Origin of the sequence: Haloarcula sp. DT43, from assembly GCF_037078405.1 — an archaeon.
GTDB classification, from domain to species: domain Archaea; phylum Halobacteriota; class Halobacteria; order Halobacteriales; family Haloarculaceae; genus Haloarcula; species Haloarcula brevis.
The window spans coordinates 445,065-502,735 of sequence record NZ_JAYMGZ010000004.1 but is presented as its reverse complement, the minus strand read 5'-3'; the positions used below and the strand labels follow the sequence as shown (position 1 = coordinate 502,735).

At 61.6% G+C, this 57,671-nt stretch carries 50 protein-coding genes, 2 tRNA genes and 2 pseudogenes; 20 read left to right on the top strand and 34 right to left on the bottom strand.

The genetic code is table 11. The features are described from left to right. Positions 1-40 precede the first annotated feature (40 nt). Positions 41-430 carry a thioredoxin family protein gene (locus VI123_RS17215; protein WP_336339291.1) on the top strand — a complete coding sequence of 130 codons (390 nt, stop codon included), beginning with the start codon at positions 41-43 and terminating at the stop codon, positions 428-430. Positions 431-433: 3 nt separating this feature from the next. On the opposite strand, the gene VI123_RS17210 is transcribed toward VI123_RS17215, so the two are convergent. Together VI123_RS17210 and VI123_RS17205 are read right to left on the bottom strand one after the other, a co-directional pair. Further along, the gene (locus tag VI123_RS17210) at positions 434-2,632 is read right to left on the bottom strand and encodes a thioredoxin domain-containing protein (protein ID WP_336339290.1); all 2,199 of its coding nucleotides are present in this window, start codon (positions 2,630-2,632) and stop codon (positions 434-436) included. 51 nt (positions 2,633-2,683) lie between these two features. Next, the gene (locus VI123_RS17205; protein ID WP_336339289.1) at positions 2,684-2,947 is read right to left on the bottom strand and encodes a hypothetical protein; all 264 of its coding nucleotides are present in this window, start codon (positions 2,945-2,947) and stop codon (positions 2,684-2,686) included. Between the two features lie 145 nt (positions 2,948-3,092). Between VI123_RS17205 and purD the strand changes: the two genes are divergently transcribed. Genes purD through VI123_RS17190 form a run of 3 tightly spaced genes read left to right on the top strand, consistent with a single transcriptional unit; the run spans position 3,093 to position 6,559 of the window. After that, positions 3,093-4,445, top strand: a complete 1,353-nt coding sequence (gene purD / locus VI123_RS17200; protein ID WP_336339288.1) for a phosphoribosylamine--glycine ligase — start codon at positions 3,093-3,095, stop codon at positions 4,443-4,445. Between the two features lie 52 nt (positions 4,446-4,497). After that, positions 4,498-5,994 (top strand): TrkH family potassium uptake protein, encoded by a 1,497-nt coding sequence (locus VI123_RS17195; protein WP_336339287.1) that lies wholly within the window; start codon positions 4,498-4,500, stop codon positions 5,992-5,994. A 16-nt stretch (positions 5,995-6,010) separates the two neighbouring features. Next, positions 6,011-6,559, top strand: coding sequence for an acyltransferase (locus tag VI123_RS17190; protein ID WP_336339286.1), 549 nt, complete (start codon positions 6,011-6,013; stop codon positions 6,557-6,559). A gap of 1 nt (position 6,560) precedes the next feature. On the opposite strand, the gene VI123_RS17185 is transcribed toward VI123_RS17190, so the two are convergent. The 4 genes from VI123_RS17185 to VI123_RS17170 all read right to left on the bottom strand — a co-directional run bounded on the left by VI123_RS17185 (position 6,561) and on the right by VI123_RS17170 (position 10,591). Beyond that, the gene (locus VI123_RS17185; protein ID WP_336339285.1) at positions 6,561-7,355 is read right to left on the bottom strand and encodes a mechanosensitive ion channel domain-containing protein; all 795 of its coding nucleotides are present in this window, start codon (positions 7,353-7,355) and stop codon (positions 6,561-6,563) included. Between the two features lie 2 nt (positions 7,356-7,357). Continuing rightward, positions 7,358-8,167 carry a diadenylate cyclase DacZ gene (gene dacZ / locus VI123_RS17180; protein WP_336339284.1) on the bottom strand — a complete coding sequence of 270 codons (810 nt, stop codon included), beginning with the start codon at positions 8,165-8,167 and terminating at the stop codon, positions 7,358-7,360. A 76-nt stretch (positions 8,168-8,243) separates the two neighbouring features. Further along, complete coding sequence (locus tag VI123_RS17175; protein WP_336339283.1) at positions 8,244-9,554, bottom strand: cobyrinic acid a,c-diamide synthase; 1,311 nt, start codon at positions 9,552-9,554, stop codon at positions 8,244-8,246. Then, entirely contained in the window at positions 9,551-10,591 is a 1,041-nt protein-coding gene (locus VI123_RS17170) for a nicotinate-nucleotide--dimethylbenzimidazole phosphoribosyltransferase (RefSeq protein WP_336339282.1), read from the bottom strand. The genes VI123_RS17175 and VI123_RS17170 overlap by 4 nt, the downstream gene beginning before the upstream one ends. An 85-nt stretch (positions 10,592-10,676) precedes the next feature. Here VI123_RS17170 and VI123_RS17165 point away from each other — a divergent pair, with 85 nt between their 5' ends. Continuing rightward, a complete protein-coding gene (locus VI123_RS17165) occupies positions 10,677-10,901 on the top strand; it encodes a DUF7385 family protein (RefSeq protein WP_336339281.1) in 225 nt (74 codons plus the stop codon). 583 nt (positions 10,902-11,484) lie between these two features. Here VI123_RS17165 and VI123_RS17160 read toward each other — a convergent pair. Then, positions 11,485-11,586 (bottom strand) — tRNA-OTHER (locus VI123_RS17160). Positions 11,587-11,799: 213 nt separating this feature from the next. Between VI123_RS17160 and VI123_RS17155 the strand changes: the two genes are divergently transcribed. Continuing rightward, the gene (locus VI123_RS17155; protein ID WP_336339280.1) at positions 11,800-12,033 is read left to right on the top strand and encodes a cupin domain-containing protein; all 234 of its coding nucleotides are present in this window, start codon (positions 11,800-11,802) and stop codon (positions 12,031-12,033) included. Positions 12,034-12,066: 33 nt separating this feature from the next. On the opposite strand, the gene VI123_RS17150 is transcribed toward VI123_RS17155, so the two are convergent. Further along, a complete protein-coding gene (locus VI123_RS17150; RefSeq protein WP_336339279.1) occupies positions 12,067-13,893 on the bottom strand; it encodes an FAD-binding protein in 1,827 nt (608 codons plus the stop codon). A 238-nt stretch (positions 13,894-14,131) separates the two neighbouring features. Here VI123_RS17150 and VI123_RS17145 point away from each other — a divergent pair, with 238 nt between their 5' ends. From VI123_RS17145 to VI123_RS17130, 4 genes are all read left to right on the top strand, one after another. After that, complete coding sequence (locus VI123_RS17145) at positions 14,132-15,481, top strand: PAS domain S-box protein (protein ID WP_336339278.1); 1,350 nt, start codon at positions 14,132-14,134, stop codon at positions 15,479-15,481. Positions 15,482-15,553: 72 nt separating this feature from the next. Beyond that, on the top strand, positions 15,554-16,474 hold the full coding sequence (locus VI123_RS17140; protein WP_336339277.1) for a 2-dehydropantoate 2-reductase: 921 nt from the start codon (positions 15,554-15,556) through the stop codon (positions 16,472-16,474). Positions 16,475-16,568: 94 nt separating this feature from the next. Further along, positions 16,569-17,114 carry a DoxX family protein gene (locus VI123_RS17135; protein ID WP_336339276.1) on the top strand — a complete coding sequence of 182 codons (546 nt, stop codon included), beginning with the start codon at positions 16,569-16,571 and terminating at the stop codon, positions 17,112-17,114. A gap of 15 nt (positions 17,115-17,129) precedes the next feature. Next, complete coding sequence (locus VI123_RS17130; RefSeq protein ID WP_336339275.1) at positions 17,130-17,417, top strand: hypothetical protein; 288 nt, start codon at positions 17,130-17,132, stop codon at positions 17,415-17,417. A 124-nt stretch (positions 17,418-17,541) separates the two neighbouring features. On the opposite strand, the gene VI123_RS17125 is transcribed toward VI123_RS17130, so the two are convergent. The 4 genes from VI123_RS17125 to VI123_RS17110 all read right to left on the bottom strand — a co-directional run bounded on the left by VI123_RS17125 (position 17,542) and on the right by VI123_RS17110 (position 20,335). After that, entirely contained in the window at positions 17,542-18,426 is an 885-nt protein-coding gene (locus tag VI123_RS17125) for a succinate dehydrogenase/fumarate reductase iron-sulfur subunit (RefSeq protein ID WP_336339274.1), read from the bottom strand. A 3-nt stretch (positions 18,427-18,429) separates the two neighbouring features. Next, positions 18,430-18,795, bottom strand: coding sequence for a succinate dehydrogenase hydrophobic membrane anchor subunit (locus tag VI123_RS17120; protein ID WP_336339273.1), 366 nt, complete (start codon positions 18,793-18,795; stop codon positions 18,430-18,432). Next, positions 18,795-19,214, bottom strand: coding sequence for a succinate dehydrogenase, cytochrome b556 subunit (gene sdhC / locus VI123_RS17115; protein WP_336339272.1), 420 nt, complete (start codon positions 19,212-19,214; stop codon positions 18,795-18,797). The genes VI123_RS17120 and sdhC overlap by 1 nt, the downstream gene beginning before the upstream one ends. Positions 19,215-19,312: 98 nt before the next feature. Next, positions 19,313-20,335: a succinylglutamate desuccinylase/aspartoacylase family protein gene (locus VI123_RS17110; RefSeq protein WP_336339271.1), complete on the bottom strand. Its 1,023-nt coding sequence runs from the start codon at positions 20,333-20,335 to the stop codon at positions 19,313-19,315. Between the two features lie 88 nt (positions 20,336-20,423). Here VI123_RS17110 and VI123_RS17105 point away from each other — a divergent pair, with 88 nt between their 5' ends. Further along, entirely contained in the window at positions 20,424-21,776 is a 1,353-nt protein-coding gene (locus VI123_RS17105; protein ID WP_336339270.1) for a RimK family alpha-L-glutamate ligase, read from the top strand. On the opposite strand, the gene VI123_RS17100 is transcribed toward VI123_RS17105, so the two are convergent. The 3 genes from VI123_RS17100 to VI123_RS17090 all read right to left on the bottom strand — a co-directional run bounded on the left by VI123_RS17100 (position 21,777) and on the right by VI123_RS17090 (position 24,401). Next, positions 21,777-22,388, bottom strand: a complete 612-nt coding sequence (locus tag VI123_RS17100; protein ID WP_336339269.1) for a DNA-3-methyladenine glycosylase family protein — start codon at positions 22,386-22,388, stop codon at positions 21,777-21,779. A gap of 39 nt (positions 22,389-22,427) precedes the next feature. Beyond that, positions 22,428-22,985 carry a serine O-acetyltransferase gene (cysE, locus tag VI123_RS17095; RefSeq protein ID WP_336339268.1) on the bottom strand — a complete coding sequence of 186 codons (558 nt, stop codon included), beginning with the start codon at positions 22,983-22,985 and terminating at the stop codon, positions 22,428-22,430. A gap of 258 nt (positions 22,986-23,243) precedes the next feature. Continuing rightward, positions 23,244-24,401 carry an acyl-CoA dehydrogenase family protein gene (locus VI123_RS17090; protein WP_336339267.1) on the bottom strand — a complete coding sequence of 386 codons (1,158 nt, stop codon included), beginning with the start codon at positions 24,399-24,401 and terminating at the stop codon, positions 23,244-23,246. A 113-nt stretch (positions 24,402-24,514) separates the two neighbouring features. On the opposite strand from VI123_RS17090, the gene VI123_RS17085 reads away from it, so the two are divergent. After that, positions 24,515-26,479, top strand: coding sequence for a 3-hydroxyacyl-CoA dehydrogenase/enoyl-CoA hydratase family protein (locus VI123_RS17085; RefSeq protein WP_336339266.1), 1,965 nt, complete (start codon positions 24,515-24,517; stop codon positions 26,477-26,479). Between the two features lie 17 nt (positions 26,480-26,496). On the opposite strand, the gene VI123_RS17080 is transcribed toward VI123_RS17085, so the two are convergent. Continuing rightward, entirely contained in the window at positions 26,497-27,159 is a 663-nt protein-coding gene (locus VI123_RS17080; protein ID WP_336339265.1) for a DUF502 domain-containing protein, read from the bottom strand. Between the two features lie 138 nt (positions 27,160-27,297). Between VI123_RS17080 and VI123_RS17075 the strand changes: the two genes are divergently transcribed. From VI123_RS17075 to VI123_RS17065, 3 genes are all read left to right on the top strand, one after another. Continuing rightward, positions 27,298-27,372 (top strand) — tRNA-Glu (locus tag VI123_RS17075). 103 nt (positions 27,373-27,475) lie between these two features. Then, complete coding sequence (glmU, locus tag VI123_RS17070) at positions 27,476-28,657, top strand: bifunctional sugar-1-phosphate nucleotidylyltransferase/acetyltransferase (RefSeq protein WP_336339264.1); 1,182 nt, start codon at positions 27,476-27,478, stop codon at positions 28,655-28,657. A gap of 90 nt (positions 28,658-28,747) precedes the next feature. Continuing rightward, complete coding sequence (locus VI123_RS17065; RefSeq protein WP_336339263.1) at positions 28,748-28,927, top strand: DUF7576 family protein; 180 nt, start codon at positions 28,748-28,750, stop codon at positions 28,925-28,927. A 76-nt stretch (positions 28,928-29,003) separates the two neighbouring features. Here VI123_RS17065 and VI123_RS17060 read toward each other — a convergent pair whose 3' ends face one another. Further along, a complete protein-coding gene (locus tag VI123_RS17060; RefSeq protein ID WP_336339262.1) occupies positions 29,004-29,213 on the bottom strand; it encodes a hypothetical protein in 210 nt (69 codons plus the stop codon). Positions 29,214-29,367: 154 nt separating this feature from the next. Between VI123_RS17060 and VI123_RS17055 the strand changes: the two genes are divergently transcribed. Next, positions 29,368-31,347, top strand: a complete 1,980-nt coding sequence (locus VI123_RS17055) for an AMP-dependent synthetase/ligase (RefSeq protein ID WP_336339261.1) — start codon at positions 29,368-29,370, stop codon at positions 31,345-31,347. Between the two features lie 6 nt (positions 31,348-31,353). On the opposite strand, the gene VI123_RS17050 is transcribed toward VI123_RS17055, so the two are convergent. The 5 genes from VI123_RS17050 to VI123_RS17030 form a co-directional block, all read right to left on the bottom strand. Continuing rightward, positions 31,354-31,746, bottom strand: a complete 393-nt coding sequence (locus VI123_RS17050; RefSeq protein ID WP_336339260.1) for a secondary thiamine-phosphate synthase enzyme YjbQ — start codon at positions 31,744-31,746, stop codon at positions 31,354-31,356. 78 nt (positions 31,747-31,824) lie between these two features. Then, on the bottom strand, positions 31,825-33,864 hold the full coding sequence (locus tag VI123_RS17045; RefSeq protein WP_336339259.1) for a SpoVR family protein: 2,040 nt from the start codon (positions 33,862-33,864) through the stop codon (positions 31,825-31,827). Continuing rightward, on the bottom strand, positions 33,861-35,177 hold the full coding sequence (locus tag VI123_RS17040; protein ID WP_336339258.1) for a YeaH/YhbH family protein: 1,317 nt from the start codon (positions 35,175-35,177) through the stop codon (positions 33,861-33,863). The genes VI123_RS17045 and VI123_RS17040 overlap by 4 nt, the downstream gene beginning before the upstream one ends. After that, a complete protein-coding gene (locus VI123_RS17035; RefSeq protein WP_336339257.1) occupies positions 35,168-37,450 on the bottom strand; it encodes a PrkA family serine protein kinase in 2,283 nt (760 codons plus the stop codon). The genes VI123_RS17040 and VI123_RS17035 overlap by 10 nt, the downstream gene beginning before the upstream one ends. Then, complete coding sequence (locus tag VI123_RS17030; protein ID WP_336339256.1) at positions 37,450-39,522, bottom strand: PrkA family serine protein kinase; 2,073 nt, start codon at positions 39,520-39,522, stop codon at positions 37,450-37,452. Before VI123_RS17030 ends, VI123_RS17035 begins: the two co-directional genes overlap by 1 nt. Positions 39,523-40,092: 570 nt before the next feature. Here VI123_RS17030 and VI123_RS17025 point away from each other — a divergent pair. Together VI123_RS17025 and VI123_RS17020 are read left to right on the top strand one after the other, a co-directional pair. After that, positions 40,093-40,470, top strand: coding sequence for a DUF5820 family protein (locus VI123_RS17025; protein WP_336339255.1), 378 nt, complete (start codon positions 40,093-40,095; stop codon positions 40,468-40,470). A 32-nt stretch (positions 40,471-40,502) separates the two neighbouring features. Continuing rightward, positions 40,503-40,955, top strand: coding sequence for a UPF0179 family protein (locus VI123_RS17020; protein WP_336339254.1), 453 nt, complete (start codon positions 40,503-40,505; stop codon positions 40,953-40,955). A gap of 325 nt (positions 40,956-41,280) precedes the next feature. Here VI123_RS17020 and VI123_RS17015 read toward each other — a convergent pair. Then, positions 41,281-41,913, bottom strand: a pseudogene (locus VI123_RS17015) (IS5 family transposase); the annotation flags it as partial. On the opposite strand from VI123_RS17015, the pseudogene VI123_RS17010 reads away from it, so the two are divergent. After that, positions 41,912-42,324: pseudogene (locus tag VI123_RS17010) on the top strand (transposase); the annotation flags it as partial. The pseudogenes VI123_RS17015 and VI123_RS17010 sit on opposite strands and share 2 nt — an antisense overlap. Positions 42,325-43,188: 864 nt before the next feature. On the opposite strand, the gene VI123_RS17005 reads toward VI123_RS17010, so the two are convergent. Both VI123_RS17005 and VI123_RS17000 read right to left on the bottom strand, forming a co-directional pair. Continuing rightward, positions 43,189-44,622: an oligosaccharide flippase family protein gene (locus VI123_RS17005; protein WP_336339253.1), complete on the bottom strand. Its 1,434-nt coding sequence runs from the start codon at positions 44,620-44,622 to the stop codon at positions 43,189-43,191. A gap of 15 nt (positions 44,623-44,637) precedes the next feature. After that, complete coding sequence (locus tag VI123_RS17000; RefSeq protein WP_336339252.1) at positions 44,638-45,858, bottom strand: glycosyltransferase; 1,221 nt, start codon at positions 45,856-45,858, stop codon at positions 44,638-44,640. A gap of 896 nt (positions 45,859-46,754) precedes the next feature. On the opposite strand from VI123_RS17000, the gene VI123_RS16995 reads away from it, so the two are divergent. Beyond that, positions 46,755-47,669, top strand: coding sequence for a hypothetical protein (locus VI123_RS16995; RefSeq protein ID WP_336339251.1), 915 nt, complete (start codon positions 46,755-46,757; stop codon positions 47,667-47,669). A gap of 2 nt (positions 47,670-47,671) precedes the next feature. Here the strand turns inward: VI123_RS16995 and VI123_RS16990 are convergent, their stop codons facing one another. The 9 genes from VI123_RS16990 to VI123_RS16950 form a co-directional block, all read right to left on the bottom strand. Then, a complete protein-coding gene (locus VI123_RS16990; protein ID WP_336339250.1) occupies positions 47,672-49,522 on the bottom strand; it encodes a hypothetical protein in 1,851 nt (616 codons plus the stop codon). Then, positions 49,519-50,751, bottom strand: a complete 1,233-nt coding sequence (locus VI123_RS16985; protein WP_336339249.1) for a sulfatase-like hydrolase/transferase — start codon at positions 50,749-50,751, stop codon at positions 49,519-49,521. The genes VI123_RS16990 and VI123_RS16985 overlap by 4 nt, the downstream gene beginning before the upstream one ends. Next, complete coding sequence (locus tag VI123_RS16980) at positions 50,744-51,916, bottom strand: glycosyltransferase family 4 protein (protein WP_336339248.1); 1,173 nt, start codon at positions 51,914-51,916, stop codon at positions 50,744-50,746. The genes VI123_RS16985 and VI123_RS16980 overlap by 8 nt, the downstream gene beginning before the upstream one ends. Next, positions 51,913-53,175, bottom strand: coding sequence for a sulfatase (locus VI123_RS16975; protein WP_336339247.1), 1,263 nt, complete (start codon positions 53,173-53,175; stop codon positions 51,913-51,915). The genes VI123_RS16980 and VI123_RS16975 overlap by 4 nt, the downstream gene beginning before the upstream one ends. A 187-nt stretch (positions 53,176-53,362) precedes the next feature. Next, positions 53,363-54,475 (bottom strand): glycosyltransferase family 4 protein, encoded by a 1,113-nt coding sequence (locus tag VI123_RS16970; protein WP_336339246.1) that lies wholly within the window; start codon positions 54,473-54,475, stop codon positions 53,363-53,365. Positions 54,476-54,809: 334 nt separating this feature from the next. Further along, positions 54,810-55,697 carry a hypothetical protein gene (locus VI123_RS16965; RefSeq protein ID WP_336339245.1) on the bottom strand — a complete coding sequence of 296 codons (888 nt, stop codon included), beginning with the start codon at positions 55,695-55,697 and terminating at the stop codon, positions 54,810-54,812. Continuing rightward, entirely contained in the window at positions 55,694-55,870 is a 177-nt protein-coding gene (locus VI123_RS16960) for a hypothetical protein (RefSeq protein WP_336339244.1), read from the bottom strand. Before VI123_RS16960 ends, VI123_RS16965 begins: the two co-directional genes overlap by 4 nt. A 51-nt stretch (positions 55,871-55,921) precedes the next feature. Next, positions 55,922-56,098: a hypothetical protein gene (locus VI123_RS16955; protein WP_336339243.1), complete on the bottom strand. Its 177-nt coding sequence runs from the start codon at positions 56,096-56,098 to the stop codon at positions 55,922-55,924. A gap of 74 nt (positions 56,099-56,172) precedes the next feature. After that, positions 56,173-57,408: a 3'-5' exonuclease gene (locus VI123_RS16950; protein WP_336339242.1), complete on the bottom strand. Its 1,236-nt coding sequence runs from the start codon at positions 57,406-57,408 to the stop codon at positions 56,173-56,175. Positions 57,409-57,671: the final 263 nt, after the last annotated feature.

The following is a 57,671-nucleotide window of genomic DNA, read 5'->3' as shown; positions in this document are numbered from 1 at the left end:
GGCCGGGGATTTCAAGCCCCCTGAATACATATAGCCGGACATGAGTCAGACGCTCGAAACCATGGAGCCGAATCCGGTGTGGGTCGAAGACGCCTACTCCGACACCGTCGACGTTCTCACGCGCTACGCCGACGAGTTCGAGTACAAGATTTGGGGCGGCGACTGGTGCAAGGACTGCCGGGCACAGCTCCCCGACTTCGGGGCGGCCCTGAAAGCCGCCGGCGTCCCCGAGGACCAGATTCACCACTATCCGGTCGAGAAGGAGGAGGACGGCTCGAAGACCGGACCGGAAGTCGAGGCGTACGACATCGAACTCATCCCGACGGTCGTCGTCGAACACGACGGCGAGGAGATAGCCCGCTTCGTCGAGGAGGAGCCGGTCCCCATCGCGGTGTACCTCGCCGACAAAATCGAAGACGCGATGGCCTGACCCTCACGCCGCGTCGTCAGTTCCCGCGCCCCAGTCGAGCGCCGCCCCGAGGTCGTGTTTCGGCGGCGAACAGGCGAAGTTCCGGCAGGCGTACACCGTCGGCTCGCCGTCGACCGGCTCACGGCCGGCCCAGATGGGCGGGGCCTCGTCCAACTCCAGCGCGTCGAGCCACTGCTGGAAGCGCTCCGCGTCGGCCGGCCGGTGGGCTACCAGCCGGCGCGGGACGTACCGCTCGGCGAGCGTCGCCGCCCACTCGTCGGGGTACTCCGACCGCTCGCCGACCAGCGTGAGTTCCAGCGCGCCCTGCTCGTAGCTGTCCGTCGCCAGCGTGAGCGAGGCGTGCTGGAGCGGGTTCGAGGCGACGCGGTCGGCGTGGGTCCGGATGACCCGCTCGGCAACGTCTTCGAAGCGGACGCCGCCGAAGTGGGACAGCGACAGCAGGAGGTCGACGGCGACGCCGGTGCTGGACGGCGTCGACTGGTCGGTCAGTTCCTGCGGGCGGGCGACCAGCGACTCGCCGCCGGTCGGGGTAAAGAACAGGGTCCCCTGCTCGTCGTCCCAGAACGCCTCCGTGATGGCCCGTCCGAGGTCCATCGCGAACGCGAGGTGCTCGACGTCACCGGTCGCCTCGAACAGCGTGAGCGCGCCCCGCCCGAGGAACGCGTAGTCCTCTAGGTAGCCGTCGATGGCCACGTCGCCGTCCTTGTATCGGCGGCTGAGTCGCCCCGCGTCGGCGTCCCACAGGTGCTCGCGGACGAACGAGAGCGCGTCGGCGGCCACGTCGGCATACTGGTCGTCCAGCACGATAGCGCCCTCCGCGAGCGCCCGTATCATCAGGCCGTTCCAGCCGGCCAGGATTTTCTCGTCGCGGGCCGGCCGTGGCCGCTTTTCGCGGGCCTCGAAGGTCTGGTTCAGAGCGCGCTCGAGGCTCGCCGTGATTTCGTCCTCGCTTCGCTCGTACTCCTCGGCCAGCACACCTACTGGCTTCCGGACAGCCAGCACCGTCGCGCCCTCGAAGTTACCTCGCTCCGTGACGCCGAAGTAGTCACAGAAGATGTCGGCGTCCGTCTCGTCGTCGACGGCGTCGCGGACCTGCTCGGGCGTCCAGACGTAGAACAGCCCTTCCTCCGTCTCGCCGCCGGGGTCGTCGGGCGGGCTGCCCCCGCTCGACTGTTCCGAACCGTCTCGCGACTCGCTATGCGGCGTGCTCTCGGCGTCCAGCGTGCTGAAAAAGCCGCCGTCGGGATGCTGGAGTTCGCGCTGGACGAACTCGAAGGTCTCCCGGACGACCGACGCGTAGCGCTCCGAGCCGATGGCCTGGTAGCCGGCGAGGAAGGCCCGCGGAATCTCGGCGTTGTCGTACAGCATCTTCTCGAAGTGAGGGACGGCCCACTGCTGGTCCGTGGCGTAGCGGTGGAAGCCGCCGCCGACGTGGTCGTACAGCCCCCGGTCAGCCATCACGTCCAGCGTCTCCTCGACGACGGTCAGGTAGTCCGCCTGTCCACCATCGGCGTGCGCTCGCAGCAACGCGTGGAGCCGCCCGTTCTGTGGGAACTTCGGCCCGCCGGAACCCCAGCCGCCGTCCTGGCGGTCGGCCCCGCGGTGGGCAATCGTGCCGGCGGTCTGGACGATGTCCTCTGCGGGGTCCGCCGGGTCGGCCGGCGTCGCTTCGAGGTCGCTCTCGATGGCCTCGGTCCACTGCTGGGCGCGGTTCTCCATCTCCTGGCGCTGTTCGGGGTCCGACCAGGAATCGGCGAGCCGTTCGAGCAGGTCGCCAAAGCCCGGCTGGCCGCGCTTCTCCTCCGGCGGGAAGTAGGTCCCGACGTAGAACGGTTTCCCCTCCGGCGTGAGCCAGGCCGACAGCGGCCACCCGCCGCCGCCGGTGACCTGCTGGCAGATGCTCATGTACACGGAGTCGAGGTCCGGGCGCTCCTCGCGGTCGACCTTTATCGGGACGAAGTGCTCGTTGAGTTGCTCGGCGATGGCCTCGTCCTCGAAGCTCTCTTCCTCCATGACGTGACACCAGTGACACGCCGCGTAGCCGATAGAGAGGAAGATGGGTACGTCCCGTTCCTTTGCGGCCGCAAGCGCCGTCTCGTCCCAGGGCTGCCAGTTGACGGGATTGTCCGCGTGCTGGCGGAGATACGGGCTTTCGGCCTCGTCGAGTCGGTTTCGGGCCGTCGGGTCCGTGGCGTCGCTCATACCCGTGGCTGGGAGCGCCGCGCTGAAAAGCAACGCGACGCCGGCGACGCCTCACTCGCCGGCCAGCCGGATGCCACGGGCGACGACGTACATGAGGACGACACCGGCTCCGACGGCGAGGACGAAATCACCGAGCAGGGCCAGTACTGCACCCAGTACGGTCCCCTCCGAACCGAAGAACACGATGGCGTAGGGGAGGAGGCTTCCGGCGACGAACACGCCGACGAGCTTCGCGAGCGGAACGGCCTCCGAGAGTATCTGGGCCGTGTCTAGTTCTCCTGTTGCGGGGTCGATGAATGGGCGGGGAGGGGTCACGCACGTGTGTGTCTGCCGGTCGGGTAAAGTAGCTCCCGGTCTCCGCCCGGCGACTCGGCCACGAGCGCGCTCGAAACGACCGCCACAGTCAGCGAAAACCGGCGAAAAGACAATACTTACGTGAGAGCCAGACCGGCCTTCGGGTATGTCAGAGACAGTGCTGCTCGTGGGTGGCGGCGGCCGGGAACACGCGATTGCGCGCTCGCTTGCGGACTCGCCGGGGGAGCTGTACGCCTGTGCCGGCAACCGGAACCCGGGCATCGTCGCCCTCGCCGACGGCTTCGAGGCACTCGACACGACCAACCCGAAGGCCGTGACGACCTACGCCCGGGAGGTCGACGCCACGCTGGCCGTCGTCGGCCCCGAGGCGGCACTCGCCGCCGGGGTCGCCGACGCGCTGGACGACGCCGGCGTCTACACCTTCGGGCCGCGGGAGCAGGAGGCCCGCATCGAGACGGACAAGGCCTTCCAGCGGCGCTTCATGCGGGAACACGACATCCCGGGCTGCCCGGACTTCGAGACCTTCGAGGACATGGACGCCGCCTGCGAGTACATCGACGAGTACGACGGCGACCTCGCGGTCAAGCCCGCCGGCCTCACCGGCGGCAAGGGCGTCCGCGTCATCGGCGACCAGTGTACCGCCGCGGAGGCCAAGGACTACCTCCGTGACTCCGACTACGACCGGGTCGTCCTCGAAGAGCGCCTCGTCGGCGAGGAGTTCACCGTCCAGGCGTTCGTCGCCAACGGCCAGCTTCGGGTCACGCCCGCCGTCCAGGACCACAAGCGCGCTTACGAGGGCGACGAGGGGCCGAACACCGGCGGCATGGGCAGTTACTCCGATGCCAGCCTCCACCTGCCGTTCATGGACGAGGACGACTACATGGACGCCGTCGACGTGCTCCGCGCGACGGTCGACGCCCTCGACGGCTACAAAGGCGTGCTGTACGGCCAGTTCATGCTCACCGAGACGGGACCGCGCGTCGTGGAGTTCAACGCCCGCTTCGGCGACCCCGAGGCCATGAACACGCTCCCGGTCCTCAACACGGACTTCCTCGACGTGCTGACGGCCGCCCGCGACGACGACCCGCTCCCGCAACTGTCCTTCCGCCCGCTGGCGACCGTCTGCAAGTACGCCGTCCCGGACGGCTATCCCGCGGACCCCGACGCCGGCGCGAAGGTCACAATCGACGACGAGGTCGTCGCGGAGGTCGTCGCGGACCGCCGCGAGCAGGCCGGCGACGACGCGGAGACGGCCCCCGAGGCGCTGCTGTTCTACGCCAGCGTCGACGACCGCGAGGACGGCATCTACACCACGACCTCGCGGTCCTACGCCGTGGTCGGCCTCGCCGAGTCCATCGCTGAGGCGGAGTCCATCGCCGAGGCGGCCTTGGAGCGTGCCGGGACGGAGGGCCTGCGGGTCCGCCACGACATCGGCACGGCGGCCCTCGTCCAGCAGCGCATCGACCACATGGACGACATCCGCGGTGGCGCGGACTGAGCGCGTGGTGGCATCGCCAGCAGATGCCCGACGTCACGGGCGGTGAGCGACTGTGGCACTGACGACCGTCGACGTTCGGTCCGCGCTGAACGTTCTCGGGGCGATTATGCAGTGGTTGGCCGTCCCGCTGGCGATTCCGACGCTAGTGGCCCTGCTCTACGCCGAGTCGCCGTGGCCGTACCTCGTCGCGATAGCGATTACGCTCGGCATCGGCACGGCGCTGACCCGACTGCGACGCGACCGCATCAGCGACCGCGAGGCGTTCCTGACGGTGTCGCTGGCGTGGCTGACTATCGCCGTCGTCGGCGCGATACCGCTGTACATCGAGGGGACGGGCGTGTTCGACAGCCCGGTCAACGCCCTGTTCGAGGGGATGAGCGGCATCACGACCACCGGCGCGACGGTCATCAGGGACTTCGACGCCCACTCGCAGGCGCTGCTCATGTGGCGGCAGGTCCTCCAGTGGCTCGGCGGGCTCGGGGTCCTGTTGCTTGCGACGGCCGTGCTCTCGCGGCTCTCCGTCGCCGGGGCCCAGCTCATGGAGACCGAGGCACGGACGGAAAACGTCACGAAGCTCACCCCCGGCATCGAGCAGACGGCGCGTATTCTCGGACTGCTGTACCTGGGGCTGACCGTGGCGGCGGCGCTGATTCTCGTCGGTCTGGGGGCCAGCGGCCTCGCCCCGGAGATGACGCTTTTCGACGCGGTGGCACACGCGTTCACCGCCATCGCCACCGCCGGGTTCTCCCCGCGGGCCGAGAGCATCGGCGCGTTCTCGCCGGCCGTCCAGTGGGCGGTCACGCTGTTCATGATAGTCGGCGCGACGAACTTCGTGTTGCTGTACGCGCTCGTCCGGGGCGACACCGGGCGGCTGCGAAACAGCGAGGAGTTCCGCTTCTATCTGTCGATTCTCGGCGTCGGCTCACTGCTGGTCACCGGTCTGCTCGTGGTCGACCCGGGGTACACCGGTGGCGCGGGCGAGACGGTGCGCCACGCCGTCTTCCAGGTCGCCGCCATCGTCACGACGACCGGCTACGCCTCGACGGACTTCAACACCTGGTCGGCCGGGGCGAAGAACGTCCTGTTCGTCATGATGTTCATCGGCGGGATGGCCGGGAGCACCACCTGCTCCATCAAGACGCTCCGCTGGCTCGTCGTCACCAAGTCCTTCTGGCGGGACCTGAACGTCTCCGCGCACCCCAACAGCGTCCGCCCGGTCCGGCTCAGCAACGAGGCCATCAGCGAGAGCACCGTCCGGGACGTGTACGCCTACACGCTCATCGCGCTGGTGTTTTTCATCGTCGGGACCGTCCTGCTCGTCGCCGACGGCGAGCGGGCGGGCGTCCCGATTACCGAGTTCGAGGGGTTAAGCGCCGCCGCGTCGATGTTCTTCAACATCGGGCCGGCGTTCGGTCAGGCCGGCCCCTACGGGACCTACGAGGGCTTTGCCCGGTCGAGCAAGGTGCTGATGATACTGCTGATGTGGGTCGGCCGCATCGAAATCGTGCCCGTGCTGGTGTTGCTGACGCCGACGTTCTGGCGGCGGTGACCGCGAGCCGACGGGTTTGATTACCGCGGCCCCGTACACGACGGACGTGAGTGGTTCACGACACGACCGACTGACCCGGACGCCGACGCCCGGTCCGCACAACTCCCTGTTCCCGTGGCCGGACGCCAAACACCCGCTCCGGGTGATGGTCAACTACGCCGTCATCCTCGTCTGTCGGGTCTCGCCGAGTCTCCGGCTGAAGAACTGGCTGCTCTCCCGGCTCGGTGTCACCGTCGGCGACGGCGTCGCCTGGGGCCTGGAGTCGACGCCGGACGTGTTCTGGCCGGAACTCATCACCGTCGAGGACCACGCCATCATCGGCTACGACGCGACGCTGCTGTGCCACGAGTTCCTCCAGGAAGAGTACCGGACCGGGGCGGTCGTCGTCGGCGAGCGGGCGATGGTCGGCGCGGGCGCGGTCGTACTCCCCGGCGTCGAAATCGGCGCGGGCGCACAGGTCGCGGCGAACTCGCTGGTGGCAGCCGACGTGCCGCCGGAGACGACCGTCGCCGGCGTCCCGGCCGAACCGCTTGACGGGGACGGGACGGCGACCGACCGGGCGTGACTCAGCCGCGGATGCGGACGATACCCGCGTTGAACACGCGCTTGTTCGGGATGATGTACTCCTCGCCGTCGCTCTCGATGCGCGTCACGAGGATGTCCACCTCCTGGACGATGCCGCGCTGGTCGCCGATGACGACCTCGTCGCCGATGCTGTACGGCTCCGTCAGGAGGAGGTAGAGGCCGGCCGCGCCGGCCTGCAAGATGTCCCGCAGCGCCAGCCCGCAGACGAACACCAGCCCGAAGGCGTAGGCGCCGAGGAGAATGAGCAGGGCGAGGGTCTCGACGCCCAGCTGGCCGAGCGCGATGAGCACGGCGAGATAGAAGATGCTGTACTTGACGAGTTCGGGCAGCACCGTCGCCTCGGGCATCTTGACGCTGCGCAGCCGCTCGGAGACGACGAGCTTGGCCTTGTCACCCGCGATGAGGCCGATGATGACGGCGAACAGCGCGATGAACAGGTCGGGCAGGAACGAGGTAAAGCGGGCCCAGTACAGCTCCGGGTCGGTCAGCTGTGCGATGTTGAGGACGGCGGTAATCGTCGTGATGTAGATGAACAGCGCGGCCAGGTTCGAGACGATGCCGACCGTCGACGTGCCCAGGCCCCGCGCCGTTCGCTCGAAGGGCGTGCCCTCGACCGTTTCCGGGACGCCGAGTTCGCGCATGAACCGTCGGGACGAGCGCCAGACGAGGTAGCCGAGCACGATGCCCACGGCCAGGACCACCAGCGAGAAGATGAACGTCCCCTGTGGCGAGAACACTCGCCGGATGAACGTCGCCCAGTCGAAGCCGAACTGCATCCTCAGTACTCCTCGGGGTCGATTTCGAGGACCAGCTCCCCGCCCTTGAACGCCCGTACCAGCCCGTCGCTCTCCGAGAGGACGATGGCTGTCGCGGTGGTGTCACGGGTGATAGCGCCGGCCGCCATGTGCCGTGCCCCCAGCCCCTTCGGGATGTCGACCCCTTCGGCGGAAGGTTCGAGGTACCGGTACGCGGAGACGATTTTGCCGGCGTCGGAGATGACGAACGCGCCGTCGAGGCGCGAGAACTCCTTGAGCATCACGTTGACGATGGGGTCGCCGACGTGGACGTGGGACTTCTCGAAGGGGTTGTACGACAGCGGCCGGGACTTGTTCATCACCTTGCCGGCGTCGCCGACGACGAACAGCGCGCCGACGGGCTTGCCCTTCTGGCCCTTCTTGCCCAGTTCGATGGCGACCTCGAACACGTCGCGGACGACGCTCGCGTCCGCCCTGGAGTTGACGAACATGTCGTACACGCCGGAGGGCGAGAAGTTGTTGGTCTGGACCCGAACGAGCGTGTTCTCGGCCCCGTCGAGCACCTCGGTCACGCAGAGCACTTCGTCGCCCTCGTCGACGATGCCCTGTTCCAGCGCGCCCTCGACGCCGAAGCGGAGGCGGCCCTCAAGGTCGGTGAAATCTATCGGCAGTTCGACGAACGGCTCCGCGTCGAGGGCGTTCTCCGGGCCGACGACGACGATGTCCTCGTCGACCTCGGCGAACTCCTCGAAGAACGACGCGTTCGGCGAAAACAGGAACACGGAGTCGACGTCTGCGACCAGGTCTCCGAGCAGGTCGCGCAACTCGTTCATTATCAGAACGATGCTGCCAGGCGGAAAAAAGGTTGCGGGCCAGTCAGCCACGCGTCAGACGGCCGCTCCGTGGGCTTCACTTCGACGGCACTTCCAGCAGGCGGTCGAAGGCACCGCTCTCCCCGTGGCAGTGACAGTACGTCCCCACGGTGTTGTACTCCGTGAGACCGTCGTGGTCGCCGTCGATGCCGTCGCCCCGGACCACGTCGAAGGCGAAGGACGCGTCGGCGGCGACGTCGGCGGCCGAGTAGTGGAACTCGTGCCCGCGGAGGTGGGTCCCGGACGCGGCCGTGACGGTGTCCGTCCGCGCGCTGAGTTCCACGTGGTCCAGCGCCTGATACCGGTCCTGCATCTCGACGGCCGCCGGGAGGACGCCGGCCATCTCGTAGGTGTCGCCGTCGGTCGTCGTCAGCGACTCCGACAGCGCCATCAGGCCGCCGCACTCGCCGTAGACGGGGACGCCGTCGGCGGCGCGGTCGGCTATCTCGTCGAGCGTCCCGCCCGCCGACAGCGACTCGCCGTGGAGTTCTGGATAGCCGCCGGGCAGATATATCGCGTCGGCGTCGGGGACCGGGTCGCCGGCGACCGGCGAGAACGGCTCGACGGCCGCCCCGGACCGGAGGCGGTCGAGCACCGAGGGGTAGGTGAAACAGAACGCGCTGTCCCGTGCGACCGCGACCCGGCGGTCGGCCGCCGTGTCGCTTACCGTCTCGTCGGCCGCGACTGCCGGCGGCTCTCGCGCCGCCTCGACCAGCCGCTCGACGTCGATTGTCTCCGCCGCCGTTTCGAGCGCGCCGCGGTCGAGACCGGCCTCCGACCCCATCTGTAGCCCGAGGTGCCGGTCGGGGATTTCCAGGTCCGGCGTCGGCGGAACCCGGCCGAAGTAGGCGAGTTCGTCGGGGAGTGCGTCCCTGATGCCCTCGGCGTGTCGGCCGCCGTGGGCGCGCTGGGCGAGGATGCCGGCCACGTCGATGTCGACGCCGACGCGGTCGGCGTATCGCGCGAACCCCAGCGCCGTCGCGGCGACGCTCTCCATGCCGGCTTTCGCGTCGACGACAAGGACGACCGGGAGGTCCAGCCCCTCGGCGACCGCCGCCGTCGAGGCCTTGCTCCCGTCGTACAGGCCCATCACGCCCTCGACGACACAGATGTCGCCCTCGCCGCGCCAGTAGGTGCGCCGCATGCCGTCCGCGCCCGAGAGCCAGGGGTCGAGCGTCCGAGAGGGCGCGTCGACGAGCGCCTCGTGGTGGCTCGGGTCGATGAAGTCCGGGCCCGCCTTGGCCGGCTGGGGCTGGTACCCGGCGTCTTCGAGCGTGGTCAGGGTCGCCAGCGTCGCCACGGTCTTGCCGACCCCGGAACTCGTGCCGGCGAGGACGACCCCCCTCACGGCCCCTCCTCAGGCGTCGCCGTCGGCGCGTCGCCGATGAGCCCGTCGTACACCGCCGCGAACCGCTCCCGGACCTCGGCCATCGGGACGCCGGCGCGGTCGGCCAGCGCCAGCGCGCCGCCCATCCCGACCCCCTCTTTGGCCTCGCCGGCGACGAACCGCTCCATGGCGACGTGGTCGCTCCGGTCGAAGCCGGGGTCGGTCACGGTCAGGTCAAGGTCGAGCCGGTCGGCCGACGCGCGCACGTCGGCGCTCTCGTCGTCGGCCACGTAGCTCGTCGTGGCGAGTCCGAGCGGCCCCTCGTAGCCGCCGTGGCGGACCAGCGCGGCGACGGCGACACACTGGCTGCCCCCGGCCAGCGTCACCGCAGTGTCGCCCTCGACTGCTCCCGCGGTCAGGCCGGCGAGCGTCGCCAGGACGGGGTCGCCCATCCGGCGGACCGCCCGCTTCGGCTCGCCCGCGGCGTCGCCCGGGTCCAGCGAACTGGCCTGTAGTCCCTCGGCGACCAGAGCTTCCTTCTGTTCCGTGGGGTTTTCGGGCAGCGACGAGGAGACCATCCCCGCCTCGCCCAGCGCCCGCAGGACGCCCAGTGCCGTCGTCGTCCCGCCGGGAATCGTCTCGGCGAGGTACAGTTCGTCGTCGGGCAGCGCGCGGCCGAACTGCCGGGCGGCCGTGAACGCCCCGTGGGCCGTCGGCACCGGGTCCTGCTCCGCGATGTCTTTCCCCGGGCGTGCGCCGACAGCGACCGTCGGCGCGCCGGTCTTCTCGGCCAGGCCGCCGTCGACGACCGTCACGTCGAGGTCCAGCAGTTCCCCGACGGCGCGGGTCACCAGCGCCGGCGTCGGACAGCCGCTCGGGCTGACCGGCGTCACGCCCGTCCGGACCGGACTGCCGTAGGTCACCAGTTCCGCGTCGGCCGCGGGGGTCACCGCCATCAGGTCGGGGTCGGCTCCGGCGGCGCTGATGCCCGGTCGACTGGCCGTCTCCGTGGTTCCTGCGACGAGTGCGAATCGCGTTCCGCCACCGGGTGAAGTCATTGTGCTTGTATTACCACAAGTCGACTTTAATACCCCGGTGCGGGGCGGCGCATGATTTATGCCGCCCGCCCCCGGTTGCCAGGACATGGACGATTTCGACGAGCTCCTCTCGTCGCTGACGCCACGCGAGGACAACGAGGCAATCGCTTCCTACCAGAACACGACGGCCGTGGCCTGTCCCGCCTGTGAGGAGCCGTTCGACGACATGGTCGTCTGCAAGCAGGAGTTCACCTCCCTCAATCTCGATTTCGAGATGGACCTCTGTACGACCACCGACGACGGGAGCGTCGTACTCTTCACCCACAAGTGACTTCTCCCACGACTAAAGTCGTGGGCTTCCCTCACTGAGGGTTAGGCCCACATTGTCTGGGGAGTTCGCAGGTTCCATCTCACCGTTGGTTCCCTCGAGTACGACCTGCGTTTCGGGCTGAGCCACAACAGCCCCCACCGTCGATAGCGGGCTCTGAATGTCCTTACCGACGGCTCGTTTGCCGATGTTCGACGCGCCGTTCTTGTCGCCGTTGTCGTCCAGTCCACAGTCGTAACGAAACCGATAGCGGCCGCCGCTGTTTCTCCGCCCGTCTCCGACGCTTACCCGTAATATCCAGGGCCCCCTCCAAATATCGACTTTGATAATCTCAGCGGAGGTTTTTTGTACGCCACCCCGCTTGTATCGGGTAGGCACCGTACTGGTGCCGCACCACCCCCACCCCCCACATTCCTTACCTTTCCACTTCCTGAGAGGCGTCGGTTCCCACCCCGACGCTTCGACGACGCCGGTCAACAGTCGCGCCTATCGTGAAGTAGCCTTGGCTCCCCGGTCGCGGCAGGGACGACTGAACGGTGTGCCAGCGTAGAAACGGACAGCAGCCGCTGTCAGCGACACGCGGGAGTGGAAGGGGCGGGAGTCGAACCACGCGGAGCCCTTTGCGGGGTAACCACCGACCGATTCTGGCATGTTGGCCGGTAGCGCTCTACCACTGAGCCACCCTTCCGAGCTACCTTCGATACGTTCCTGACAACCAAGTAAGTGATGATTCCGGGTGGTTCCGCACGTACTGCTCCCGATATCGCGAGCCGGTCCCGTCGGCCGGTAGCCCCACGGGTCTCAACAGCTACGGCGGGACGGTGGCTCATCTCGGGACCGTCTCTTTTCGGAATCACAATAACTTATTTTCCGCCGGGCGACGACACTGGGGTGTGAGCAGATGGGCGTCACCGTCCTCGACTGCGAGGCCGGCTGGACGGGCAAACCGCACGACCACGCCGACGACGGTCACGAAGAAGTGTACGTCCTCGTCGAGGGGGCCGCGACCGTCGAAGTGGACGGCGAGGACGTGGCCATGACTGCGGGTGACGCAATCAGAATCCCGCCCGAAGCAGAACGGACGATCAAAAACGGCGACACCGAGAGCACGTTCGTGCTCGCTGGCGCACCCTGAAGCCGTCAGCGGACCCGTCCGAACGGTCCGGCGTCAGTACGACCGGACCTTCGGCTCGTAGGTCTGCTCGTCGCCCTCGAGGATGACCGGCTTGTAGTAGAGTTCGGGGGTGCCCTCGTTCCAGGCCAGCATCGTGTGCTTTATCCACTCGTCGTCCTTGCGCTCCTGGTGCTCGGCGCGCCAGTGTGCGCCCCGGAACTCCTCGCGGGCGAGCGCGCCCAGCGTGATGGCCTCGGCCACGTCGAGGATGTTGCGCGTCTCGATGGTGTGGATGAGGTCCGTGTTGTAGGTCCGCGAGGGGTCCTCGACGGCGACGTTCTCGTACTCCTTGCGGGCCGCCCGGAGGTCCCGCAGGGCCTTCTCCAGACCGTCCTCTTTCCGGAACACGTTGACGTTCTCGGTCATCGTCTCCTGGACGTCGGCCCGGACCTCGGCGTGGTTGATGCCGTCGGACTCGATGAGTTCCTCCACGCGCTGGCGCTCCCGCTCGACGGTGGTTTCGAGCACCGCCTTCGGCTCGACGGCCGCCCCGTCGGCGGCGACGTCGTCGCTGGTGGCGTCGATTGCGCCGGGCTCGACCGGCGGCTCGACGTCGCCGGGCTCGCTCTTTGCGGAGGGGCCGGTCTGTATCTCGGCGGTCTTCATGTCCTTCCCGGCGGCGTGGTGGCCGGCGCGAGCGCCGAACACGAGCAGCTCCGGCAGGGCGTTGCCCCCGAGCCGGTTCGCGCCGTGTAGCGACACGCAGGCGGTCTCGCCGGCCGCGTAGAGGCCGTCGATACACGTCTCGCCGTTCTCGTCGGTCTCGACGCCGCCCATGGCGTAGTGCTGGCCTGGCTTGACCGGCATCGGCTCGTCGAGGCCGTCGACGCCCTCGAAGTCCTCCGCGAGGTGGAGGATGTTCTCCAGGCGGTCGAGGATACGCTCCTCGCCGAGGTGGCGCATGTCGAGGTCGACGTACTCGTCCTCGACGCCGCGGCCCTCGTTGACCTCGGTCAGTTCGGCCCGAGCGACCACGTCACGGGAGGCCAGTTCCCCCTCGTTGTTGGCGTAGCCGTGTTCGAACATGAACCGCTCCTCGTCGTCGTTGTAGAGGATACCGCCCTCGCCGCGGACCCCTTCGGAGATGAGCACGCCCGTCGACGGGAGCGTGGTCGGGTGGAACTGAATCATCTCCATGTCCTCCATCGGGACGCCGGCGCGGTAGGCCATCGCACAGCCGTCGCCGGTGTTGGCGACGGCGTTCGTGGTGTGGTCGAAGGCCTGCCCCAGGCCGCCGGTCGCCAGGATGACGCCGTTGTTCGCCCGGAAGCCCTGGATCTCGCCGGACTTGATGTCGTAGGCGACACAGCCGTGACAGACGCGGTCCTCGGGGTCGTCGTGGTCGGTGACCGCCAGCTGGGTCACGTACCACTCGTCGTACACCTCGATGCCGCGCTTGACCGCCTGCTCGTACATCGTGTGCAGCAAGTGGTGGCCGGTTTCGGCACCGGCGTAGGTCGTTCGCGGATAGGAGAGGCCGCCGAACGGACGCTGAGAGACGCGGCCGTCGTCCTCACGCGAGAAGGGCATCCCCCAGTGTTCGAGCTGGATGACCTCCTCCGGGGCGTCCTTGGCGAAGGTGTCGATGGCGGGGGCGTCGCCGAGGTAGTCGGACCCCTTCATCGTGTCGTACGCGTGGAGGTCCCAGGAGTCCCCCTCCTGCAGCGCGGCGTTGATTCCCCCCTCCGCGGCACCTGTGTGGCTCCGGACCGGATGGAGCTTGGTCACGAGGGCCACGTCTGCACCCTCTTCGTCCGCTGCAATCGCCGCTCTGAGGCCAGCGCCACCCGCGCCGACCACGATGACATCGTGTTCGTACATTGTGAGAGAGTCTCTTGGCGTGGTTTCGGCTTAGGATTAGCCAAACTTAAGCCTCCCTGTTGCGTTACTGCGAGCTACCTGGTCTCCCGCTTTCACTCCCCGCATCGTACTGTCATTCAACGTAGAGGTTTGACCTATCCGATGGAGTTATATCGCGTGGTATGACTAGTTAGGAACTAACTACTGATACCAAACACTACAGTTGGTATTCCTACGGGAGCCGATCCCTTCACCTCCGATGCCAGACCAGTATCTCACGTCGACAGACGACTTCGAGGCGGTGTTAGCCGATTCGCCCTCCGTGCTGACGGTCACCGACAACGACCTGACAGTTCGGTTCGTCAGCCCGGCCGTCGAACGCATCCTGGGCTACGACATGGACTCGCTCGTCGGCACGAACTGGCTGGACCTCGTCCACTCCGAGGACGCGGACCGCGTCCGCGCCACGCTCGCCGGCGACCGAGAGGAAAGCGGGACCGAGTACCGGTTTCGCCACGCCGACGGCGACTGGGTCCGGCTCGAAACCATCGTCTCCACGGACGCCGAGACCGACCGCGACTACCGGGTGTTCACCTCCCACGACGTCGGCGACCGGGCGCGCTTCGAGGCCCGCTTTCACCAGTTCGTCACCCATGCCTCCGACGTCCTCACGGTCTTTGACGAGCAGGGCAACGTCGACTACGTCAGCCCCTCTATCGAACGCGTACTCGGCTACGACCAGGAGGCGATGCAGGACGCCGACCTCTTCGAGTACGTCCACCCGGACGACCTCTCGAACGCGCTCTCGGAGTTCGGCCGGATGGTGGCGGAACCGGACTACGTCGCCGTCATCGAACACCGGTACCGTCACGCCGACGGCGACTGGATATGGGCCGAATCCCGCGGCCAGCAGGTCGCGAGCGGCCCGCTGGAGGACCACGTCGTCGTGACGACCCGCGACATCTCGGAGCGGAAACGCCGCGAGGAGGAGCTCAGGCGACAGAACCAGCGCCTCGAACGGTTCTCGGACGCCATCAGCCACGACCTCCGGAACCCCCTCGACGTGCTGGACGGCTCGCTCGAACTCGCACGCGAGACCGGGGCGGAGGAGCACTTCGAACGCGCCGAGCGGAGCATCGACCGGATGTACACGCTCATCGACGACCTGCTCGTGCTCGCCAAACAGGGCGTCGACCCGGCGGCGGTCGAGGCGGTCGACCTCGATAGCCTGTCACGGCGGGCCTGGTCGATGGTCGACACGCGGGACGCGACGCTGGAAACCGACGTCGAGGACACCGTCAGGGCCGACGAGGGCGCGATGCTCGAACTGCTGGAGAACCTCTTCCGGAATGCCATCGGGCACGGCGGCGAGGACGTGACCGTCACGGTCGGGACCGAGCCGTGGGGGTTCTACGTCGAGGACGACGGGGCCGGCTTCGTCGACGGCACCGCGGACCTGTTCGAACCCGGCTACTCGACGGCGGCGGAGGGGACGGGGTTCGGCCTCTGTATCGTCGAGCAAATCGTCGATTCACACGACTGGGATGTCATCGCGACCGACCGGGACGGCGGCGGCGCGCGGTTCGAGTTCGTCTGTCGCGATAGCTGACCCCCAGGTCCCCGTTCGTGGCCGTCGCCGCCTCCGGAATCCATTTCACCCGGTTCGCTGTAGCTACCGCCCATGAAACTCTGTATCTTCGGTGCCGGCGGTATCGGCGGCTATCTCGGCGCGCGGCTCGCCGACGCGGGCCACGACGTCCACCTCGTCGCCCGGGGAGCGCACCTGGACGCGCTACGGGCCGACGGGCTCCAGGTCGAGAGCATCCACGGGAACACGGCGGTCGACCTCCCTGCGACCGACGACCCGGCCGAGGTCGGGGCCTGCGACGCCGTGTTGCTCTGTGTGAAATCCAACGACACGCGAGCGGCCGCCGCGGAGATGGCCCCGCTGCTCGCCGACGGGACGGCCGTCGTCTCCTTCCAGAACGGCGTCGACAACGAGGCGTGGCTGGCCGAGACCATCGGCGAGTCCCACGTCGTGGGGGGCGTGGCCTACATCTTCTCGACCATCAAGGAGCCCGGGGTCGTCGAACACACCGGCGGGCCGGCCCGGTTCGTCTACGGCGAACTCGACGGCCGACGGACGGAGCGCATCGAGGCGCTCGACGACGCGCTCTCGGCGAGCGGGGGCGTCGACGCGGTGCTCGCCGACGACGTCCGCGTCGAACTGTGGCGGAAGTTCGCCTTCATCTGCGCCCAGGCCGGGATGACGGCGACGACCCGGCGGCCGGTCGGCGACATCCGGGAACACGAAGCGTCCTGGGAGATGTACCGCCGGCTCATCGAGGAGGTGTGCGCCGTCGCCCGCGCGGAGGGGGTCGCCCTGCCCGACGAGACGGTTTCGGAGTGGCTCGACTTCGCCGCCGACCTCGACCCGGGGATGTACTCCTCGCTGCACTACGACCTGACCCACGACAAGCCGATGGAACTCGACGCGCTCAACGGCTCGGTCGTCCGCCACGCCGACGCGGCCGGCGTCGACGTCCCGATGAACGAGGCCGTGACCGCGATTCTGTCGCCCTGGGCCGCCGGGGGCGACTGACCGGGCGACTCGCCGAGTCTGCCCCATTCTAAACCTCAGCTAACAGGCAAAAATTGAATACACCCTGCCGTGATATCACGTGTGGTGCTACCACATGGCAACAAGTGACATTACCAACGTTCGGGCCCGGATGCTCGGACAGGACGTCGCGTTCAGCGTGTCACAACCGTGGCTGGCCTACTGGCTGGTCGTCATGCGACTCGTCGGCGGCTGGTGGCTGTTACACGCCGGACTCGACAAAATCGTCAACTGGCCGTTCGACGCGGCCTGGTTCGTCGGCGGTGCCGCCCAGGGAACGAGTCTCGGCCCCGTCCTCGCGCTGTTCAGTAGCGGTGCCGGCCTGGCGTTTACCAACGTCGCGGTCCCCATCGGGCAGGTACTGATAGGCCTGGGACTGGTGTTCGGGGCGCTCACCCGCACGGCGGCGTTCTTCGGCGCGCTCATGATGGTGTTCTTCTACTTCGTCAACGGCGAGACCGGCGGCTGGGCTCACGGCGTCGTCACGGGCGAACTGCTGGGCATCCTCATCTTCGGGATGATTGCTACCCTCGGAGCCGGCCGCGTCCTCGGCGTCGACTCGTACCTGCAGAACACCGAGTTCGTGGAGAACCACCCGCGGCTTCGGTACCTCATCGGCTAACGGAGGCGTCAGAATATGAGTAACCACACCACAGCGGACAGGATAGCGATGTACGTCGGCGGCGGCCTCGTCGTCCTCGGCACGGTCGGTATCGGCTTCTTAGAGATGCTCTTGGGGAGCCCACACCCCGTCTCCGGCGAGGGCCAAATCGTCCACGACGCTCTCGTCCCGCTCGAACTCCGGTCGTATATCATCCTCGCGGGGTTCCTCGTCTGGGGCGTCTACGCCATCTACATGGTGGCTACCGGCGGCCACATTCCCGGTACCACCCAGCGGGATATCCGTGCCGGGCAGGTCGAGTAACGCCGGCGGTTCACCCTTTTTGTGCGCTGTAACCCGGTGCTCGCTCCCGTCCCGGAGTGGTAACTACGCCCGTCGACGAGCCGAATACGGCAGAAACGCGGCTATCGGGTACGCTCCGGTGTCGTCACCAGAACTTGAGGTTGTTCTTGACCGCTTCCCGCTTGAGCTCCTGGATGTGCTCGGTCAGCGGGATGTCTTTCGGACACACCTCGGTACAGGAGAACTGGGTCTGACAGCGCCAGACGCCGTGTTCCTGTTCGATGATACGGAGCCGCTCCTGCTTGCGGTTCTCGCCCTCGCGCTCGTCCATCGCGAAGCGGTAGGCCTTGTTGATGGCGGCGGGGCCGAGGTACTCGTTGTCGCCGGCGGCGATGTTACACGATGACATACACGCGCCACACCAGATACACCGCGTGGACATCTTGACCTTCTCACGGTTCTCCCGGGTCTGGCGCTGCTCTTCGAGTTCGTCCTCGGGGAGCTCGTCGGCGTCGAAGTACGGCTCGACGGCCTCCATCTGGTCGTAGAAGTGCTCCATGTCGACGACGAGGTCCTTCACCACTTCCTGGTGTGGCAGCGGCTCGATGCGGACGGGGTCTTCCAGGTCGGAAATCTGGGTCTTGCAGCCAAGTCGCTGCTTGCCGTTGACGAACAGGGCGTCCGAGCCACAGACGGCCTGCCGGCAGGAGTGCCGGAAGGTAAGCGAGGAGTCGTAGTGGTCCCGCGCGTAGATGAGCGCGTCGAGGATGGTCATCCCCTTGTGGAAGGGGACGCGGAAGTCGTCGAAGCGTGGCTCCTGTTTCCCCTGGACCTCGGGGTCGTAGCGGAACACTTTCAGCGTAATCGTGTCCTCGTCGTCGAGGGTCTCCTCCTCGACTTCACGCTGGGACTCCTGTGCCTGTCGTTCGCGTTTCTGTGCGCGCCGACGCTCGCCCGGGGACTGGACCTCGGGCTCCGTCTCCTCGTCGGCTTCCGTCTCGGTTTCCTGTTGTTCGATTTGCGTACTCATAGTTCAGATGAGGGTCGTCATGGCCAGCGAGACGCGGGTCCCCTGCACGACGAGCAGGAGGCCGGCGACGCCGAGCAGGTACTTGACTGCGTTCTTCCGGGAGCCGGTGAGTCCCTGGTTGACCAGGGCGTTGTACACGCCGTTGACGCCGTGGAACGTCGCGGTCACGAGGAACAGCCACATCGTCGCGAAGTAGCTGACCTGGCTCATCCGGGCCTGCGTCCCCAGGAACGTGATGTCCGAGGCGTGGTTCACGAAGTGCAACAGCATGAAGTGGAAAGCGAGCACGCCGATGAGGAACACCGCCGTCAGCCGCTGGAACAGCCAGCGACGCCCGCCGCGGTCGAACGAAGAGTAGTGCTGTGCCATTAGACGAGTGCCCCCCCGAGGAACGTCGGCACGCTGGCGACGACGATTGCGCCGGTCAGCAGCAGCGACGCGTAGAAGCTCTTGTCCTGCGATTCGAGGCCCACGCCGAGGTCGACCATCAACAGCCGGATGCCGTTGAGGATGTGGAAGACGGCGACGGCCAGCAGCCCGACTTCGAGGAACCGGACTATCAGCAGCGATTCGAGGCCGCTGAGCGTACTGGTGTAGAGGTCGCTGCCTGCCTGCGCGCTCGCCGGGTCGACACCGACCGAGGTGCTCAGCACCGCGATGTGGGTGAACAGGTAGCCCACGAGCACCCAGCCGGTGAACTTGTGGAATATCCAGGCCCACATCCCGGCCGAGAACTCCCGCCACCGTCCGAAGTCCTCGACGGTGCCGCGATTGTAAGACTGACTCATACACAGGGGGGTTAGTCCGGGGACAGATAGTAGTTTCTACACGGACCCGTATCGCCGAAAACCCGCCCGAAGACGTTCGTCAATTGACTACTCCGCCGTTACCAATCGTCGTCGTCCACCCGGCGGTTCCACTCGATGGCTCGCTGGGTCCGGTCGTCGAGCCGGACCAGGTGACAGAGGGGGTTCCCGGGGTACACCAGCGGGTTCTCGAGGACGCCGACCAGCAGGCCGGTAAACGGCGCACGCATCAGCGTGTTCTCGGTCTTGAACGGGTTCGTAATCGTACAGATGACGTCGTCCTCGTACACCAGGTCGCCGCGCTCGTAATGCATATCGACCAGGCCGCCCGAGTCCGCCCGTATCCAGGTCTTCTCGCCGGTGTCGTCGATGACCGTCCGCCAGCCCGGCCACTGGACGGTGTCGGAGCCCCGGAGGCCGAACTCCGCCAGCACCGACCGAACGCTCTCCAGAGCAGAGTCGATGAGCGGCCGCTGGAACCGGTGGGCCTCGCCCATCTCTATCGTTATCGTCGGGACGCCCGCGTCGCTCAGCTCGCGCCGGAGCGACCCCGAGGGCCCTTCCGAGGAGATGATGACGTTCGACGCGAAGGCGTTGGCGACCCGCGCGACCGCCGGGTCGTCCATGTCCGCCCGGACGTGGAGCATGTTCGTTCGCCCGCGGGTGGACGTGTGGAAGTCCAGGCCCACGTCACAGGGGGCCAGGAAGTTCCGGAAAATCTCGTGGGCCATCCGCTTCGCGCTCGTCGAGTCGGGGTCCCCGGGGAACGAGCGGTTCAGGTCGCGGTCGTAGATGGGCAGGTATCGCTCCTGGGCGAGGAAGGCCGGAACGTTCAACACCGGCAGGCAGACCAGCGTCCCCGCCAGCCCCTCGTGGTCCCACTCGTGGGCAACCTCCCGGACGACCTCGATGCCGTTGAGTTCGTCGCCGTGGGCCGCCGCGGTGAGAAACACCGTCGGTCCGGGGCGCTCCCCGTTGACGATGGTCACCGGCACCCGGACGGCGTCACCCAGATAGGTCTCGCTGACGGTGTATCGGACGTTACGGGTCTCACCCGGTTCGACACGGCCGCCGTCGAAGGTGAACGCCCTGGGTTCCTCCATGCCATCACAACGAGATGCGGCGGCTAAAACCCCTCCGAGACGACCGAGTATCCGTACTTCTATACTGTGGCCGACAGAAGTCGCCGGCATGAGCGACCAGGACATCACAGTCGGCGTCCTCAGCCTCCACTCCAGCAAGGAGTCGAAGGCCATCCTGAACGCCGTCGACGAGATGGGGTACGACACGGAGTGGCTCCGCAACGAGAACACCACGATAAGCGTCACCGACGGCGAGATGACGCTGGAACCCAGCGTCGACGTGATTGCGAACCGGATGCTGCTCTCCAGCAACGAACACCCCGCGGAGGGCATCGGGCTGGGGATGACCGTCAGCCGCCTCGCGCCGACGCTGAACGAACCGATGGCGGCGACGACGGCCCTGCACAAGTTCGCGAGCGCCGCCGCCCTGGCCGACGCTGGCGTGCCGGTCCCCGACGCCTTGCTCGCGCTGTCGAACGACCGGCTCAACGACGAGCGGGACCGCTTCGGCGACCGCGCGGTGTACAAGACGGCCATCGGCACCCACGGCGGCGGGACGTGGATGGTCGACCTGGAGAACCAGGTCAACGCCCAGGTCGGGGGCCGCTACGCGTTCCTCCAGGAGTACATGGAACACGACGAGAAGCGCCACCACGACCTCCGCGTGTACGTCGTCGGCGACCGCATCGTCGGCGCGATGAACCGCTACGCGCCCGAGGGGGAGTGGCGGACGAACGTCGCGCTGGGCGGCGACGTCGAGGACATGACCGGGAAGCTCCCCGAGCGCGTCAGGGAGATAGCGCTCGACTCGGTCGAGGCAATCGGGCTGGACTACGCCGGCGTCGACATCGTCCAGAGCGAGGACGGCTACTACGTGCTTGAGGTCAACCCCACCGCCGGGTTCCGCGGCCTGTTCAAGGCGAGCGGCGTCAGCCCCGCCCCCTACATCGCCCAGCTCGCCATCGAGCAGGCGGGCGGCAGCGTCGACGATGCGACCGTCGAGCGGCTTTCCGACCGGCTCGACGACTCACGGCCGGCGTGCACGCCGAAAAAGCCCCAGCGGAAGGCACAGGAGAACGTGGTCGTCGGCTACATCGAGGAGGTCGTCGTCACCGGCACCCAGGGGACCAAGTCCGTTCTCGCCAAGTCAGACACCGGCGCGACCAGGAGCAGCATCGACGCGAGGCTCGCGGCGGACATCGGGACGGGGCCGATTCTCGACATCGTCACGGTCAAGTCCGGGAGCGTCAAGTCCGGCCGCTCGCGCCCGGTCGTCGACCTCGTCGTCGGCGTCGGCGGGACCCAACACACCGTCACGGCCAGCGTCGAGGACCGCTCGCACATGGACTACCCGCTCCTGCTGGGGCGGGACATCCTCAAGCACTATCAGGTCGACGTGACCCGCCGCGCCGACGACGAGGCGGAGGTCGAGACCGAGGAAGAGGAGCAGAGCGAGGAGTAGTCAGTCCTCGCGCACTTCCGCGACGCTCTCGGCGATGTCCTCGTCGGCCCGCCACAGGTAGAGGCTCGCGTAACTGCGGTACGGCGACCACCGCTCGGCGTACTCGCGCATCTCCGCGCGGCTGTACCCCTCGCCGACGACGGCCTCGAACCCCTTGCGGATGCCGAGGTCGCCGACCGGGAACACGTCCTCGCGGCCGAAGGCGAACAGGAGTTGCATGTTCGCGGTCCAGTCGCCGACGCCCGTGATGGCGGTCAGCGCCTCGCGGATGTCCTCGTCGGTGGCGTCCTCGAACGTCGCAAGCGAGTACTCCTCCGCCAGAAACGTCTCGGCGACTTCGTTGACGTAGCGAGTCTTCTGTCGGGACAGTCCGGCGTCCCGCAGCACCTCGTCGTCGGCGTCGGCGATGCCCGCTGGCGTCACGGTGACGGCGTCGAACAGCCGTTCCCGCGTCGCGGCGGCCGAGGCCATCGACACCTGCTGGCGGAGGATCGAGACCACCAGCCGCTCGAAGAGGTCCGACGCGGGGTCGAGCGTGAGTTCGCCGTGGCGCTCGACGAGCGGGCCGATGTCGGGGTCCGCCCGCAGCGTCTCGTATGGTGAGTCGGTCATCGCTCCGAGGTAGTGACTCGACCGAGAAGAACGTGTCCGTCAGCCGTCGGCGATGGCGGGGTCGGGGCCGGGTGAGGCGGTGCCGGCCGCGCCGACCGGCTTCGCCGGGTTGCCGACGACCGTCGTCTCCGGCGGCACGTCGTCGACCACGACGGCGCCGGCACCGACGGAGGCGTTCTCGCCGACGGTTATCGGCCCCATTATCGAGGCGTCGGCCCCCAGCGTCGCGCCGTCCTCGACCGTCGGGTGGCGTTTCTCCCGTCGCATCGACGTGCCGCCGAGCGTCACGCCGTGATACAGGAGCACGTCGTCGCCGATTTCGGCGGTCTCGCCGACGACGACGCCCATCCCGTGGTCGATGAACACGCGTTCGCCGACCGCCGCCGCGGGGTGTATCTCGACCCCGGTCAGGAACCGGGCGAGATGCGAGAGGAGTCTGGCCAGCAGCGTCCGGTCGCCCGTCCAGAGCCAGTGGGCGACGCGATGGGCCCAGACGGCGTGGAGGCCGGGGTAGGTGAGCGCGACCTCCAGGGCGCTGGTCGCCGCGGGGTCCTTTGCGAGTGCTGTACGGATATCCGCTTTCAGTCGGTCGAACATTAGTGTGTAGTGTGGGTGGTGTCGTCTGCGCACGAGACAGTCGGTCGCGGTCCGAGTCACCGGACGGGAGTCACCGGGGACAACAACAGCGACGGGGGGAGCGGCAACCGGGTGCGGTTCGAAGCGGGCGAGCAACGCGGCGCGGGGTTCGGTCGCCCATGGTTGGTTCGACTAGACCGCCCTGTGAGGTAAAAAGCAGCGGTCCGATTCGCCCCGGAGACCGGCAGGCGCGCCCCGCGGGGGGAACCGCGGGACGGCTCAGGTCATGCCTTTCCCGAGCAGTTCCCGGGCGATGATGTTCTTCTGTATCTCGGTCGTCCCCTCGTATATCTGAGTTATCTTGGCGTCGCGGTAGAACCGCTCGACGTCGAAGTCGTTGACGTAGCCGGCCCCGCCGTGAATCTGGACGGCCTCGTCGGCCGTCTCGACGGCGACCCGGGAGGCCTTCTCCTTGGCCATCGACGCAAGCTGGGTGAGCTGGTCGTCGGCGTTGTCGACGCTCCAGGCGGATTTGTACGTGAGCTGGCGCGCGGCCTCGATTTCGGTGAACAGCTCGGCGAGCTTGTGCTGGATGGCCTGGAACTCCGAGATGGACTGGCCGAACTGCTCGCGGTCCTGTGCGTAGGCAAGGGCGTGCTCGGCGGCCCCGCGGGCGATGCCGACGCCCTGTGCGGCGACGCCGGTCCGGGTCTCGTCGAAGAACTGCATGAGCTGGAGGAAACCGGCCCCGCGCGTGCCGACGAGGTTCGCCTCGGGGACGCGCACGTCGTCGAGGACGAGTTCCGCCGTGTCCGACGCGCGGATGCCCAGTTTCCCCGTAATCTTTTCGGCCGCGAACCCGTCGCGGTCGGACTCGACGAGAATCTGGGAGAAGCCGTTGTACCGCCCCTCCGCGTCGGGGTCGGTCTCACAGAGCACGACGAAGTAGTCGCCGACCGACCCGTTGGTAATCCACATCTTGGTGCCGTTGACGACCCACTCGTCGCCGTCCTTGCGCGCCTGCGTCGACACCGAAGACACGTCCGAGCCCGTGTCCGGCTCCGAGATGGCCGCGCCCATGATGGCGTCGCCGGTCGCTACCGGTTCCAGGTACTCCTCTTTCTGGGTTTCCGTCCCGAACCCGACGATTGCGTCGGCTCCGAAGGACGCCGACTGGATGCTCAGGCCGATACCGGGGTCGGCCGCGAACAGTTCCTCGGCGATGATGGCGCTCGTCAGCGTGTCGTAGCCCCCGCCGCCGTACTCCAGCGGGATGTTCGCCCCTGTCAGCCCCATCTCCGCGGCCTGCTCGACGATTTCGTGGGGGAACTTCTCCGCGGTGTCGTACTCCGTCGCGACCGGTTCGATTTCGTTTTCGGCGAACCGCGCGACCTCGTCCCGTATCTGTCGCTGCTCGGCGGTCAGTTCGAAATCCATGTGCGGTGTGTTGACGTGCAGGGCAATAATGGTTCGTAATCCGAAATAAACTCAGAAGTGGTTTGCTACCGAGAGAAACGTTGAAGCCCCGGCCGGCAGTGGAACGATACGTCATGGATTTCGAGGATATTGACACTATCGCCGTGCTCGGTGCCGGGAACATGGGCCATGGAATCACCGAAGTGGCCGCGCTCGCGGGCTACGACGTGCGGATGCGGGACATCAAAGACGAGTTCGTCGAGAACGGATACGACAACATCGAGTGGTCGCTGAACAAGCTGGCCGAGAAAGACCAGCTCACGCAGGACGAGGCCGACGCGGCGCTGAACCGCGTGACGCCATTGGTGGACGTCGAGGAGGCCGTCGGCGACGCCGACGTGGTCATCGAGGCTGTCCCCGAGAAGATGGAGATAAAGAAGGACGTGTACACGGAGGTCGAGGAGTACGCGCCCGCGGAGGCCATCTTCGCCACGAACACCTCCAGCCTCTCCATCACGGAGCTGTCGGAAGTGACCGAACGGCCCGAGCAGTTCTGCGGGATGCACTTCTTCAATCCGCCGGTGCGGATGCAACTGGTCGAGGTCATCTCCGGCGCCCACTCCAGCGACGAAACGCTGGAAGCCATCGAGGCCCTCGCCGAGGACTTCGAGAAGACGCCGGTCCGCGTCCGGAAGGACTCGCCGGGGTTCATCGTCAACCGCATCCTCGTTCCGCTGATGAACGAGGCCGCCTGGCTCGTCCACGACGACGTGGCGACCGTCGCCGAGGTCGACTCGACGACGAAGTTCGACATGGGCCTGCCGATGGGCTCGTTCGAACTCTCCGACCAGGTCGGCAACGACGTGGGCCTCCACGTCCTCGAATATATGCACGAGGTGCTGGGCGAACCGTACGCGCCGTGTCCCCTCCTCGAGGAGAAAGTCGAGAACGAGGAACTGGGCAAGAAGACCGGCAAGGGGTTCTACGACTACGAGAACGGCGGCGTCGACATCCCGACCGACGCCGGCCGAGAGGACGTCGAGCACCGCCTCGTCGCCGTGATGGCAAACGAGGTCGGCAAGCTCGTCGAGAACGACGTGGCCCCGGTCGCGGACATCGACCAGGCCGTGAAGCTCGGCGGCGGCTTCCCGGACGGGCCCGCGAAGATGGCCGACAAGACTGGCCTGGAGACGCTCGTCGAGACGCTTGCGGAGGCTCACGAGGCGACCGGTGCGGCGCGCTACGCCGTCGCCGACGGGCTCCGGGCGGCCGCCGAGGACGGCGGCTTCTACGCCAGCGAGGACGAGGCGCCCGCGGAGTTCGACAACGTCAACGTCGAGTACCCCGGCGACATGGTCGGTCACATTGAACTCGACCGCCCACACCGGATGAACACCGTCAGCCCGGAGCTGATGGACGACCTCGCGGACGCCATCGACCTCCTCGAAGCCGACGACGAAGTGCGTGCCATCCTGCTGACTGGGGCCGGCGACAAGGCCTTCTCCGCCGGGGCCGACGTGCAGTCGATGGCCTCGAACGCGACGCCGCTCGACGCCATCGACCTCTCCCGGAAGGGCCAGGAGACCTTCGGCAAGCTCGAAGAATGCTCGATGCCGGTCGTCGCCGGCATCGACGGTTACGCGCTGGGCGGCGGGATGGAACTGGCGACCTGTGCCGACCTCCGCGTGGCCTCGGAGCGGTCGGAACTGGGCCAGCCCGAGCACAACCTCGGTCTCCTGCCGGGCTGGGGCGGCACACAGCGACTCGCCCGCATCGTCGGCGAGGGCCGCGCCAAGGAAATCATCTTCACCGCCGAGCGCTACGACGCCGCCGAACTGGCCGAGTACGGCTTCATCAACGAAGTCGTCGACAACGACGCCCTCTACGAGCGGGCGCTCGAACTGACCACGGACATGGCCGCCGGCCCGCCGGTCGCCCAGAAGCTCACCAAGCGCGCGATGCTCGCCGGCCGCGACGACATCGACGCCGGGCTCGAAGTCGAGTCCCAGGCCTTCGGCCACCTCATCGGCACCGACGACGTGATGGAGGGTATCAACGCGTTCATGGGGGACGAGGAGCCGGACTTCGAGGGGAAGTAGGCACCCAGACCCCTGCTTTATCCGGCGTCAGTCGCCCCGCCGACCTCGTTTTCGTCGAGTCGGATGATGTCGTCTGACTGTGCCATCCCGGTCGTCATCAGCAACCGGATCGCCGCGCGGACGCTCAGGTCGGACTCGTAGGTCCGGCTCTCGGGGACCATGACGAGCATGCCCTGGGTGGGGTTGGGACTGCCGGGGATGAACACGCTCGACGCGCTCTCGCCGGCCGCTTCGGAGACGTCCGCCGGGCTCGTCCCCGTTTTGAGTCCCAGCTGGTAGACGCCGTCGCGGGGATACTCAACGTACACGACGGACTCGTAGTCAGACTGCCGGTTGACGACGGAGGTGGTCATCTGCCGGATGCTCCCGTAGATGGTCCGGACGACGGGCACGAACGTGACCAGGTGCCCCGTCTTTCCGAACAGTCGCTGCCCGACGCTCCACTGGGCGATGTACCCCAGTACCGTGACGAGCGCGACGAGAACCGAGAGCGTCAGTAGCTGGGCGAGCAAGACGTTGTTCGCGGTCAGTACCGCCAGCCGCGTCCCGCGGATGAGTGGGTCGAGGAAGCCGCCGACCCAGCCCAGCAGCACCCGGACGATGACGATAGTCGCCACGAGCGGGCCCACCAGAACGAGCCCGGCCAGAAAATTGTTCTTGATGAATGAGTTGACGGACATATCGGGGGACAGTTGGTCAGCGGGATAAAGTGTGTTGACACCTGTCAGTGCAGGGGAACCACTCTGTGAGTGGTACGCATCCACAGGTAGCGGCTATTTCGATGGGATTAAATTGGAGCACCCGAAACGCCAGAGTACGCTCGGTTGGTGTAGTCCGGCCAATCATCTTGGCCTTTCGAGCCGAGGACCAGGGTTCAAATCCCTGACCGAGCACATTGCTGTCGAAGACAAACCCGTGAGCGACGCCGTCGGTCGCTGTGCGCTCTAACGAGTCAACAGCGGTAGGTATTTTTCGGGGCCGGGCGTCGGGGCGACCATGCAAGCAGTCGTACTCGCGGCGGGGCAGGGGACGCGCATGCGGCCGTTGACTGACAACACGCCGAAACCGATGCTCCCGGTCGCGGACCGGCCGCTGGTGGCACACACCGCCGACACGGCCATCGAGGCGGGGGCCGACGAGCTCGTCTTCGTCGTCGGCTACGAGGCCGACGCGGTCCGGTCGTACTTCGGCGACGAGTACGGCGGCGTCCCGGTCAACTTCGCCGTCCAGGAGGAGCAACGGGGGACCGCTGATGCCGTCGCCGCCGCGAAAGCGCACCTCGACGGCCCCTTCGCGGTGCTCAACGGCGACAACCTCTACGACGCCGAGAGTCTCGGTGCCCTCTTCGACGCCGCGCCGTCGGTCGCCGCTTACCGCGTCGACGACCCGAGGAACTACGGCGTGTTGTCCACCGAGGGCGACGCCGTCACCGACATCGTCGAGAAGCCGGCCGACCCGCCGACCGACCTGGCGAACGCCGGGGCGTACGTCTTCCCGGCCGAGGCCCGAAACTGGCTGGATGTCCCCCTCAGCGACCGCGGCGAGCGGGAAATCACGGACGTGCTCGCGCGAGTCATCGCGGAGTCGACGGTCACCGCCGTCGAGGTGGACCGCTGGCTCGACGTGGGCCGGCCCTGGGAACTGCTCGCGGCCAACGAGTGGAAGCTCGGCGAACTGGAGGGCCGCCTCGACGGCGAGGTTCGGGGCGACGCCGACCTGCGCGGTGACGTCGTCGTCGAGGAGGGGGCGGTCGTCGAACCCGGCGTCGTCATCGAGGGGCCGGCGCTGGTCCGCTCGGGCGCACACGTCGGACCGAACGCCTACGTCCGCGGCGCGACTCTCCTGGGCGAGGACACCCACGTCGGCCACGGCGTCGAGGTGAAGAACACGGTGCTGATGGCCGATTCGAACGTCCCTCACGTCTCCTACGTGGGCGACAGCGTCGTCGGACGCGACGTCAACTTCGGCGCTGGCACGCAGGTGGCGAACCTGCGCCACGACGGCGACCCGGTCCGGATGACAGTGAAAGGCGACCGCGTGTCGACTGGGCGGCGGAAGTTCGGCGTCGTCGCGGGCGACGGCGCGAAAACGGCCATCAACACGAGCCTGAACGCCGGCGTCGTCCTGTCTTCGGGGGCGACCACCACACCCGGCGAGTCCGTGACGCGGGACCGATGACGGGACGTCGAGCGAGCGACCTCGTGTAGGACCGTGACGTACGCCGCAAATATGTGGGATTAAGTGCCGTGAAAGTCACGCTCAAGTAAGATGGTCGACCCGACATCGGATCACCACGAAGACATCGACGAGGACGAGGCGCCGGAGTGCGCGACCTGCGGTGCCCCTATCGCCAACGAAGTGACACACCGCGTCATCACGTGGATAGAGGACAACAGCGTCGAAACGGCCCACTTCTGCGACGAGGACTGCCGGCGAGAGTGGCAGTAACGCGTCCGCTCTGACAGCTCTGGGGCGACCGCCCACCGATTTCCGCTCGCGTCGCCGACCGCACGAACCCGGATTCTCAGCCCGTCCGCGTATCGATGTGGTGGACCGCGTCCGGCGAGAGGAGCCGCCCCGTCGGGAGTTCGACCCAGCCGTTCCCGAGCACCCGAGCCCGGCCCTCGTGCAGGACCGTCTCCTGGTCCATGTCGGCGTACACGACGGCGTCCTCGTACTCTTTCACGAACTGCTCTACGGCGTCACCCCAGGCGGGCTCCGTCGAGATGACCATGGGCCAACTGAACGGTCGCTTCGATAAAACCCTGGGGGCACCTCCGGCCTCCAGTCGTCGGCCCTTTCCCTCGTGTGAATCAACTCCGACAAACCGACTGCGTGTTAACATCCTGCATGTATTTGAGTCCACCCGGCGAACACCATGGCACGACATGACCGCGGGCACCCATCCGGCCTGGCGTTCGGCCGAGGCGGAACACACTGACGAGGTCGTCGCCGACGACACGCTGGGCGAGATGTTCGCCGCGAGCGCGGCGCGGAACGCCGACACGACGGCCCAGCTGTACAAGGGCGGGGTCTACGACCGGTCGCTGACCGACGACGTGGTGCCCGAGGCACCCGACGGCGACTTCGCCGCCCTCAGCTACGAGCGGATGCATCACCTGGTCAAGAATCTGACCGCGGGGTTCCGGAGTCTCGGCGTCGCCCCGGACACCCGCGTCGGCATCCTGGCCGACACGCGGATGGAGTGGGCGTTGACCGACTTCGCCCTGCTGTCCGCCGGTGGCGTGGTGACGACCGTCTACACGGACTCCTCGCCGAAGCAGGTCCAGTACCTGCTGTCGGACCCGGAAGCCGACGCAGTCGTCGTCGAGAACGGCGAGATGCTGGACCGGGTCCTGGCCGTCGAGGCGGACCTCTCGCTGTCGTTCATCGTCGTCATGGACGACACCGACGTGGACCGCGAGGACGTCTACACGCTCGGAACGGTGTATCGGCGCGGTGAGGAGGCGTTCAGCGAGACGGCCTACCGGTCCTGGCTGGACGAGCGCGACCCCGACGATTTGGCCAGTCTCATCTACACCTCCGGGACGACGGGCCAGCCGAAGGGGGTCCGGCTCACCCACCGCAACTTCCGGGCGAACGTCAACCAGACGCGCAAGCGGATGGGACCGCGGCCGGACAAGCCCCCGGACCTGCCGACGATTTCCGCGGCCACGCGCTCGATAGCCTTCCTGCCGCTGGCTCACGTGTTCGAGCGCCTCGCGGGGCACTTCCTGATGTACGCCTCCGGCGCGGCCGTGAGCTATGCCGAGAGCCCGGACACGCTGGCCGAGGACCTCCGGACGGTCCGGCCCACCACCGGCGCGAGCGTCCCGCGGGTCTACGAGCGGATTTTCGACACGATGCGCACGGAGGCCGGCGGCTCCCCGGTGAAAAAACGGATTTTCGACTGGTCGCTCGACGTGGCCCGCGACTACGCCCGCGCCGACGACCCGGGGCCGATACTCGCCGCCAAGCACGCGCTCGCGGACCGCCTCGTCTACAGCACCGTCGAGGAGCGACTCGGCGGGAACATCGAGTTCATGGTCAGCGGCGGCGGCAGCCTCTCGAAACGGCTCTCTGAGACGTTTTTGGGCATGGGACTGCCGATACTGGAGGGGTACGGACTCACGGAGACCGCGCCGGTCCTGACCGTGAATCCGGCCGAGGATATCCGGCCCGGAACCCTGGGACCGCCGGTCCCGGACGTCGACATCCGCCTCGATACCGGCGTCGTCGACGCCAGCGAGTTCGACGACGTCACCGGCGAGGTCGGCGAACTGCTCGTCGACGGCCCGAACGTCACGGCGGGGTACTGGAACGACCCCGACGCGACGGAGCGGGCCTTCACGGAGATCGACGGGACCCGGTGGTTCCGCACCGGCGACATCGTCGAGCGGACCGCCGACGACTTCCTCGTCTACCACGACCGGCTGAAGGAACTGCTCGTCCTCTCGACCGGGAAGAACGTCGCGCCCCAGCCCATCGAGGACCGGTTCGCGACGAGCGACCGGGTCGACCAGGTCATGGTCGTCGGCGACGACCGGAAGTTCGTCGGCGCGATAATCGTCCCGGACTTCGAGGCGCTCCGCCGGTGGGCCGACAGCGAGGGCGTCGCCCTCCCCGAGGACCCCGAAGCCCTGTGCGAGGACGAACGCGTCCGGGCGTGGGTACAGACGGCGGTCGACGCGGTCAACGCGGACCTGGAACGCGTCGAGCGAATCAAGGCGTTCGCGCTCGTCTCCCGGGAGTGGACCGCCGAGAACGACCTGCTCACCCCGTCGATGAAGAAGAAGCGCCGCAACATCCGCAGCGCACACCGCGAGAAACTCGCCGAGATATACGGCGACCACGCCGAGGCCGCCTGACCCCGCTCAGTCAGTGACCACGACGTCGACGGCCCGCTCGCGGGGCCCGTCACAGTCGACCAGCAGCACGGACTGCCAGGTCCCGACGTCTAGGTCCCCGTCGCGGACGGGAATCGTCTCGCTTGACCCGACGAGCATCGCCCGGACGTGCGAGTCCGCGTTGCCGTCCAGCTCGTCGTGGTCCCAGCCGCTGTCCGGGACGAGGGCCCCGAGCGCGTCGCCGAGGTCCCCGAGCAGTCGCGGCTCGGCCTCGTTGACAGTGATACCAGCGGTGGTGTGTCTGACGAACACCGTACAGGTCCCCTCGGCGGCGTCCGGAATCGCGTCCCGGACCCGCTCGGTGATGTCGACGACCGAGAGCCGGTCGTCGGTCGTGACGGTGAATCGATTCGTGGACATACCTGCGCCCACGAGCGGGCGGGACTCAAACGTACCGTTACGCCCGATACTGGCGGTCGAACGGCCCAGCGTTCGACCTCACGCCAGCCACTCGTCGGGCTTGGTGTTGTAGTCGATGTCGGTCGCGGTGAGGTGTTCGACCTCGCTCCAGTCGACGTCGGTGACGGTCACGCTCTCCCCGTCGTAGCGGATGCGCTTGCCGACCTCCTCCGGTTCGGGCTCGCGGTCGCGGCGCTTCGCCACCTCCACGTCGTGGTCGTCGAACTCCTTGACGATGGTCAGGAGGTTCACCGGGCGGCCCCACAGCTCGAAGGTCCGCTTGAGCACCTCCTTCGCCTGCCCGATGTCGAGCATCACGCCGTTGTACTGGTGGGCCAGCAGCAGTTCGTTGCGGTTCTGGTAGTTGCCGTCCTCGACGACGATGGTCGGCTTACCGAAGTTGGTGAACTGCAGCATCAGCTTCTTCTTGACGTCCTCGTGGTCCGTCGAGGTCACGCGGTAGTCGCCCGAGGCGTGGGTGTACTCGTAGGTGAAGTAGTCGTTGTCGTCGACGAACTCCTGGGTGAGGAACTCGTCGAGGAAGGTCACGTCGTTGTGGCTCTCCCGGATTTCCCGCATGCGCTCCCAGCCGCGGGTGTAGTCCACGTCGGCCAGGGCGTCTTCGACGCTGTCGTAGCGCGAATCGTCGAACATGTAGCGGGCGGTCCGCTCCAGCTCCTCCTGGCCGACCCGGGAGACGAAGCCGCGGTACTGGGGCTTGACGAGCGAGTAGTGTCGCTGGGCCAGTCCCTCGTAGGTCAGGACCTTCCAGGGGTACTGCTCGACGTCGACCTCGCCGGCGCGGGCCGCTGCCAGTCCCTCGCTGTCCACGCGGGGGTCTTCCGGGTCGAGGTCGTCCAGGTGGCCCGGTACGTCGGTGAGCCACGCCGGCGGTTCGAGGAGTTCCTGGACCCGTTCGTAGTCGACGCTGTCGTCGAAGTTCCGCCAGGTGATGCCCTCGACGCGGAGCAGGCGCTCGACGACCTCCCGGCGGTTCTCCGTGTTCTCGACGTACTCCCAGATTTCCAGCCCGAGGCTGTAGGGGTTCAGCCCGCCCGACCCCAGCACCTTCGACATGTGGTCGGAGTAGAGGATGAACTCGTCGTCGCCGGCGAACCCCTCGCCGGTCATCATCAGGGACTCCCAGTAGCTCGCCCACCCCTCGTTCATCACCTTCGTCATCTTCTGCGGGGCGAAGTAGTACGCCTCGCGGCGGAGCAGTTCCAGCAGTTCCTTCTGCCAGTCCTCCATCTCCATCGCCCGCTCGGCGTCCGCGTCGTACCGCATCCCGTGCTTGCGCAGGAAGCCCAGGACGTCCTTCTCGGGTTCGGCGGGGAACGTGACGTTCTCGTCGTCGTCGCGCTGGGCGTCCAGCCACTCGTCGTCGAACACCTGCCGTTTGACCTCCTCGGAGAGGTCGAGGTCCTCCAGCTGGTCGGTCACGTCGGCCCCTTCGATGTCCTCGAACTCCTCGGGGACCGTCTCGACGGGGCTGTAGGGGACGTGCTGGTCGATGTTGTCCTCCAGGCAGAGGACGTGGTCGATGAACCGCTCGACCGCGGCCCGCTCGATGTCGGGGTCCTGCATGTACTCCTGGATGGTGTCGCCGTGGCGGGCTAACATTCCGGCGGCGTCGGGGCCGCGGCGGCGCTCCCCGCCTGCGTCGTCGGTCGCGGTCCGCGAGGAGCCGTCGGTGAACATGCGAAACCACTCGTTGTTGGCGAAGAAGTCCGCGTGGGCCTCGACGTGGGTGATGACCGCTTTCTGGTCGGCCAGCGTGTTGGACTCCTGGAGGAATGCGTGGGCGGGGTCGTCGTTGTTGACGATTTCGAAGGCCTTCCCGCCGAGGAACTGGCCCTGCTTTTGCTGGCGGTCGTACTGCATCCCCCAGCGCCAGTGCGGGTATCGCTGCTGGAACCCGCCGTAGGCGATGAGTTCGTTCATCTCGTCGTAGTCGACTATCCAGTAGTTCACCGGATATGGCTTCAGCCCGAGCTTCCGGGCGAGGTTGCCGGCCTCCTCGACGGGCTCGTCGAGGTCGTCGGCCACGCGCTGTTTCGCGAATCTGTCGTCGTTCATTGGTCCTCCGTGCTGAGTATCTCGTAGATAGCGTCCACCACGTCCTCCGGCGAGGAGACGTACGCGACCGCGACGTTGTCGGCGTCCCGGAAGGAGCGTTCGACCTCCTCGGCGTGGGTGGCGTTGATGGCGTTGCCGCTCGGCTGGGTCTCCACGTAGGCGTGGAGGTTCGCCGGGATCTGCTTCATCAGCGGGACCACCTTCTCCTCGGTGTCGTTCGAGGAGTTCTCGCTGTCGCCCGCCGCGAACACGTAGCGGTTCCACTCGCTCCAGGGGTACTCCTCTTCGAGGATGGCGGCCGCGAGTTCGTAGGCGCTGGAGATGCGCGTCCCGCCGCCCGAGCGGATGCCGAAGAACTCCTCGCGTTCGACCTCCCAGGCGTCCGCGTCGTGGGCGATGTAGACGAACTCGGCGTTGTCGTACTTGCCCTGCAGATACCAGTCAAGCGGCGTGAACGTCCGCTCGACGAGTTCGCGCTTCTTCTGGCGCATCGACCCCGACACGTCCCGGATGTTGACCACGACGACGTTCTTCTCCCGTTCCTCGACGATTTCGGGGTAGCGGTAGCGCTCGTCCTCGCGGCGGAACGGAATCTGGTCGACGCCCTCCCGGCGGATGCGCTGGGACGTTTCGACGCGCTCGACGTTGTCCTCCATCTCCTCGATGGAGTCCCAGACGGCCCGCTCGTCGGCGGGCAGTTCCTCGTAGGCGTCGTCTATCCACGCCTTCGAGACGGGCATGTTCTGCTCGCGGGTCCACTCGTAGACGGTGGCCGGCCCCCAGCCGTCGACTTTCAGCGCCTCGCGGACGTAGTCCTCGTCGAAGTCCATCGCGAGCTTGCGCTTGAGGCCCTTCTTGAACAGCCGCTCGAAGTCGAGCGTCGAGGAGGGGCCGGTCCGCGTGATGTCCGTGAAGTCGCCCTCCTTCTCCTCGATGACCTTCTTGCCCTTCGGTTCGAGGTCGAGCCCGAGCCGTTCGTCGAGCTCCTCGGCGAACTCCTCGGGGTCCATCTCGTAGTACTCGTGTTCGCCGCCCTCTTCGCCGGGGTCGCCGTCCTCGCCGTCGTCGCCGTCGCCGGGCTGGGGCTGTGGCTGGCCGACCGGGTCGCCCTCCTCGGCCCCCTCGCCCTGGCCGACGCCGCCCTGGTCGCGCTGGTCGTACTCGAACTCGGGGAGGTCGATAATCTTGATCGGGATGCGGACGGAGTCGCCCCGGGACTGGCCGAGGTCGCCGTACTGGATGAACTCTGAGAGGTCCTGGCGGCGCTCCTCGCCCACGTCGCGGTACCGTTCGAGGTCGTCTTTCAGTCCCATCTGTAACTCACCTGGCTCATGACGTGCCTGCTCGTCAGTTCGGCCGACGCCTCGGTGTAGTCGAACATCTCGACCATGTTGTCGAGCGTCTTGGCTTTGAGGCGGGCCGTCTCGGTCCCGGACGGGGGGTTGTCCCACTGCCCGGGCTCGAAGTCCGCATAGGTCCGCTGGATGTCGTCCCAGTCGTAGCTGCCGAGGACGGTGTTGATGACCGGAATCTCCTTGGGGTTGACGTCGCCGACGCGGAACTCCTCGTCGCGGCGCTGCCACGCGTGGCGGTTCAGCGCCGTGATTATCTTGTCGGTGCGGAACTGCTCGACGGCGTGGTCGGGGTCGTTGCCGTCGTAGTTCTTCTCGTCGAACCGGCCCAGGTGCTCGATTTCGAACACCTTCATCTTCAGCGGGTCCGGGTCGACGAGTTCGCCCCGCTCGTTCTCTATCTGGTCGTCGGACTCCCAGGCGTAGACGTGCTCGATGTACTCCTCGACGGTCGCCTCGTCGACGCGCTTGTCCCGCATCATCGCGTCGAGCACGTCCTGTTCCTGCTGGCCGAAGATGTAGTTCTTGACAGTCACGACGCGCTCCTCGTACTCCGTGGCCTCGCCGGTCGAGAACACGGGGGCGTCCTCCAGCCCCTCGGCGACTGCGTTGAGCACGTCCCGCGGCATCAGCACGTGCTCGACCGGGAGGTCGGGGTGGTGGCGGTCCTGTGGCTCGTGCAGCAGGTCGGCGATGATGTCACGGACGTAGGTGACCGGGATGCCGTGGTCGCCGTCTCCGGCGGTGGTCTCCAGGTCGTAGTCCTCGATGTCGACCCGCTCGTCGCCCTCCATCAGGTAGCCCCGGTCGAACAGCAGGGCCTTGTCCACGAGGTCCAGCCCGGTCGGTATCTCGGCGCTGTCGAGCCGCGAGACGACGGCGTACAGCGCCGCGGACTCGACGGTGTGGGGGGCCAGTTCCTTCTCGGTGGCCGTGGCCACCTCGTCCCGGACCGAGATGGTCAGGGGCTCCTGAATCCACGTCTCCAGTTCGTCCCAGGACTCGGGGTCCCAGACCGCAGTCTCGTTGGTCAGCTCCCGCCGCAGGAGCTGGGCCTCAAGCGAGAGGTTCGTCAAGTACGTGAACTCGTGTTTGTCCAGCCGGCGTTTCAGCGCCTTCAGCGGGTCCTGGCCCTCGCGGTCGGCGTGTTTGTTGAGCTGGGCTTCGAGGTCGGGGTTCGAGATGATGACTAGCTGTGTGTCGACGTCCATCCCGATGCCCTTGTCGAGTTTGACGTGGGACTCGTCGGGGACGTTCAGCAGCTTCTGGAGCAGGTCGGCGTGCTGGGCCGCGTCCTCGACGACGGTCAGCAGGCCGTTGCCCTGCGAGAGGACGCCGTCGTAGCTGAACGCCTGGGGGTTCTTCCGGCCCCGCGAATCGAGTTCACGGAGCATGCCGTGCATCCACGAGCCGACGAGCCGCTCCTTGGGCGTTCCCTCGTCCTCGGAGTGGAGGATGCCGATGCCCCGGCCCACGTCCACGACGAAGTTCTTCACCCGGAGGTGGGCGGGCTGTGTCACGGCGGAGAACAGGTCCGTCTCGCCCTGCCGGCGGTACTGCTCTTCGAGGAAGTCGTAGGCCTCCCGCGAGAACGGGTCGAGTTGGCCGTCGACGCGGATGGGGATGTGGTCGTCCAGCCGCTCGTTGACCTCGGCGAGCAGGTCCGCCCGCACGTCGTCGGGGAACACCGTCAGCGGGTGGGCCTGGACGGGGCTCTCGTACCAGTCGTCCTCGTCCTCGACGACAGCGTTCCCGTAGGTCATGCTCGTGGCGCTGCCGCCGGCCCCGGCGACGTTCCACTCGACGGTGTAGCGCCGCCCCGCTGGCGTCTTCGAGTACTCCCGCAGGCCGTTGATGAGACAGCGCTTCAGCTCGGACTTGCCCGTCGCCGTCGGGCCTTCGAGCCAGATTATCTTCTCGTCTTTCCCGCGGCCCGCCGCGATGGAGCGCAGGTCGTCGACGAAGGCGTTCAGCACTTCGGTGTTGCCCAGGATGGCGTGCTCGCCGTCGTTGTGCGGGTCGTCGAAGAAGCGGTAGCGCTCCTTCTCCTCGCCCTCCTCGATGACGGTTCGGGTGCCCGCCGCCTCGATTGCGTCGAGCAGGTACTTCGAGGCGTGGGCCGCGACCTGGGGCGTTTCGAGGACGGTGTCGACGTACTCCGCGAGGCTCATCGGGGCCTCGTAGGCGGCGTCGAGCGACGCGTCCGCGCGGTCGATGTACTCCTCGCCTGTCATTACTCTTCCATCTCGCTTTTGGCGACCTCCGCACCGGCGAACTCGAGCACTTCCTTGGCCCCCTCCTCGGAGTAGCCCTGCTCGATGAGGGCGTCTATCCACTGGTTGCGCTCCTCGTCGTCCATCTCCGAACTGGAGACCAGCGCCGAGAAGTTGATGTTGTGTTTCTTGTCCTCCCAGAGCTTGCGTTCGAGCGCGCGTCGCAGGCGGTCGTTGTCCTGCGGATTGAACGTGTCACCCTCGCGTGCGCGTCGGGACACCCAGTTGGACACTTCCTGTCGGAAGTCGTCCTTGCGGTCCTCGGGGAGATTGAGCTTCTCCTCGACGGACCGGAGGAACTGCTCGTCGGGCTCCTGCTCGCGGCCGGTGAGTTCGTCCTCGACGGTCGCGTCGTCGATGTAGGCCATCACGTGGTCCATGTACTTCTCGCCCTGGCGCTGAATCTCGTCCATGTCGTACGCCAGCGCGTGGCGCACGTCCTCGATGGCCCGCTCCTTGTACTCCTCGCGGACGAGTTCGAGGAAGCGGTAGTACTTGCTGAACGACTCCTCGTCGATGGAGCCGTGGTTTTCGAGGTTGCCTTCGAGGTGGTTGAACGTCGTCAGCGGCGAGAGGAAGTCGCGGCTCCGGTGCATCGAGTCCATGATGGCCTCGGCGATTTCGTCGCCGATGAACCGCGGGGAGACGCCGTCCATCCCCTCGCCGATGTCGGCCATCTTCTCGGCCTCCTCGCGGAGCTTCTTGACGTCCACGTCGTCGGCCTCGTCGATTTCGCCGTTGTAGGCCTTGGCCTTCTGGATGAGGTCTATCGATTCGTTGTCGGGCTCCTCGATTCGGGTGAGGACGCCGAACAGCCCCGCCATCTCCAGGGTGTGGGGCTCGACCTGGATGTCCGGCAGGTCGGCGTTGCGCAGCATCTTCTGGTAAATCTGGGCCTCGGCCTCGTACTGGAGGACGTAGGGGAAGTCGATGCGCTTGGTCCGGTCGTTGAACGCCTCCATCTTCTCGTCGCCCTTCTTGTCCCGGTACTCGGGCATGTTCGTCCGGCCGACGATGACCTGGTCGATGTCGATGCGGGGGTTGTTCTTGGGCTTGATAGTCTGCTCCTGACTCGCGTGCAGGAAGTCATAGAGGAACTCCCGCTGGAGTTTCAGTAGCTCCTCGCCCGAGAAGATGCCGCGGTTGGCGTTACAGAACGCCCCGGAGTAGTCGAACGCTCGCGGGTCGCTCTCGCCGTAGATGGCGATTTTCGAGTAGTTGACGTCGCCGGTCAGCTCCGTCTCGTCCTGGTTTTTCTTGTCCTTCGGTTCGAAGGTCTCGATACCGCGTCGCTGGTTCTCGTCGGCGACGAAGCGGACGATTTCGACGTGGTTCTCCAGGACGGCCTGGAGGTCGTCGTCGTACTCGGCCAGCAGGCGGTCCATGTAGAACTCCGAGGCGGGGTCCAGCGACTGCTCGTTCCGGATGGTGTATGGGGCGTCGAGCGCCGCGTTGATGTCCTCGATGACCCTGTCGCGTTGCGCCTGTGGCAGGAGCACGAGCGGGTCCTGGTTCATCGGCGACCGGACCACGTCGTCGGCGGGGTCCTGGTCGTGGACGACGTCACAGAGGTTCGTCCACCGGAACGTGTACATCCGGCCCTCGTCCCGGCTCGTGTAGTCCTCGAAGTAGCGCCGGACCTGTCGGTCGAAGTCGGACTTGCCCGACCCGACCGGGCCCAGCAGCAGTTTGATGCGTTTCTCTGGGCCGAGCCCGCGGGCACCGGATTTGACCTTGTTCACGAACTCGTGGATAGCCTCGTGGATGACGCGCCCGTAGAAGGTGTTCTCGCCGTCGTTGAGCGGGTCCTCGCTCGCCAGTTCGTACTCGACCACGCCGGCCTCCTCGTCGTAGGTCTTGCCGTAGTAGTCGAACATGTCCGCCACGCGCTGGTGGGCGTTGCGGGCGATTTTCGGTTCGTCGTACAGCTGTTCCAGATACCAGTCGAACGTGTTCGTCTTCCGGAGGTCCGCCGGTATCGTGTCACGGTACTCCTTGCTCAGCGCTTCGAGTGTCTCTTTGTTCTTGCTCATGCTATCTCAGTAGTTCGCCGTGGTCGACCGCCGCGGGACGGCCCCGCCGCTGTGTGTCCATGTCGTCGGTACCACCCGCTCGGTGTGTGACCACGTACAGCCGCCGAATCACCCTTCGCCGCGGGATGACGGGTGTGCCTTTCCATGGCTGACCTGCCCGGCGGAACGCGGGGACTGTTCCGACCAGGTGTGGTAACGGACAACAGTCGAGAACTGTTTCCGATACTATTTATTATACGAGTTCTGCTTCTATAAGAACTTTGCTTCTCTGTGGGTATACCGCCGGCAAATCCCGGCGCGATCATCGGTCGAATACGGGGACGGCGGGCCACAGGTGTGTTACCGTACTTCATTCATTTTTCGTTTGCTTATATACCATGTCGCTTGTCAACTGTTCTCTCTGGTGGGTCGGCCAGTGTTTAGCGCTGGATTGATGTGAATCTGTTGCTGGACTGATTGGCATCTGGCAACGGATGACATGATATGTGGCCCGGCCACTCGTAGTTGCCGTCGTACGAACTAGCCCCCGCGGACCAGCGGATTCTTGCCGGTCCGCGCGAACCGGGTGGTATGGACCTGTCGGCCCTTCCCGACGACTGGACGGTGTGGAACGAGACCGACGACAAGCTCATTCTCGCGTATCGCCCGGACGTCTTCGACTCCGAGCAGTTCCCGGCCCCCTGTCTCCCGACCATCTATCTCACGCGCGGTAAACGGACCCGCCGCCCCGGCGCTGACCGGACCGGGGAGAGTTGGTACGTCACCTTCTACTTGGAACCCGATGTCGAGCGCGACGCCGACTCCTACGAGCGCCGCGACGCCGCCGTCGAGGGTGCCGTGGAGCTGGCGACTCGGTTCGCCGACGGTGACCTGGACTACCGGTCGCTGTACCAAGTGCCCCGCGAAGCCTATCTGGACAAACTGGACGACCTGACCGGGCGGTCATGATGCTTTACCGTGGCGGCGTTCTATAGCTCGGTATGACTACTGTCACGCTCGTCGGAACGCGCCTTGCCGAGGCTGGCACGGAGTTCGTCTACCGCGGCGAAGCCAGCGGCTGTGCGGGCTGTCCCTACCGCGACCAATGTCTCAATCTGACGACCGGGACCCGCTACCGGATTACCAACGTTCGACAGAGCGGCCAAACGCTAGACTGTGCTATGCACGACAACGGCGTTCGGGCCGTCGAGGTCGAGCCCGCGCCGATTCGGGCCAATGTTCCGTCGAAGGGTGCGTACGCCGGCAGCAAGGCGTCGCTGATGGGTCCCTGTCCGCACACTGAATGTCCTAGTCATCCCTACTGTGAGCCTGCTGGGGCTGAGTTCGATGAGGAATATCGGATATCTGAGATTGTTGGTGACCCGCCCCACGACTACTGTATGCTAGACCGAAATCTGACGTTAGTGGAGTTGGGAGCGGCTGAGGATCGCTGAAATCGTCTTTATGCCGACCGGTAACGTCCGGACCTAAACGGTAGTCTTCAGACTGGTAGTGATCAGTAGTGATCAAGTTGCTAAAATTACTACGGTGTAGTAAATCTGTTGCTCGTTCAAACCTGTGTATTCTGGCCTGCTGCTCCCACATATCAGACAGTGATTCGATGTGTTGAAGTACAGCGCTAACAGCACAGACCGCTGGTGGAAAATCAATGAATCCGTGTTCACTGGCACTAGTGAATATTGTTGATGGTCCCAATTTATCGGCCAGTCTAAGCTCTGAAGCAATTGGCCGTGGTGAATCGCCAGACGGAGTTTGATTTCACTGTTTCACCGCCTGCTTGATGTTGTGAACGGTACACATCAGGACGAGTTCACGGAATTCACCGTACCAAGTTCGCGCACGCACGGCGTCGCCGAGCGCGCGCTTATTCGTTGAGAAGACGGTCTCACACACTGCTCGTTGGCGGTAGCGAGATCCATCAATCCGCGCGTTGTGCGCGTGATTGATGGGCCGGAACTCACGATGTTTGATTAGCGGTCTCACACCTTCTTCGCGGAGTTTTTCGCGTAATTCCATCCAGTCGTAGCCTTTGTCCGCAGCGAGGCTGGCGAGGTCGCCCGCGTTGCGGCGGGCGACCTGCCAGCTGAGCTGTGTGTCGTGGCGTTTCTCGGTCGTACAGTGAACATCCAGAATAGCCCGGCTTTCTGTGTCGACGAGAGCAGTTGTTTTGAGCGTTTGAACACGGTAATTCGTCCGGCGACAGTAGTGCTTGCTAGCGTTTTCTCGATCGAAAAACGTCGCGTCGATAGCGGCATGGCCGCTTGGGTCGTGCAGCTGCGCCGATAGGCGCAGCAGCACTCGCCAGAGTGCTGTCTTGATTCTGTCAAACCACTTGACCAGTGTCGAGTGGTCGGGGAGATCGGGCGCGTCGAGGCCGATCTCCCCGAGTATTCACGAAGACAAGCCGCCCGTGTTCCTCCTCGCTGACTCCGGCACGGGAGAAACGTACGTTCATCCGGCGAAAGCCGCCGATGAGTCAACGATTCGACTCCTGCTTGACGACCGCAAAGAGGAGTCGCTGACTGTCTACACCGAGGCTTTCGGGCGTATGAACAACTCGACGAGGACAACATATTCGACCGCCAGTACGTCGTCCACGGCGAGGGTGAATACGCTGATGGAGACGTGCACGTCAACACCTGCGAGAGCCACGCGTCGCTGGCGCGACGGTGGCTCTCGCCTCATCGAGGTGTCTCCAAAGACAAACTCACACCCTATCTCAGAGCGTTACAGCTTCGAAAACGCGTCCGCCGAAAACCCGGCGACGAAGCACTCAAAACCATCCTCGAAACAGCGCTATGACGCCACCAACAATCGCTTACCCAAGAGCGCTGGCAGAAAGGAATCGGCCCGAGAGAACAAGATTGGCGGCCGGTTCCAATCTATACCTGTTCCATAACTCAGCCAAACATCTGGCGCGACATCAGAACTACGGGGTACCCACCGGGTAGTCCATTTTGGAGTAGAGACTTTCGGCGCTGCTTTGTTCGGGTTTCCTTGGTATCGCTCCAACAGCCCGGTAATACGGACGACGCCGTCATAGCCAGCCCTCCTGTGGATGTTCAGAAGATATTCGAGCATCCCCGCTCGCCGGTGAGCCACAACGAACTGGTGATACTATTGCTGTACCAGACCGGAGTTCGATCAGTCGAAATGGCCAACATCCAGCTTGCGGACATCGACTTCGGAAACACGAGATGGGAATCACGCCGGCGAAGGCAAATGCGGGCAGCGGGAACTACATCCGATACGACTACTACCACGAAAATTTGGACTACCTGATGTGTGGGTGGATTGAAAAGTAGCGCCAGTCCTACGTACCAGCCGGCGACTCTGATTACCTCTTTCTCACCCAGTAGAAGCCGAAGGTTCGGCCGAGTTTCATTGGTCGGACCGTAAAAGAGCAGGCCAAAGAGGCAGGCGTCAACGAGCCGATCACCTAAGACGCGAACGGAAACACGAGATGGATTTTGACTGCTCACACGCATTCCATTCGATGACGTCCAACTTAGCGAACGGGATGTATCCTTCCGATCCTAACGGAGACGGGATCGTCGTTCATATATTGCCAAGGTTCTCTATCGGAAGTTGGATTCAACGATGAAGTACGTCTCGACGGACTGAGGTCAGATTAGGTAGGTAGTTCGCAAGCGACCCCTTGATAGATCATAAGATGTTCGAATGTAGTATATTTCTCACTTCTGATCGAATAGGTTGATACAGAAGTACGAAGATACTGTAAGTTATAATACCTACAACTATCACCATGACAAGTTCAAAAATTGAGCTGATTTCCCGATTATTTTTGAATACGTATATAGTCAGACCCATTAGTGATGACGAGATGAGACTCCAGGCAGTTGCTGAAACTGGAAATCCTATATCAATAATAGTACTGAGATAATATGCTTGAATACCGGTATTTACAGCAAAAGAGATGGATGTTGCCAAAGCAGCTCCGACAATACCAAACTCCCAAATCAAAACTATGTTAAGTATAAAATTGATTAATATTGCCACAATTGTCGCATAAGCTGATAAATCAGGACGGTTTACTGCTTGAAGAGCTTGACCAAGAATGGCGTGAATTGATTGGAATATCTTCTCACCTGTTAGAATTATTAACGCAATCCATGCCACCGTAAATTCTGGGCCAAATAGAATACTTAGCAGATCTTTTGCGAGAATGACTGTGCCAACAAAGGCAGGAATAACAATTAATAACGATGGTAGTAGTGCTTTTGGAATAAGTGCTTCAATTCGATTAGTTGCATTTTCGGCGTTCCAACGACTAAACTGTGGAAAAAGAGTAGTAGCAATAGATTGGCTAAACAACACGACAATTAAGGATAGTCTCCAGGCATTTTCGTAAGCTCCGATCTCACCTCTGGTCACAGCGATATCAACAGCAACGAATACGGATAGAATGGCCACATCCATTGAACTATAGAAACGACTTCCAACAGATGAAATTACACTATATCTCCCGTAATCAAAAATTGATCGTGCATGAGTTATCGTTGGACGACCAATTGGAACTGAAACTTTCCACCAACCTATAATACTCATAATGATTGACCCGATCAGATAGCCATAAACAAGGGACTTAACTCCGTATCCTTGGGTATAGAAAATATAACCCATAGTCAACCAACTTAAGGGTCGGAGAACTTCAATAACAGCGGTTTCCCCTACTCGGAGTTCGCCACGAAGAATATGTAATGAGAATGTAGCGGCTTGACTAGCGTAAAGGGTGAGAATCAGAGCAATTGCTAGATTTATTCCCAGATATTGATTTATATATTCTCTACCAGAAAATAAAAATAAGCTTGTGATAGCTAAGAGCGAGGCTTTAAGTACAAGCGCAGTTCCGAGATACGAACTTTTCTCATTATCTTCGCTAATTCTCTTCTCTGTAGCCCCAGATATATCGAAATCAGATGGAATAGCAAGCAAAGTAAGGAGAGCGATGAAAGGGTAATAAACACCCATCGAATTTGCACCAAGCTCTCGTGAGAAAACAACCACAGCAAGAAATGATATAGCTGATTTACATAATCGTGCGACGAAGATTTGTAAGCCCGATCTAAATAAATCCATATAGGTATAGTAGAGTTATCTCTCTGATAGACCCTCTGTATTCGTGTCCTTGAGCCGGTTTTCTAAACGGTCAATAACCGACTCCCATGCATGATTCTTTTGGACATACCTTTTCCCTTTTTGTCGCACACTTTTGAACTTCTCCGGCTCTTTTAGACACTCAATCGCTAAATTAGCGAATTCTTGGGACTCATTTGCAAGAAGGAGTTCTTCACCTGGAGTAACAGTAGTTCCTTGAATACCATAGTCCGTCGTCAGTACTAGATTACCAGTAGCAAGACCTTCTAATAGTTTTACCTTCACACCTGCACCGCCGCGCAGGGGAACTACGACAAGATCAGCACCAACTAAATAGGGTTCCACTTGGCTTACACCGCCAGTCACAATTACATCTTCGATTTCAGAGAGTTGTTTTACTTCCTCGGTTGGGTCTTTACCTACAATTATAAACTGGGAGTTAGGAACTTCGTTCTTTATTTGTGGGAATATCTCTTCAGAAAACCATTTTACTGCATCAGTATTTAAGTGAGAGGTCATTGTACCAGTAAAAACAATTGAAGGCTGAGTTTGGGTCAGCTCTGCTGGCTCTGCCTTATCAAACCGTGCAATATCTACCCCAATCGGAGCCCATTCGAGTTGATCTGAAAGATCGGGATATCGATCCTCCACCCATCGTAGTTCAGCATTCGAAACAAATTCATATGCAGTATATGCATTTTTCTTGAAAAGGTTTTTTTCATACATGGCCATACGAGCCGTTTCAATAGCATATCCTATACTTTCAAATTTGGGGAAGGCTAGTTTTATTGTATTCCAATACCACTTATATTCTAGATTATGGACTCCAAGAAGTGTTTTCACCCCTTCTGGAACTGAGTAACCGGATACGTGGGTATGGTCAATGAATACTGCATTAATTCCCCGACTATCTACAAGCTTATTGATTTTCTGCTGCAATTGTGGAACTTTACTAAGTTGGATTATAAATGGAGTTAGAGGTTGAGATAAACTCTTGAGATATCCTATAACCCCTAACGAATTTTGATAACACTCGACAGATGACAGGTGACGGGATAATTCCTCGATTTCTTCATCATTGGGAGGTTCCGGTACAGAAGCTAGTAAATGAATATCGTGACCACGGTTTGAGAGACGACTAATCCAATTATAAATTACAATTCGATCTCCTGCATCAGGGGGATATGGAAATCCACGAGTGACCCATACAATTTCCATCAATTCAGTATCAGACCGTGATTGCTGATTAGTTTTCCCATATCCTAGGATAGGGGTCAACCAAGTGTTCCACGTGAAGATCTCCGTCACCAAGCACCGTCTATATGGAAAGTTCGCGGGGATTCGCAAGCGGAGATCGCCACAAACAGGTGTGTTCATCAAGAAGACAGCCTGGGAAATAGACTAATACGGATCTGAGGAGACTATGGGGTATCTACGCCTGTGGTTACCGTCGAATAGGATATTTGCGGGGGCAGACATCAAGGATCCGAGGTGCCGTGGGGTTTCCTACCTCGCCGAACCGTTGATGGGCGAGGTTACCAACCGGTGTAAGAACTAGTGGGTACGCTATACAGTGGAGAGATTGGAGGCGCTACTCCAGTTTCGTCTGGTGAACCACGCTGATCCAGACACTATCAGCTGTTCCTCGACGACCTACTCTAATGAGCGATCAAAAAAGTAATGAACTGTAGCTTCTCTATCGAGAGTCCAAAAGCAAAACCAAAGGCCGTTTTGTGACGCAACTTATTGTTCAACAATCGCACTCCTTTGGTCTAGCGGAAAAGGACCAGAGAAAGACAACGAAAGTAGAGGATGTTTGCTCCCCGATTTTCTACACCAAACTAAGGCGTACGTCCATAGTTCTTATCAGCGAACGAAGAGCGCATCTGCCGCAATTAATTGTCCGTCACTACGGGTTATATTGTTATAGAGGTTGAACAGTTTAAATCCACGATCCTCGAAAAAGGTTGCAACATCACAATGTGTTGGTTGGCCGTCATAGATAGGAGTAAAATGGACCTCGGTAAGGATAATCGAGATATCGGATAACAGAGATTCATAATCCGCCTGCCTCCTAGCGGAAGCTATTTGACTATGGTAGAGTAGAACTAGATATGCCCTCAACGTCGGATATTATCACCGGAGTCAAGAATCCTCAGTTATTTGGGAGATATATTAATCGAATACTCGGAGATCTAATTCCAAAATGGAATAATCAACACCAAGGCGTAGACTTTATGGAGGAAGATTGGGATAATCTTGTACTTTTAGATGCTTGTCGCTTTGATGCTTTTGCAGACGAGAACAATATCCCCGGGGAGTTGGAATATCGACATTCAAAGGGGTGCGCGACACCTGAATTTCTGGAAACCAATTTTGGATCAAAAGAACTCCATGATACAGTATATATTACAGCAAATGGGAAAATAGCGGCCCTTAGTGATACGATTACAGCTGAGTTTCACTCTGTGATACCACTTTTTTCCGAAGAATGGGATGATTCAATGGGGGTTGTGCCTCCCGAACGGGTTACTGAACGAGCGCTTGAGGAAGCGAGTAAATTCCCCAATAAACGGGTTATTGTACACTATGTGCAACCGCATATACCTTTTATTGGAGCGGACACCCAACCAGATAAACAAACCATCTTAGATGATAATATAGATCAGATTTTCTGGATGCGTGTTCTAACTGGAGAAATTGACCTTTCCAAAGATGAGTTGTGGGATGCCTATATCAAAACACTTCGAGTAACACTACCGCATGTGAGGGAACTAGCAGATGGACTCGAAGGAAAAACTGTAATAAGTGCTGACCATGGCAATGCATTTGGAGAACGAGCACGTCCAATTCCGGTTCGGGAATGGGGCCATCCTGCTGGCGTCTATATGGAGGAACTCACCAAGGTCCCTTGGCTGATTCAAGAAGGTGAGCGTAAGGAGATCACGCCAGAGGCACCGGTAAATTCAGAACTGGAGTTTGATGAGAGAGAAGTAGTTGACCAGCTTCGACATCTCGGCTATCGTTAGAACTACTGTTTTACAAATATCTCTGTCTCATTATTTGAATATATCTTATTATCGTGGTGGTTTTGGTTATGATGAAGGAATACGAATTGTCGATCACCTAAGCCCCGTCCACCACTATTTATGACTCCAGTAGTTGCTGCTGTGTTCGTGTATACATATTTATCACCGTGTCGAATTTGTATTGTGTCAACGACAGCTTTGGTGTCTGATGCCAGTTGATATGGGAGTTCAGTAGTTGGCGGAATCGTTTGGAGCGTAGATTTACTATTACCAGTATAGGTATTCACCCACTCATCCCCTGACGTCAACTGGCTCGTATTGTAATAACGACTATGCGGGACCTCATCTCCGATAATGGAAAGATGGAGACCTGCGATTGGAGAAGCCAAACTTAGAACTGCAAAAGCGAATACGAGCATACCCACGGTTTTTGGATTCACTAGTGAAATATCTGAACGGACAAGATAGACAAGTGTCACTCCTGCAAAAACATTTAAACCGAAGAGTCCTAAAAGTGAGTAAAATCGCTGTGGTTGCGTATCTGCTGCGTTGAACACGAGACTTATAAGCAAGAATACGGAAAGACACCCCATCCAGAAAGTTATTAGATCATATTCCCAGCTTATCTGACGGAGTGCAATTGCTGCACCCAATATCCCTAACCCGAACAAAATTGCTTCACCAGCAGTCGAAGCTAGAAGAAGTTCAATGGACAACTCTGAGTATCGGCCAGGACCACCACCGCTGCCTGTCGCTGTTGGAAAAAGTACCGACGTTAATAATCCGGTAAGGCGATTCAAGAGAGGCCCTGAGTGGATAGTTCCTACAATTGTTATTCCGTATGCTGCAACGAATGAAAGAGCTGGTATGTGACGGTATTTCTGGTGATTACTACTAGGGATAATTCGATAACATAGGATAAAGGCCGCAATTGCGACGATGAATATTAATGCAGCACCTGAACTGTACCGGTGGCCAAATATTAATGCTGGGCCGACAATTAGTCCGAGGACTGTCCACCGAATTTGCGACTTCTTCGGCGATACGTATTGTTTTATGACTACAATTCCCAATAAGAGGGTGAGTGCGTAAAAGAAGCTAAGCTTACCAGGATGAAGTCCACGGCCTAACGTCCACCCCATGGCTCCGAAAAATAATGCCCCATAGAGAGCGACTCGTGAGGATATCGCAGAAAAAACTTGATCAAGAATCGAAATAATCAGTAACGTTCCAGTTAGGATTAGGGTAGCTAGTATAAAATAACCTATCCTCGGGGAGAGACCTGTTATTATAGTATTCTCTGTGACAAACGCAAGATGTCCGAGATAGGGGATTTGACCTTCAATTCTCCCATATGTCAAGGCGTCTTGAATCAGGGGTAGATACTTTTCTCGCGTGTCAACCTGATACATGCCAGCTGGAAAAGCTAATTGAGTACTCCAGTATGTGAAGAACGTGAGAATAAGAAGTTGAGGAACTACTCGAATTTTCCGCGCACCAGTTGCGATTTCATACGCAATATATCCAGCAAATCCGCCAAATACTATGTAATGACTTATTGGACGCTCGTATATAGTCAACCGGTATATTACTAAAATGGCAACTACATATAGGCTGGTGACGATTATTGAAATCCGATAGTCAACGGGGGTAAACGATGATCTTTCTTTTTCTGGCTGAATTATGTGTAAAACAATAACAGCAGCTATCCCTCCTAGTGTAGCTCCCAGTATAGGCCCAAGAACCGACCTATATCCAATCGAGATGAACACATAGAGGGCCGCCAAACAGAGGACTGCGACCGGAATTGACCCATATCTCCGAACAAGTAGCTCAATTTCACGCAGATTCATTTATATCCAAGGTCTTGTAAGCGGGACTCTACGACATTTGATTCAAGTCCTGTTGCAGCATCAATCGATAGAGCTGATTCGTGTTCAGAGACAAACTCATCAAGTTGATCTTCCATTTGTTCATTGATGTCCTGATCATAGATGTTATTCTTCTCGTCGGGGTCTGACTCAAGATCATAGAACTCAGATTGAACAAGTTGACCACTTTCTCGATCAAACGATTTGATAAGCTTTCGATCTTCCGTCCGGATTCCAGTGTGTAAAAGGCCAGCATTGGGTTGTGGAGTCACCATCATTGCAGGCTGGGTATCAAGTGATTTTGGGCGTTGCCCATCCCAGTCATCCGGAACATCAATATTTAATCCACTAATGATTGCCGGGGCAAGGTCAATCTGACGAACGGTATCGGTTGATGCGAGATCTGGCACATTTTTCCAGAAAAGCGGAACTCGGACACATTCGTCGTACAACCGTTCATGATCATAATGACCATGATCAAATTCTTCTCCGTGATCTGCAACCGCGACTGTAATCGCATCTTCGTCAACAAATTCCAGTAAATTCGGGATATACTCATCGAATCGCTCAATAGTCTTGTTGTACAGTTCCCTCTGCACTGCCATATCATCCGCTGGCGTCTCGTCGCCGTAACGTTGATAATTGAGTATGGATCGATACGAGTCTAATAATCCAATGTCGCTTGCTTTTCGAATACCTGGGTAGTACGGCAGATGGGGCTCCATTAGGTGCATCCAGAGGAACTTCGGACCGTCCTGCTGGGCATACCACGCTGATGCCCGCTGAGCAACTTTCTCAGCGGAGACGCGTTTTTTCAGGAATGCTGTCCGATACCCCCGACTTAGCCATCGTTCTATTGCATTTGAATACCATTGCTCCGAATCCGAAGCAATTCCCCCATTCCAAAACGTATCAAAGTGATTGTCCCACTTGGAAACGTAGGGGTTACAGGCAACGAATCCAGCTGTGTTAAATCCTACATCTGATAGGAGACGAGGAAGAGAGGAGATATCTGAACGGAGATCGCCTGCTTTATCATAAGCATGCGGATAATATGAACTGCTTAGTATCGCTGGGAACACCCAATTTGTTGCAGCACCCGCACAGATTACTTCAGACCTGTTAGGAAGCCGTTCTGGTAGATTCGTCAGTAGGTGTGTAGTATCCGCACGCCACGAATCTACTGTGAGAAGTACAACGTCTCTATTCATTGTATTGCCTCTTAGCGGTCCCCACGGAATTATACATCTGTTCTACAGAGTTCACAATTGAATCCCAAGAAGTATCTTCTGCTTTTTCAATCGCATTTTGACTCAACTCTTTACGATAGTCTTCATTTTGGACGATTCTATTAATCGCTGTTGTAAGTGAGGGGACATTACGATTGACGAGGAGTCCTGTAGTTCCGTCATCAACGGCGGTCGGGATTCCGCCCACATCAGTGCCAATAACGGGTGTACCAGAAGCCATTGCTTCAAGCAAGACCAGCCCGAATCCTTCGTACAAGGAGGGCAGTACAAACACGTCTGCTGATGAATATAGTTCTGGGAGTTCGTCTTCCGATACATAACCCAAAAACCGGGTCTGTTCTGCTACATCAAGAGACTCTGCTGTCTCTTCAAGGTGGTCTTTATGTCTTCCTGTTCCTGCAATTAAAAATTCTATTTCTGCGTCCTTGATCTCGCTTAGCGATTTTAATGCTAAGTCTATACCTTTCCGCGGACCTATCCGGCCGACGTAGAGTAACGTTGTTTTCTCAGGACTTACAGCAGGATGCGTTTCCTCTTGGGGTTGAAACTTGTCTGTGTTGACACCGTGTGGAATCATCTGAACTTTCTTTTCACTAAAACCATATCGGCGAATGAGTTCCTCTTGAGCATGGTCACTTATAGAGATGATTCCATCTGCATATCGTCCGGCTAAGTAATCCATTACCACGTTCATCGGATAGAAGAAGAATTTCAAGAGGTAATCTGCCGGAGTTTCGAGTGCGACGGATTTTGTTTCCCCGATAGAGGTGCCATGGCCCGTTAGAACAACCGGTGGTTCGATATCGTTAAATGGGGTGACTAAAATCGTCGATGCTGGCGTCAAAGTTCCATGAACGATATCGTATTGGCTGAAATCAATTGTTCGACGCGCCTTGAAACTGAAATAGAGAGTTTCGAAAGTTACTAGCTTTTTCCGGGCTTTCGTAATCCGGTGTACGGTAACGTTCTCGTGGATATCAATCTCTTCGTTAGGATCGTCTACCCACTGCGTATAGACATCAACTTCGTGACCACGTTGGCCGAGTCCATCGGCTAACTCATATGCATAGGTTTCAGCTCCTCCTATGCCGGGCGGGAACATTTTTGATAAGATGCAGATTTTCATTCCTTGTATCCGAGAGCAGAAAGTCTACGTTCGATTTCATCGTCGTCAACTTCGTCTAAATCATTGACAACGTCAGTTTCACTAGTTCGGTGGGAAATGTGTTCACGTAACTTTTCTGTAACCTCACGGGACCCTGTTTCCGTGATCTCTGTCTGCTCAGTATTTGAATTCCATTCACCTAACGCTTTGCTATCTATACTTCGCGCGGAGAATCGGCGCATATGACTCTCAGATTTTTCGCCACGTGCTTGGGAAAATACGACTCGTTCCTTTGGCGGGTCACTAAGCAGAGAAAATAGCGATTCTCCCGGGCAGTCCACACTAATCCCCGCGTAATCGAAGATGGTAGGGGCGATATCCAGCATCGAGACTGGAGTCTCGCTATATCTATCCGCGTCTACTTCTGGTGATTTGAGTAGTAGTGGGACGTATGTGAGTTCATCGTGGAGATGACGAGGATGTTCGTAGTAGCCGTGTTCTCCGAATGCGTCCCCGTGATCTGACGTGATGATAATGAGTGACTCCTCTAAGAGATCTCTTTCTTCCAGATTCGCTAGAAAACTCTCAATATGCGAATCTGTATACCGTATTTCCCCATCGTAGAGGTTAATCAGAAACTCTTGTTCTGAATCCGTGACGGATTGCGGATCCCTAACAGCTCTCAAATAGAGTCTCTGGGCTTTTCTATCACTGATTGACCTGTTTTCAAAGAGCTCTCTGAACTCGGAAGGGGGCTCGTACGGACCGTGGACATCCATATAGTGATTCCAAAGGAAGAAGGGGTCATCCTCCTCTCGGTTATCAATCCATTTGAGTGACCGCTCATTTATACCGTCAGCCCTCACATAGTGCTTGTTACGGATTTTGTCAAGAGCCCGCTGAGCAAGTGCGATCAGCTTGTTCTTTCCAAAGTGGAGATCATCGTCATACGTATCAAACCCGTCGTCAGTCCCGAATGCCCGAGATGCATACGGGTTAGAGTGAAACGCAGCGGTGGAATATCCTTCTTTGGAGAGGGTGGATGCGATTGTTTGTGTATCTAATTTGTAATCAGACCCGATAGCGGTATCAGGGTATTGACCAGTAATCAGGGCAGGGACGGCCTCTCTCGTGTTCGAACTCGCGCTATACGGGTACTCAAAGAAGACGTTCGAGTCAGCAAATTCATCTAAAAACGGGGACGTCTCTCTTTGATACCCGTAACATGAGAGATGATCTGCTCGAAGTGCGTCTACGGAAAGGAGAATGACGTTCTTCATGATAATCTGGCAAATTTTGGTGTGAGATTCGATGTTTCCTCGTTCCGCATAAATATATCTGTAAGGCGGCGAACTATAGTCATACGGGAAACGTTTCTTTGAATCCTAATAAACGTAGTGTATCCCGTGACGGCAGGTCTATACACAATTAAATCACCGCCCCATAGACCGCTTTTGTACCATATATTCAGACAATTTGATACAGAGACTCCAACTGGTCAATTTTCGACTCCCAGTTAAACGATTCCTCGGCTGTTTTCCTTGAATACTGGGCAGTGGCTTCCCGCAGTTCGGGACTTCGGGATAATCTCTGTATGGCATTAGCTATGGACTCCGGCTCTGGCTGTGCTTTGAGATAGTTTTCGTTTTTAGTAAATACCTCAGGAAGCTGATTATCCTCAACTAGAATTGGAGGAGTGCCTGATGCCAGGCTTTCCAAAATCGTAAGCGTTGGAAGTGCATCCCCCGTTTGATCTGGTACGATCAACGCGCTAGCTTGACTATAGAGTTGAGAGAGCCTTTCAGACTCAACAAACCCCTCGAATTCCAGTATTTCACTTGAATCGGCCATCTCACGTACCTCCTTAGTTAAATCACCTTTTCCTACCACGCGAACTGAGCTGTCATGCCCGTAATTCTCCAGAACTTTGACCGTCTGAAGGAGCCTCTCAATTCCCTTCTTTTGAGTTAACCTTCCAACGTAGAGTACCTCATCTAGAGTCTCAGCAATATTCGGGCTGAACCTATCAACATCTACACCGTTATAGAGTACATCAGTACGATCTGCCCCGAGTTCTTCAAGGTAATCTGCGATATTCTGGCTTACGGCTATGCAATGATCGGCTTGGTTGAGAACCAAACGACCCACTATCGCATCATTCAGGCGTTCTACAGAATTCACTATCGGAGAATAATCGACAAAGGGGGTGTGCTGATGGAGTAGGGTGGGTATTTTCCGATGGCGTAATGCTAGAAGGGGAAGCAGTGAGGTAAGGTAATTCAACCCGTGGACATGGAGAACATCTGTGTCATCGTCTACAACGGTGCGAGTTACTCGTATACAATCAACTGGATTCGGGATCGGGTAGGGAATTCCAAGATCCTCAAGTAGATTCATCGCTGAATAGCGGACGACGGTATAACCGTCTCGTGAATCCTTTCGTGAATCAGAGTCGATATCCGACGTGACAATAGTGATATCGTGGCCTCTCTCTGCAAGACGTTTGGCGTGGTTCTCAACCACACTCTCAATACCCCCTACATGAGGGTAAAAATAGTGCGTGAAGATGACGATTTTCATATGTTGGGGAACACCCGTATTAGGTAAAATGCATCCTTTTTATCTTCTGTCTCAGCCTCGATCCCTGATGAGCTACAACGGGACAAAGAGTTGATTAACTCCACCTCTGAAGAAAGCACTAGAATGTCGATCAAGAAGCTCCTATCGCTAGTGCTAGTTATAGGGGGAATCGGAGTAACTCTCTGGGTAGGGCTGGACGCAGTAATGCGTGGGGTACCGAGATGGAGAAGAATATGGGTGGTGCCCGACAAGTTGTGAAAGATGACCGGACGAAGACGCAGGATGATCGAGAACTGAGATAGGTCAAACTAAATCGGCCTTCGAGAGGCCGCTATTAGCTTTCACTCGTATAGGACATCGCATCGTACAGCCCCCGAGCAATTTCGTATGTCCCACTATCGAGCGCCCCATCCTCTGGATAATCCAGATTCTGCACCCCACACACGCCTTTCAGCGCCACCGTAGGCGGATCTTCGTCATCCAGGTCAGAACTGTACTCGTCACGCGCTGCCAAACAGACCCGAAGCGCATCCTCCGGATCCTGCATGACGTCCGCTGCATTCCCGCAGTCCCTGATGCCTTCGATGACCGCAATCAGCTGGAGCGCACCTCCACCGTCGTCGTGGGCCCAGCACTTCCACCCGTTCTGGCTATCCACACCGAAGTTCGTGCTGTCCTTGTCGTCCGGCCCGGGATTGTCGTGGGACGTCGTCGCCCCATGGACGGGATGCGGACCCTGTCCGTTCCTTCCGTACGTCCGGAACGGTCCGGTGTTCGCTATCGGAACCGGATCGAGGTCGTAGTACTTTGACCGACTACCCCCACTCTGGTCGCCCCGAATCTGGGACTGGTACCGTTCGATCACGGCATTGGCCTGCTCTTGGTCGCTCAGCTGATCCTCCTCATCGACGTACTCCTCGACCAACTCGTCAATCACGTTCTGTGCCTCAGGGACAGTGTGCCGCTGTGTATTCTCGATGTGCAGCCACGTCGTCCCGACCACCCGACCGTTGGCCGGGTAGCCGTAGATCTCGATGTGCCCGCACTCATTCAACTCCTCCATAATCTCCCGCCCATCGACGTCGCCGGGAATCCGTCCCTTCACGAAGACGTGCGCACCGGTCATCGACCGTGACACCTCCGCGTATCCACCGAGTGACTGGATGATGTCCCACGCCTCTCGCGTCATCACACCCGTCCCGTCGTCTCGAACGTCGGTCACGTCGTCCAGACGACGAGCATGAGTGGTCCGTCGTCTGGCTGGAAGTCCGCGTGGGGCACGATCACCATCGGATACAACGGACGCGGCTCTACGGCCTCGCCGTCGTCTGTCGTTCCCCAGTACCACGTCGGATCGACGTGACCGTCCACAGTTCCATTCAGCGCCTTCATCACGTCGCCGAACCGTCCACCGACTCGGTGGTCCCACGATACCGAGTCTCGACCTCACTTCACCGTCCCTGCGTAGCCGTCGTTGAACGGGGCACGCGGTTGCTTCTGTTCCAGATCCCAGCAGAACCAGTTCCGGACCGTTTGCCCGAATTCGATCAGGTCCTGTGGAATCACACGGTCGGCGTCGTGTACCGAGTCAGGGAGCTCCAACAGGACGTGCTCATCAGTCACCTCGTCAACGCGTACCGGACTCCCCGTAACCGCTGACGCGTCTGGAGGCCGTGTCGACGCACTCTTCTCCGTTGTCATCGGTCGTCAGCACCCCCGTCCGTCATCGCTTCGCTCGCCTGTCGCCGAGCGGACGCCGCCGCCTGCGGCGCGAGATTCCCCGGCAGATGATCGATGGCTCCAGGGAAGGCGTCGTACATCAGGTGCAGTCGCTCTGACGCTCTGCTCAGGCCGACGTACCACGTCCGGGCTTCGTTCTGGCGCGTCTCCTCCGACCGATCCATCTCGCGGGCGATCTTCCCTGTGATTCCATCGAAGCAGCAGACGTCCGTGGCCTCGGCTCCCTTGCTCGCGTGGATGGTGAGGACGCGAACGTGATGCGTGTCTTCGACGACATCATCGTACCGCGGGAGTGCTCGACGGAGTGCCTTCAGGTCGTGATCGGTCAGGTCGCCCTTCGTGAGCCGCTTCACGCTCGCAGCACCAGTGGTGTACTCCTGCCAGAACTCCGACGTCGCTATCTCCTCGACGTCACGGATGGTCACCACGCGTTCCTCGCGGCGATGTTCCGCAGCCAAGTCCTCAGCGTCGTCACGGGACAGGGTGAGCGTCCGCGCGTTGGCGTGATCGAGAAGTTCAGCGAACTCGTCGGCTGTGAACCGGAGGCTGATCGCGTCGGCGGCGTCGGTGGCGTACTCGTCGAGTCCGCGGCCGTGGTGTGCGTCGCCGTACGTCGCCGGTACCCGCTCCAGTTTCTTCAGCGCGTTGAAGACGTCGAGGCGATGGCCGTCCCATCCCCAGCCGCCGGGACCGCGCTGGCCGTCGTGGATGATGCCGGCGCGATCCAGCGCCACCGACACGCCCCGCGCCCATCGTCGGGTTCGGGCGAGGTACAGGATCGACCGCTCCGTGTCGGCGATGAACTCGTTGTACAGCCACGCTGGCGACCCGGGCGTGGATTCACTCGGCGTCGTCCAGTCACTGGTCCGGCCTTCTGGCGGTTTGATCGGCGGCGCGTTGTACGTCAAGATCTCCGACCGACCGGTGCGCTCGACCGGTGGCGGCGTGAATTCTTTCTGGAGCATCCGCGTGGCCGACTGCCAGTGCTCCTCACCGACGCGGTAGGTCCTGTCCAGCAGGATCTCCGGCAGGTGGTCCAGCCGCTCCGTGAAGAATCGCGGATGGGAGCCGGCGTACTGATTGACCACCTGCAGCGGGTCACCGCCGGCAATGGCGGTATCCGCGTGCTCGAACCACTTTTCGGCGACAGCTGCCATCAAGGGCGTCGCGTCGTGGTACTCATCGACGACCATGACCCGCGTCGGCGGGAGCGACGAGCCGTCCAGCGCTGCTTCGAGGAGTTCCCAGAAGTCGTGCCAGCCGCGCTGGGCCTTGAAGTCCTGGTACTTCTCCCACTCCGCCTGGACATCGACGCCGGGCCACTTCTCCTCTCACTAGTGGCATGCCGTCTACCAACAGTAAACTCTGAACGACTGCTCGGGGGTCCACGACTGTTGCTCAGATCATGATGTGTCTCTGTCGGCACCGATCAATGGCCAGTACACTCGGTACGTGG

Coding starts and splice junctions, on each gene's coding strand:
- VI123_RS17130 (WP_336339275.1), top strand. CDS start 17,130: ATGAGTAACCACACCACAGCGGACAGGATAGCGATGTACGTCGGCGGC.
- VI123_RS16995 (WP_336339251.1), top strand. CDS start 46,755: ATGCCCTCAACGTCGGATATTATCACCGGAGTCAAGAATCCTCAGTTA.
- cysE (WP_336339268.1), bottom strand. CDS start 22,985: ATGTTCGACCGACTGAAAGCGGATATCCGTACAGCACTCGCAAAGGAC.
- VI123_RS17050 (WP_336339260.1), bottom strand. CDS start 31,746: ATGTCCACGAATCGATTCACCGTCACGACCGACGACCGGCTCTCGGTC.
- VI123_RS17135 (WP_336339276.1), top strand. CDS start 16,569: ATGGCAACAAGTGACATTACCAACGTTCGGGCCCGGATGCTCGGACAG.
- VI123_RS17060 (WP_336339262.1), bottom strand. CDS start 29,213: ATGGTCATCTCGACGGAGCCCGCCTGGGGTGACGCCGTAGAGCAGTTC.
- VI123_RS17215 (WP_336339291.1), top strand. CDS start 41: ATGAGTCAGACGCTCGAAACCATGGAGCCGAATCCGGTGTGGGTCGAA.
- VI123_RS17000 (WP_336339252.1), bottom strand. CDS start 45,858: ATGGAAATTGTATGGGTCACTCGTGGATTTCCATATCCCCCTGATGCA.
- VI123_RS17100 (WP_336339269.1), bottom strand. CDS start 22,388: ATGACCGACTCACCATACGAGACGCTGCGGGCGGACCCCGACATCGGC.
- VI123_RS17085 (WP_336339266.1), top strand. CDS start 24,515: ATGGATTTCGAGGATATTGACACTATCGCCGTGCTCGGTGCCGGGAAC.
- purD (WP_336339288.1), top strand. CDS start 3,093: ATGTCAGAGACAGTGCTGCTCGTGGGTGGCGGCGGCCGGGAACACGCG.
- VI123_RS17035 (WP_336339257.1), bottom strand. CDS start 37,450: ATGACAGGCGAGGAGTACATCGACCGCGCGGACGCGTCGCTCGACGCC.
- VI123_RS17125 (WP_336339274.1), bottom strand. CDS start 18,426: ATGAGTACGCAAATCGAACAACAGGAAACCGAGACGGAAGCCGACGAG.
- VI123_RS17120 (WP_336339273.1), bottom strand. CDS start 18,795: ATGGCACAGCACTACTCTTCGTTCGACCGCGGCGGGCGTCGCTGGCTG.
- VI123_RS17005 (WP_336339253.1), bottom strand. CDS start 44,622: ATGGATTTATTTAGATCGGGCTTACAAATCTTCGTCGCACGATTATGT.
- VI123_RS16980 (WP_336339248.1), bottom strand. CDS start 51,916: ATGAAAATCTGCATCTTATCAAAAATGTTCCCGCCCGGCATAGGAGGA.
- VI123_RS17055 (WP_336339261.1), top strand. CDS start 29,368: ATGACCGCGGGCACCCATCCGGCCTGGCGTTCGGCCGAGGCGGAACAC.
- VI123_RS17110 (WP_336339271.1), bottom strand. CDS start 20,335: ATGGAGGAACCCAGGGCGTTCACCTTCGACGGCGGCCGTGTCGAACCG.
- sdhC (WP_336339272.1), bottom strand. CDS start 19,214: ATGAGTCAGTCTTACAATCGCGGCACCGTCGAGGACTTCGGACGGTGG.
- VI123_RS17045 (WP_336339259.1), bottom strand. CDS start 33,864: ATGAACGACGACAGATTCGCGAAACAGCGCGTGGCCGACGACCTCGAC.
- VI123_RS17210 (WP_336339290.1), bottom strand. CDS start 2,632: ATGAGCGACGCCACGGACCCGACGGCCCGAAACCGACTCGACGAGGCC.
- VI123_RS17170 (WP_336339282.1), bottom strand. CDS start 10,591: ATGACTTCACCCGGTGGCGGAACGCGATTCGCACTCGTCGCAGGAACC.
- VI123_RS17030 (WP_336339256.1), bottom strand. CDS start 39,522: ATGAGCAAGAACAAAGAGACACTCGAAGCGCTGAGCAAGGAGTACCGT.
- VI123_RS16985 (WP_336339249.1), bottom strand. CDS start 50,751: ATGAATAGAGACGTTGTACTTCTCACAGTAGATTCGTGGCGTGCGGAT.
- VI123_RS17080 (WP_336339265.1), bottom strand. CDS start 27,159: ATGTCCGTCAACTCATTCATCAAGAACAATTTTCTGGCCGGGCTCGTT.
- VI123_RS16950 (WP_336339242.1), bottom strand. CDS start 57,408: ATGGTCGTCGATGAGTACCACGACGCGACGCCCTTGATGGCAGCTGTC.
- VI123_RS17040 (WP_336339258.1), bottom strand. CDS start 35,177: ATGGGACTGAAAGACGACCTCGAACGGTACCGCGACGTGGGCGAGGAG.
- VI123_RS17065 (WP_336339263.1), top strand. CDS start 28,748: ATGGTCGACCCGACATCGGATCACCACGAAGACATCGACGAGGACGAG.
- VI123_RS17105 (WP_336339270.1), top strand. CDS start 20,424: ATGAGCGACCAGGACATCACAGTCGGCGTCCTCAGCCTCCACTCCAGC.
- VI123_RS16970 (WP_336339246.1), bottom strand. CDS start 54,475: ATGAAAATCGTCATCTTCACGCACTATTTTTACCCTCATGTAGGGGGT.
- glmU (WP_336339264.1), top strand. CDS start 27,476: ATGCAAGCAGTCGTACTCGCGGCGGGGCAGGGGACGCGCATGCGGCCG.
- VI123_RS17025 (WP_336339255.1), top strand. CDS start 40,093: ATGGACCTGTCGGCCCTTCCCGACGACTGGACGGTGTGGAACGAGACC.
- VI123_RS17020 (WP_336339254.1), top strand. CDS start 40,503: ATGACTACTGTCACGCTCGTCGGAACGCGCCTTGCCGAGGCTGGCACG.
- VI123_RS17140 (WP_336339277.1), top strand. CDS start 15,554: ATGAAACTCTGTATCTTCGGTGCCGGCGGTATCGGCGGCTATCTCGGC.
- VI123_RS17150 (WP_336339279.1), bottom strand. CDS start 13,893: ATGTACGAACACGATGTCATCGTGGTCGGCGCGGGTGGCGCTGGCCTC.
- VI123_RS16990 (WP_336339250.1), bottom strand. CDS start 49,522: ATGAATCTGCGTGAAATTGAGCTACTTGTTCGGAGATATGGGTCAATT.
- VI123_RS16975 (WP_336339247.1), bottom strand. CDS start 53,175: ATGAAGAACGTCATTCTCCTTTCCGTAGACGCACTTCGAGCAGATCAT.
- VI123_RS17165 (WP_336339281.1), top strand. CDS start 10,677: ATGGACGATTTCGACGAGCTCCTCTCGTCGCTGACGCCACGCGAGGAC.
- VI123_RS17155 (WP_336339280.1), top strand. CDS start 11,800: ATGGGCGTCACCGTCCTCGACTGCGAGGCCGGCTGGACGGGCAAACCG.
- VI123_RS17145 (WP_336339278.1), top strand. CDS start 14,132: ATGCCAGACCAGTATCTCACGTCGACAGACGACTTCGAGGCGGTGTTA.
- VI123_RS17090 (WP_336339267.1), bottom strand. CDS start 24,401: ATGGATTTCGAACTGACCGCCGAGCAGCGACAGATACGGGACGAGGTC.
- VI123_RS17185 (WP_336339285.1), bottom strand. CDS start 7,355: ATGCAGTTCGGCTTCGACTGGGCGACGTTCATCCGGCGAGTGTTCTCG.
- dacZ (WP_336339284.1), bottom strand. CDS start 8,167: ATGAACGAGTTGCGCGACCTGCTCGGAGACCTGGTCGCAGACGTCGAC.